General features: G+C 35.3%; 50 protein-coding genes and 1 pseudogene (2 of these 51 cut by a window edge). 15 read left to right on the forward strand and 36 right to left on the reverse strand.

Annotation, left to right across the window (positions count from 1 at the left end):
• The 11 genes from bshA to F1003_RS02395 form a co-directional block, all read right to left on the reverse strand.
• Positions 1-565, reverse strand: the 5' end (the start) of a protein-coding gene (gene bshA, locus F1003_RS02340; protein WP_155087590.1) for an N-acetyl-alpha-D-glucosaminyl L-malate synthase BshA. It extends 575 nt beyond the left edge of the window; only the first 565 of its 1,140 coding nucleotides appear in the window; the start codon lies at positions 563-565; the stop codon falls past the left edge of the window.
• Between the two features lie 183 nt (positions 566-748).
• Positions 749-3,706, reverse strand: coding sequence for a serine hydrolase domain-containing protein (locus tag F1003_RS02345; protein ID WP_155087591.1), 2,958 nt, complete (start codon positions 3,704-3,706; stop codon positions 749-751).
• A gap of 117 nt (positions 3,707-3,823) precedes the next feature.
• Entirely contained in the window at positions 3,824-5,050 is a 1,227-nt protein-coding gene (gene serB / locus F1003_RS02350) for a phosphoserine phosphatase SerB (protein WP_155087592.1), read from the reverse strand.
• Positions 5,051-5,174: 124 nt separating this feature from the next.
• A complete protein-coding gene (locus tag F1003_RS02355) occupies positions 5,175-5,660 on the reverse strand; it encodes an ABC transporter ATPase (RefSeq protein ID WP_155087593.1) in 486 nt (161 codons plus the stop codon).
• Between the two features lie 35 nt (positions 5,661-5,695).
• Positions 5,696-7,195, reverse strand: a complete 1,500-nt coding sequence (locus F1003_RS02360; RefSeq protein ID WP_155087594.1) for a PH domain-containing protein — start codon at positions 7,193-7,195, stop codon at positions 5,696-5,698.
• A complete protein-coding gene (locus F1003_RS16790; RefSeq protein WP_155087595.1) occupies positions 7,188-7,700 on the reverse strand; it encodes a PH domain-containing protein in 513 nt (170 codons plus the stop codon). The genes F1003_RS02360 and F1003_RS16790 overlap by 8 nt, the downstream gene beginning before the upstream one ends.
• A gap of 8 nt (positions 7,701-7,708) precedes the next feature.
• On the reverse strand, positions 7,709-8,491 hold the full coding sequence (locus tag F1003_RS02375) for a (Fe-S)-binding protein (RefSeq protein ID WP_155087597.1): 783 nt from the start codon (positions 8,489-8,491) through the stop codon (positions 7,709-7,711).
• 5 nt (positions 8,492-8,496) lie between these two features.
• Positions 8,497-8,667 carry a hypothetical protein gene (locus tag F1003_RS02380; protein WP_155087598.1) on the reverse strand — a complete coding sequence of 57 codons (171 nt, stop codon included), beginning with the start codon at positions 8,665-8,667 and terminating at the stop codon, positions 8,497-8,499.
• Positions 8,660-9,973, reverse strand: a complete 1,314-nt coding sequence (locus tag F1003_RS02385; protein ID WP_155087599.1) for a 4Fe-4S dicluster domain-containing protein — start codon at positions 9,971-9,973, stop codon at positions 8,660-8,662. The genes F1003_RS02380 and F1003_RS02385 overlap by 8 nt, the downstream gene beginning before the upstream one ends.
• Positions 9,974-9,986: 13 nt before the next feature.
• Positions 9,987-10,934, reverse strand: coding sequence for an MlaD family protein (locus F1003_RS02390; RefSeq protein WP_155087600.1), 948 nt, complete (start codon positions 10,932-10,934; stop codon positions 9,987-9,989).
• A gap of 54 nt (positions 10,935-10,988) precedes the next feature.
• A complete protein-coding gene (locus F1003_RS02395) occupies positions 10,989-12,107 on the reverse strand; it encodes an N-acetylmuramoyl-L-alanine amidase family protein (protein ID WP_155087601.1) in 1,119 nt (372 codons plus the stop codon).
• Between the two features lie 110 nt (positions 12,108-12,217).
• On the opposite strand from F1003_RS02395, the gene F1003_RS02400 reads away from it, so the two are divergent.
• A complete protein-coding gene (locus F1003_RS02400) occupies positions 12,218-15,019 on the forward strand; it encodes a putative LPS assembly protein LptD (protein WP_155087602.1) in 2,802 nt (933 codons plus the stop codon).
• Positions 15,020-15,285: 266 nt separating this feature from the next.
• On the forward strand, positions 15,286-15,666 hold the full coding sequence (locus F1003_RS02405) for a RidA family protein (RefSeq protein ID WP_155087603.1): 381 nt from the start codon (positions 15,286-15,288) through the stop codon (positions 15,664-15,666).
• Positions 15,667-16,161: 495 nt separating this feature from the next.
• On the opposite strand, the pseudogene F1003_RS02410 reads toward F1003_RS02405, so the two are convergent.
• The 15 genes and pseudogenes from F1003_RS02410 to F1003_RS02485 form a co-directional block, all read right to left on the reverse strand.
• Positions 16,162-17,496 (reverse strand): annotated as a pseudogene (locus F1003_RS02410) (sulfatase-like hydrolase/transferase).
• Positions 17,497-17,791: 295 nt separating this feature from the next.
• Positions 17,792-18,763, reverse strand: coding sequence for a hypothetical protein (locus tag F1003_RS02420; protein WP_155087606.1), 972 nt, complete (start codon positions 18,761-18,763; stop codon positions 17,792-17,794).
• 319 nt (positions 18,764-19,082) lie between these two features.
• Entirely contained in the window at positions 19,083-20,129 is a 1,047-nt protein-coding gene (locus F1003_RS02425) for a proline iminopeptidase-family hydrolase (protein WP_155087607.1), read from the reverse strand.
• A gap of 278 nt (positions 20,130-20,407) precedes the next feature.
• Entirely contained in the window at positions 20,408-21,310 is a 903-nt protein-coding gene (locus F1003_RS02430) for a nuclear transport factor 2 family protein (RefSeq protein WP_155087608.1), read from the reverse strand.
• 33 nt (positions 21,311-21,343) lie between these two features.
• On the reverse strand, positions 21,344-21,991 hold the full coding sequence (locus F1003_RS02435) for a DinB family protein (RefSeq protein ID WP_235898261.1): 648 nt from the start codon (positions 21,989-21,991) through the stop codon (positions 21,344-21,346).
• 232 nt (positions 21,992-22,223) lie between these two features.
• On the reverse strand, positions 22,224-23,672 hold the full coding sequence (locus F1003_RS02440) for a serine hydrolase domain-containing protein (RefSeq protein ID WP_155087610.1): 1,449 nt from the start codon (positions 23,670-23,672) through the stop codon (positions 22,224-22,226).
• A gap of 206 nt (positions 23,673-23,878) precedes the next feature.
• Positions 23,879-24,628 carry a DUF6090 family protein gene (locus F1003_RS02445; protein WP_155087611.1) on the reverse strand — a complete coding sequence of 250 codons (750 nt, stop codon included), beginning with the start codon at positions 24,626-24,628 and terminating at the stop codon, positions 23,879-23,881.
• A gap of 4 nt (positions 24,629-24,632) precedes the next feature.
• A complete protein-coding gene (locus tag F1003_RS02450) occupies positions 24,633-25,322 on the reverse strand; it encodes a DUF6090 family protein (RefSeq protein ID WP_155087612.1) in 690 nt (229 codons plus the stop codon).
• Between the two features lie 189 nt (positions 25,323-25,511).
• Complete coding sequence (locus F1003_RS02455; RefSeq protein ID WP_155087613.1) at positions 25,512-26,408, reverse strand: polysaccharide deacetylase family protein; 897 nt, start codon at positions 26,406-26,408, stop codon at positions 25,512-25,514.
• Between the two features lie 20 nt (positions 26,409-26,428).
• Complete coding sequence (locus F1003_RS02460; protein WP_155087614.1) at positions 26,429-27,211, reverse strand: ATP-binding protein; 783 nt, start codon at positions 27,209-27,211, stop codon at positions 26,429-26,431.
• 167 nt (positions 27,212-27,378) lie between these two features.
• A complete protein-coding gene (locus tag F1003_RS02465; protein WP_155087615.1) occupies positions 27,379-28,395 on the reverse strand; it encodes a peptidyl-alpha-hydroxyglycine alpha-amidating lyase family protein in 1,017 nt (338 codons plus the stop codon).
• Positions 28,396-28,456: 61 nt separating this feature from the next.
• Positions 28,457-29,224 (reverse strand): DUF6090 family protein, encoded by a 768-nt coding sequence (locus F1003_RS02470; RefSeq protein ID WP_235898262.1) that lies wholly within the window; start codon positions 29,222-29,224, stop codon positions 28,457-28,459.
• A gap of 293 nt (positions 29,225-29,517) precedes the next feature.
• Positions 29,518-30,315 (reverse strand): DUF6090 family protein, encoded by a 798-nt coding sequence (locus F1003_RS02475; RefSeq protein ID WP_155087617.1) that lies wholly within the window; start codon positions 30,313-30,315, stop codon positions 29,518-29,520.
• A 171-nt stretch (positions 30,316-30,486) separates the two neighbouring features.
• Entirely contained in the window at positions 30,487-31,248 is a 762-nt protein-coding gene (locus F1003_RS02480; RefSeq protein ID WP_155087618.1) for an energy transducer TonB, read from the reverse strand.
• Positions 31,249-31,508: 260 nt separating this feature from the next.
• Positions 31,509-32,153 carry a DUF6090 family protein gene (locus tag F1003_RS02485; protein WP_155087619.1) on the reverse strand — a complete coding sequence of 215 codons (645 nt, stop codon included), beginning with the start codon at positions 32,151-32,153 and terminating at the stop codon, positions 31,509-31,511.
• A 290-nt stretch (positions 32,154-32,443) separates the two neighbouring features.
• Here F1003_RS02485 and F1003_RS02490 point away from each other — a divergent pair, with 290 nt between their 5' ends.
• A complete protein-coding gene (locus F1003_RS02490) occupies positions 32,444-33,214 on the forward strand; it encodes a TIGR02757 family protein (RefSeq protein WP_155087620.1) in 771 nt (256 codons plus the stop codon).
• Between the two features lie 116 nt (positions 33,215-33,330).
• Positions 33,331-34,818 carry a S10 family peptidase gene (locus tag F1003_RS02495; RefSeq protein WP_155087621.1) on the forward strand — a complete coding sequence of 496 codons (1,488 nt, stop codon included), beginning with the start codon at positions 33,331-33,333 and terminating at the stop codon, positions 34,816-34,818.
• 127 nt (positions 34,819-34,945) lie between these two features.
• On the opposite strand, the gene F1003_RS02500 is transcribed toward F1003_RS02495, so the two are convergent.
• Complete coding sequence (locus F1003_RS02500; protein ID WP_155087622.1) at positions 34,946-36,838, reverse strand: M61 family metallopeptidase; 1,893 nt, start codon at positions 36,836-36,838, stop codon at positions 34,946-34,948.
• Between the two features lie 86 nt (positions 36,839-36,924).
• Here F1003_RS02500 and F1003_RS02505 point away from each other — a divergent pair, with 86 nt between their 5' ends.
• From F1003_RS02505 to F1003_RS02525, 5 genes are all read left to right on the forward strand, one after another.
• The gene (locus tag F1003_RS02505) at positions 36,925-37,932 is read left to right on the forward strand and encodes a glycosyltransferase family 2 protein (protein WP_155087623.1); all 1,008 of its coding nucleotides are present in this window, start codon (positions 36,925-36,927) and stop codon (positions 37,930-37,932) included.
• Between the two features lie 102 nt (positions 37,933-38,034).
• On the forward strand, positions 38,035-39,960 hold the full coding sequence (locus F1003_RS02510) for a BatA domain-containing protein (protein ID WP_155087624.1): 1,926 nt from the start codon (positions 38,035-38,037) through the stop codon (positions 39,958-39,960).
• Complete coding sequence (locus F1003_RS02515; RefSeq protein ID WP_155087625.1) at positions 39,957-41,210, forward strand: dihydroorotase; 1,254 nt, start codon at positions 39,957-39,959, stop codon at positions 41,208-41,210. The genes F1003_RS02510 and F1003_RS02515 overlap by 4 nt, the downstream gene beginning before the upstream one ends.
• Complete coding sequence (locus F1003_RS02520) at positions 41,210-41,542, forward strand: hypothetical protein (RefSeq protein ID WP_155087626.1); 333 nt, start codon at positions 41,210-41,212, stop codon at positions 41,540-41,542. Before F1003_RS02515 ends, F1003_RS02520 begins: the two co-directional genes overlap by 1 nt.
• Before the next feature lie 2 nt (positions 41,543-41,544).
• Positions 41,545-42,189 carry an alpha/beta hydrolase gene (locus F1003_RS02525; RefSeq protein ID WP_155087627.1) on the forward strand — a complete coding sequence of 215 codons (645 nt, stop codon included), beginning with the start codon at positions 41,545-41,547 and terminating at the stop codon, positions 42,187-42,189.
• A gap of 63 nt (positions 42,190-42,252) precedes the next feature.
• Here F1003_RS02525 and F1003_RS02530 read toward each other — a convergent pair whose 3' ends face one another.
• Positions 42,253-42,759, reverse strand: coding sequence for a thioredoxin domain-containing protein (locus F1003_RS02530; RefSeq protein ID WP_235898263.1), 507 nt, complete (start codon positions 42,757-42,759; stop codon positions 42,253-42,255).
• Between the two features lie 6 nt (positions 42,760-42,765).
• Positions 42,766-43,527, reverse strand: coding sequence for an MBL fold metallo-hydrolase (locus F1003_RS02535; protein WP_155087628.1), 762 nt, complete (start codon positions 43,525-43,527; stop codon positions 42,766-42,768).
• A gap of 90 nt (positions 43,528-43,617) precedes the next feature.
• Between F1003_RS02535 and F1003_RS02540 the strand changes: the two genes are divergently transcribed.
• Entirely contained in the window at positions 43,618-45,069 is a 1,452-nt protein-coding gene (locus F1003_RS02540) for a TonB-dependent receptor (protein ID WP_155087629.1), read from the forward strand.
• An 83-nt stretch (positions 45,070-45,152) separates the two neighbouring features.
• Here the strand turns inward: F1003_RS02540 and bcp are convergent, their stop codons facing one another.
• Positions 45,153-45,608 carry a thioredoxin-dependent thiol peroxidase gene (gene bcp, locus F1003_RS02545; RefSeq protein WP_155087630.1) on the reverse strand — a complete coding sequence of 152 codons (456 nt, stop codon included), beginning with the start codon at positions 45,606-45,608 and terminating at the stop codon, positions 45,153-45,155.
• Positions 45,609-45,646: 38 nt separating this feature from the next.
• Here bcp and F1003_RS02550 point away from each other — a divergent pair, with 38 nt between their 5' ends.
• Positions 45,647-46,309 (forward strand): endonuclease III domain-containing protein, encoded by a 663-nt coding sequence (locus F1003_RS02550; RefSeq protein ID WP_155087631.1) that lies wholly within the window; start codon positions 45,647-45,649, stop codon positions 46,307-46,309.
• A 231-nt stretch (positions 46,310-46,540) separates the two neighbouring features.
• On the opposite strand, the gene F1003_RS02555 is transcribed toward F1003_RS02550, so the two are convergent.
• Positions 46,541-47,125, reverse strand: coding sequence for an RNA polymerase sigma factor (locus F1003_RS02555; RefSeq protein WP_155087632.1), 585 nt, complete (start codon positions 47,123-47,125; stop codon positions 46,541-46,543).
• Between the two features lie 232 nt (positions 47,126-47,357).
• Between F1003_RS02555 and uvrA the strand changes: the two genes are divergently transcribed.
• Together uvrA and F1003_RS02565 are read left to right on the forward strand one after the other, a co-directional pair.
• Entirely contained in the window at positions 47,358-50,147 is a 2,790-nt protein-coding gene (gene uvrA / locus F1003_RS02560; RefSeq protein ID WP_155087633.1) for an excinuclease ABC subunit UvrA, read from the forward strand.
• 104 nt (positions 50,148-50,251) lie between these two features.
• Positions 50,252-50,944: a TapB family protein gene (locus F1003_RS02565; protein ID WP_155087634.1), complete on the forward strand. Its 693-nt coding sequence runs from the start codon at positions 50,252-50,254 to the stop codon at positions 50,942-50,944.
• Here the strand turns inward: F1003_RS02565 and F1003_RS02570 are convergent.
• Positions 50,941-52,011 carry a DUF3667 domain-containing protein gene (locus tag F1003_RS02570; RefSeq protein ID WP_155087635.1) on the reverse strand — a complete coding sequence of 357 codons (1,071 nt, stop codon included), beginning with the start codon at positions 52,009-52,011 and terminating at the stop codon, positions 50,941-50,943. The genes F1003_RS02565 and F1003_RS02570 overlap by 4 nt on opposite strands.
• 230 nt (positions 52,012-52,241) lie before the next feature.
• Between F1003_RS02570 and F1003_RS02575 the strand changes: the two genes are divergently transcribed.
• Entirely contained in the window at positions 52,242-52,925 is a 684-nt protein-coding gene (locus tag F1003_RS02575) for a hypothetical protein (protein ID WP_155087636.1), read from the forward strand.
• 69 nt (positions 52,926-52,994) lie between these two features.
• Here the strand turns inward: F1003_RS02575 and F1003_RS02580 are convergent, their stop codons facing one another.
• Together F1003_RS02580 and F1003_RS02585 are read right to left on the reverse strand one after the other, a co-directional pair.
• The gene (locus F1003_RS02580; protein ID WP_155087637.1) at positions 52,995-53,594 is read right to left on the reverse strand and encodes an HD domain-containing protein; all 600 of its coding nucleotides are present in this window, start codon (positions 53,592-53,594) and stop codon (positions 52,995-52,997) included.
• Positions 53,594-54,484 carry a YitT family protein gene (locus F1003_RS02585; protein WP_155087638.1) on the reverse strand — a complete coding sequence of 297 codons (891 nt, stop codon included), beginning with the start codon at positions 54,482-54,484 and terminating at the stop codon, positions 53,594-53,596. The genes F1003_RS02580 and F1003_RS02585 overlap by 1 nt, the downstream gene beginning before the upstream one ends.
• 146 nt (positions 54,485-54,630) lie before the next feature.
• Between F1003_RS02585 and F1003_RS02590 the strand changes: the two genes are divergently transcribed.
• On the forward strand, positions 54,631-55,929 hold the full coding sequence (locus F1003_RS02590) for a hypothetical protein (RefSeq protein ID WP_155087639.1): 1,299 nt from the start codon (positions 54,631-54,633) through the stop codon (positions 55,927-55,929).
• 183 nt (positions 55,930-56,112) lie between these two features.
• On the opposite strand, the gene F1003_RS02595 is transcribed toward F1003_RS02590, so the two are convergent.
• Both F1003_RS02595 and F1003_RS02600 read right to left on the reverse strand, forming a co-directional pair.
• Positions 56,113-57,573 carry an oligosaccharide flippase family protein gene (locus F1003_RS02595; protein ID WP_155087640.1) on the reverse strand — a complete coding sequence of 487 codons (1,461 nt, stop codon included), beginning with the start codon at positions 57,571-57,573 and terminating at the stop codon, positions 56,113-56,115.
• Between the two features lie 42 nt (positions 57,574-57,615).
• Positions 57,616-57,671: the 3' portion of a glycosyltransferase family protein gene (locus F1003_RS02600; RefSeq protein WP_202913872.1), read on the reverse strand. It continues 1,228 nt past the right edge of the window; the window shows 56 of its 1,284 coding nt (coding positions 1,229-1,284); the start codon falls outside the window, past its right edge; its stop codon occupies positions 57,616-57,618.

A 57,671-nucleotide genomic window follows, 5' to 3' on the forward strand; every position in this document is an offset into this window, starting at 1 on the left:
GGCAATCCGTAAAATTATGCAGGTGCTTTTCTAAATCTATAAAATTAGGCACCACATGAATGTCTTTTTTAATATCAAACAAACGCATGGTATCCTTTTTAAGACTTTCTGAAACTGAAGTTACGGCATCTGATTTATTAATGCTGAATGCTACTGCAGGTTTATAAAATGGATGACTTCCTACCAGTGTAATATCGGTTCCGTGCAATGTGGTTACAATGGGTACAATAATGCCTTCATCATATAGCATTTGCTGAGCCATATAAGCCGCGTAGGCATGTGGAATGGCATAATGCACATGCAATAATTGTAAGCCGTGTAGCTTTACCATATCCACTAATTTACTGGATAGTGCCAGTTCATAAGGTTGATAAAGAAACAAGGGATACTCTGGTACATGCACTTCGTGAAAATGAACATTGTTACTCAGTAGTTCTAACCGTACAGGTTGACTGTAGGTTATAAAATGAATTTCATGACCACGCTTAGAAAGCTCTAATCCTAATTCTGTGGCTACTACTCCACTACCTCCAAAGGTTGGGTAACAAACAATTCCTATTTTCATCTGGACGTTTAAATTTATGTCACCTTGAGCGCCATCGAAAGGTCTATTTTATGTTTTGGTCAATTTAGGTTTCGACTGCGCTCAACCTGACAGTACTATTCAATATAAAGTCTAAAGTTATAAGTTTTAGAAATGTTATCCTCTACTTTAAGGACTTTTTAACTTATAACGGTTGCCTTTAAATCATTCAATTATCGCTTCGTATATCAAGCGCTGAATTTCGGTTCTAATGTTTTCTCTCAACAATAAGTTTTTACCGGCTTCAGGATAAGTTCTGTTGGCCAAAAAAACATACACAAGCTCTTCATCAGGATCTGCCCAAGCGTAAGTCCCAGTAAACCCAGAATGTCCAAAACTTTTCATCGATAAACAGCCACAAGTTGGACCTTCATCTCCTAATTGTGGTTTATCAAAACCTATACCTCTTCTATTATCTCGTTCGCAATAATAGCAGGTATTGAATTTGTCAATTGTTTCGGCTTTTAGATAACGCTTTCCGCCGTAAAATCCCTTCTGTAAATACATTTGCATAATCTTAGCCACATCATTGGCATTGCTAAAAATACCTGCATGGCCACCAATACCTCCTTGCATTGCTGCTCCCATATCATGCACATAACCGTGTACTTTTTTGTAACGATAATAGTTGTCAACCTCGCTTGGTACAATGTCCTTTAAACTAAAAACTTCTCTTGGGTTGTAAGTGGTGTAATTCGCACCCAACGATTTGTAATAACGATCTTGGGTAATCTCGTGCAAGGATTTGTCATAAAAGCTTTCGAGATAGTTTTTAAGAATGTAATACGGTAAGTCGCTATAGCGATAACGTAATCGTGAAAGCAAATCGCTTTCCTTAACGATTTCCTGTATGGAATCTTTATAGTCGCTACGCAGAAAAAGTGAATTGGTAACTTCGATATTAAACTCCTTACTACGCTTACTTCGATAATATTTTGGATCTGGTTTTTTAGTCACAGAATCTAATGTTGCGTAATAAAATGGAACCCAAGGTCGTAATTGTGCATAATGCGACAACATCTTCTTTAAGGTGATATTCTTTTTGTTGGAGTCCTTAAACTCGGGTAGCAAATCACCCAATTTAGCATCTAGTGAAACGGAACCTTGCCCTTCCAATTCCATTAATATAGGTAAGGTTGCCAATATTTTAGTGAGTGAAGCCACATCATAAACATCATCAAAATCTACCTTGTTCTTTTTTGAATACGTATGGTAACCAAAGTTTTTATTGTAAATCACCTTTCCTCTTCTGGCTACCAGCAGCTGAATACCTGGTGTCATTCGATTATTTACGGCATAATTGGCAATCGAGTCAATACGGCTTAATTTTTCAGAATCCATACCTACGCGTTCTGGTAAACCATAGCTTAAACTCATTAAAGCATTATAAGATTCGCCAGTACCAACCGGAAAAAATGCTCCTGTACTTACAGGCAGTTTCCCTTTGGCTCCAATAGCTCCAAAAATAAGTTGCGCAGATTTCTCTTGCGCGATGCTGCTATTCTGATAACTCATTACAATAGCATTGATATTTTCTATGGATCGTAACTGATTCAAGGCATAAGGCCTTGCAAAAACATCTAATACAACGGTATTGGTTCTTGCTATTTCATATAACCAAGCTAATTCTTGTTGTGAGAACTTATAATCCTTCCAAGGATTGTCATTTGATTTATGAAAACCAATTACAACGGTATTGTAATTCTGTAATTTTGAAATGACACCATCTAGCTTATCCGCCTTAACATGATGTACTTTAGTGTATTTTTTTAGCTCGTTAAAGAAGGTTGAACCACTGGCATCACCCAACTCCACGTAGGCTATCTTTTTGGTTTGCAAATCACGAAACGGTAATAAGGCCTTTTCATTTTTAACCACCGTAATGGCATTTTCCATAAGGTTTTCGTAGAGCACATCGTCCTTAATTCGGTTTAAATCAGAGCCAAGATTATACATACCTACTGGTGAATAATCATTTAATCCGACTTTATACTTAGCCATTAATATTTTTTTTACCGAATGTGATAAGCGTGCTTCTGTTATAATGCCTTCATTATAAGCTTCAACAAACTTAGCGATGCCTCGCTTCGGATCTTCAGACATCAACATCACATCATTCCCGGCTAAAAAAGCCATTAGATCAATCTCTCCGCCTTTTGACAGTGTTTTTGTAGTCAATCCATCAACACCCTTTTCTACATAATCTGCTGCGCCTTTCATGGTAAGGGCATCCGTAAATATCAATCCATTAAAACCTAGCTCCTCTTTGAGAATATCGGTAACAATATGCTTAGATAATGACGACGGAAAGCCTCTTCGAGATTCTAGACTCGGAATATTAAGATGGGCCACCATAACGCTAGACAAACCTTGTTTTATAAGTTGCCTATAAGGATATAATTCTATGGAATCTATACGCTGCTCACTAAATGATACAGTCGGTAACGTTTTATGCGAATCGTCTTCTGTATCTCCATGACCTGGAAAATGCTTTGCATTGGCCAAAACACCTGCACTTTGCATGCCCTTCATAAACGCTAATCCTTTGTCAGTGACGTTATCCCTATCTTCTCCAAAAGAGCGATTGCCTATAATTGGGTTTTTAGGATTGGTATTGATATCCACTACTGGCGCAAAATTAAAATGCACACCCAAACGTTTACAATGTTCACCGATTTGTCGTCCTGTTTGTTCTACCAATTCATTATCCGAAATGGCACCTAGTGTCATATTCCAAGGAAAGGCATACGTTGAATCCAATCGCATACTCAATCCCCATTCCGCATCCATACCAACTAAAAGCGGTATTTTAGAAACAGCTTGTAACTTATTATTTAACTGTGCTTGTCTGTAAGGCCCACCATTGGAATAGATCACTCCACCAATATGTTCATCTTTAATTAAATCAATGACAGCATTATTGACTTGGTCACTGTTTTTAGACATCACTTGCACCATATAGAGCTGGCCAATACGCTCCTTTATGGACATGGAATTGTAAACACTATCCACCCACTTTTGTTGTTGTATGGGATCTTCTGAAAGTAATGGATTATTGGTGAGCTCTTGCGCGAAAGTAATTTGAGCACAAAGAAACAAAAGGATAAGGGACAAATGGCGCATAAAAATTCTTTTATCGTTTTTAGGTTAATTAACGAATACTATGCCAAAATAGCATAATTAACAAGAAGTAAAAAAGACTTTAGGATAGTTTTATAAACCGTGTAATTAACAGTTTGGTTAACTATCCATTAAATCAATATGCCTATCATGGTAACCCAATAGATACAGCACACCATCCAGACCAATGCTCGATATGGAATTTTGCGCGTTGTCCTTAACTTTGGGTTTGGCATGAAATGCAATCCCAAGTCCTGCCAAATTGAGCATTTCCAAATCGTTGGCACCATCACCTACAGCAATGGTTTGCCCGATATCTATACCCATATTATCAGCAAGTTTTTGAAGATATTCCGCTTTTTTAGTCCCATTGACAATATCTCCTAGATAGTGTCCTGTGAGTTTGCCATCTTTAATTTCGAGTTGATTGGCATATACAAAATCAATGTCTAATTTTTCTTGAAGATAATGCCCAAAATAGGTGAAACCACCAGATAAGATAGCCGTTTTATAACCGTAATTGTGAAGTGTATCTACCAGGCGTTTAGCACCTTTTGTTATCGGAAGGTTTTCGGCAACCTCTTTTAATACATCTTCGCTTAAGCCCTTTAAAAGCTTCATACGTTTTTCAAAACTCTCGTTGAAGTCAATTTCGCCTTGCATCGCTGATTCCGTAATAGCACGTACCTCTTCTCCCACTCCTGCACGTTCGGCAAGTTCATCTATAACCTCTGTTTGGATTAAGGTAGAATCCATATCAAAGCAAACCAAACGTCGGTTACGCCTAAACATAGTATCTTCCTGAAAGGCAATATCCACATCGAGCTCTTTTGAAATTTCCATAAACCTAGACGTGAATTCAGACTTATCCTTCAACTGTCCTCTTATGGACAATTGTATGGATGCCCTAGGATATTCCTCTTCTTTCACCAAGGATGTTCTACCTGTTAGGCGCTTAATGGAATCGATATTGAGATTTTTCTCTGAAATGATCTTCGTGACCTCAGAAATTTGTTCTGCCTTTAACTTTTCACCAAGAATGGTAACAATGTAGCGATCTTTACCTTGCATATTTACCCAATGCTCGTAGTTTTCAAGAGATATGGGTGTAAACTTTGCGGTTATTCCCAATTCGTAGGCCTTAAACAATAGATCTTTTAGTACGGCTGCAGATTTTTTCCCTGATTTTATTTCAAACATCATCCCAAGTGACAGGGTATCGTGAATATTAGCTTGACCAATATCTAAAATTTTAGCATCGTATTTTGCTAAAACACTGGTTAAACCAGAAGTTAACCCTGGTTTATCCTGTCCTGAAATGTTTAAAAGAAAAATATCTGTTGCCAAAATATGGTATTTGAGATTTATTGGTAGTAAAAATGGCTATTCTAACTGAAAAATAAAAATATTTCGAAATGCGAAAAGCATAATAATTGTCTTTGTTTGCTGAGAATTTCTCAACATCGGCCAATTACTTAATGAATCTACTATGCCAACTTTCGCTAGCAGGCACTTCCCAGTTGTCTTTAAATTCTGCAATATTGGTCACCAGATTATTAAATACTATGGTGTTTTTAGAAACTGAACGGTTCTTTACCATGGTTTTAAAGTCAACCAGAGGTTTATAAGCTACAAACTCTCCTTGCTTAAAGGACACGTTCATTTTATCCATTAAATCTACGTTGTACTCCTTTTCCAATTGCTGAATAAAGTGCACGGAAGCATCAATAGAACAGCCTGTGGCATTATTCAAGTTTTGGTTTAATGCAATAACTATAAAACGCTTATATACAATTTTATAACCAGCTTGCAAATCTTTACCGTGAGCTGTCCATGCAGTAATAAAAGTTTCGATTTTAGATTCTAGTTCTGCAATCTCTTCTTCAGTAAATGAACGGTTGGCTTGGTATATCCAAACACGGGATTCTTCTGATAATGTATCAAAATCAACTAACATAATCGGTGTCTTTTTCTAATGGCAAAAGTACAATTTTACATCCAATCATTGGCTTGGGATTCTACTCTAAAAAGCAGATAATCGTATATGCTTTTTGCCTCAGATTCATTCACGTAAGGAATCGTCACGGATTTTGACGCTGTAAAAATGATTACAGAAGCAATTTTCCGACGTTTTTGAAAAATGGATTGTCTTAATTTAACCGCTTGTATCTTATGGATTTCAAGAATATTGGTAACAGTATCCACAAAACCACTGCCGAGCGTTACAAAATCCTCAGAAATGATATAATATGCTTTCTTATAGGATATATAGACAAAAAGTGTCGCGATTGGGACAACAATACAATTAGCCCATAGTGCTTCGTACCCAAAAAACAGAGTTGCCAATAGATTTATGGCACTTGTAAAAATTAACATTCGCAATGCCAATATTCTCATATAATACGGTCTTGGTTTATAACGATCACCGTTAAAGCTATAGTTATCAATAAGCTTTTCTATCAAGTAATCCACCTGCGGTCGCTCTAAAGCGATAATATTGAAATTCTTTTGTTGTTTTTGGTTTACCATAGTTTGCTTAACATACAACGTATGCAAACCAAAATAGCGTTTTACACGATTGGTCTTAATGATTAAATTTTGAATGCGACTTGGTGTTAAAATCAAGGACACTTTATTGAAAAGCCCTTTGTTTATTTCTACGGTTTTTTGGTGCTCAATGACCTGAAGGTTAAAATTGACAATAATGAGTTTTACTATTGAAAACAATACGGAAATGAGCAATACAAAAAATAGAATGATAAGGTTTGTTAGCAACAAATTAGCAATCATAGCTTCATCAAGCGTGATGAAGTCCTCTACTTGATCGCTTAAATTCAAATTTTCTATAAAGTCCCGAAATTGGTAGTAAAGTCCAATGACAAATGCCGCTATGATACCAAAACTCCTCAGATGATTCTGCGATAAACCTGCCAGCAACAAGCGTTTCATGGATATTTTAAAGTACACTTGTGATGGTTGGATGGGCTGTTCATCAACTTGTTGAAGATTGATGCTGTCTTTATTAAATAATTTGTCTTTGAGCAGAAGAGCCGTCGGCCTATCCAAGGCGCTAATTTCAATTTCAGATTTCTTGTCTCCCGCAGTTTCAATATTTACCGATACCACGTTGATGATCTGTTGTAAGAAATTCTGCTTTATATAAACATTTTGGATTTTAGACTTAGGGATAATGGTATTGTCCTTATTGATTATACCTCTAGATAAATGAAAATCATTCTTGGTCAGATGGAATTTAAAATTGAGATACTTTAATATTGCCACTACCAAAATGATGATAAGCAACCCAACAAAGAAAAGTGAAATTGTGGTGGTTGTAACTCCCATGAGTGATTTCTTGCGCATAAGCGAGAAGCCTATGGCCAATAAAGCCACAAAGAATTTTTTAAAAAACTGAAAGAGATTAAAACCAAATATAACAAGAATCCCTTTTGAGGATTGTCGCATAGGCTGTGAAAAATCAACGTTATCCATTAATCTTTGCACTAATAAAATCGTTGATTTGTTTGGCTTCACCAACAGAAAGACCACTGATTTTCATGTCACTTCCCGACTCACCAGCTGAATAGATTTTTAAGCTTGCAAGAGCAAGGCGCCTTTCTAACCAGCTTCGGCTGACTTCTACATGCTGAATTCTTATAATCGGTACTGTTGTAAGGTAGTTAATGATTAGGCCTTTAGCATAAACGACATCGTGTTCTCTAATTGCATATTTTCGTTTTTTAAATGCCAATAAAGACACTATCAAATTCAATATGCAAAATCCTATGGCGAATAGTATGACATACTGAAAGTTATCCTGAAAGCCATCTTCTTCAATTAATTGTTTTAAAGCAAATAAGGCGCTAAAGAGGATACCGAATAAAATCAGCTTGTTAAACGCAATGATTTTTAAATACTGTTTGGAGATGGGTTTTAAATCTACAGTATCGATTTTTGGCAAATGGTCAGTAAATATTTGGGAATTAGAAAATTGCATAATTAAAACTATGAGTTTGCAATCAATTCGGCTATATCTAGTACAGTAACTTCATTTTCCTTTTCTTTGGCTTTTACACCATCGGTCATCATGGTATTACAATAAGGGCAGCCTGTAGCTATAATATCAGGTTTTGTTTCTAAGGCTTGTTCTGTTCTCAGGACATTTACATCCATGTCTCCTTTTTCAGGTTCTTTAAACATCTGTGCTCCACCAGCACCACAGCACATTCCTGTACGTTTATGACGTTTCATTTCCAAAATATTGCCATTGGTATGTTTTAGAACATCCCTTGGAGCTTCATATTCACCATTACCCCTTCCCAAATAACAAGGATCGTGAAACGTAATGCGCTTGCCTTTATAGGTATTGCCTTCTATGGTCAATTTTCCTTCACTGATCAGTTGCTTAATGAATTGCGTATGATGAACAACATCATAATGCCCACCTAAACCAGGATACTCATTTTTTAGGCAATTAAAAGAATGCGGATCGCAAGTCACTATACGCTTAACTTCGTAAGCATTGAGCACTTCAATATTCATCATAGCCTGCATCTGGAACAAAAACTCATTTCCTGCACGCTTGGCAACATCACCAGTATTACTTTCTTCCGCACCTAAAACAGCAAAATCTACATTGGCTTTGTTTAATATTTTCACAAAGGCTCTCGTAATCTTTTTGGCTCTATCATCATAACTACCAGCAGAACCCACCCAAAATAAAATCTCAGGTTGTTTGCCTTCTGCCATATACTCTGCCATGGTTGGCACTTTTAGTTCTTCGCTCATGATATTTATTTTTTTCCTTTTGTAGAATACAAAGCTGGTATTAAACCGAAACCTCCACCTATTAATCCTCCTCCAATTAAATAATTGTATGCGCTATCTTTCAATGCTATCATTAATACTGTTCCTGAAATTATCAATGCTATGGCGACAAGCATAATTATTTGTCTTTTATTCATCTTTCCAGTTTAAACGGTCTTGTTGGTTATAAGGCCAAGGCGCTCCGTTGTTCTCTATATTGGTCATCATAGTATTCAGTTCCATTGGCGCAGCACTCTGCTCCATAACCAAATAACGACGCATGTCCATTATAATGGATAAGGGATCTATACTTACTGGACAAGCCTCAACACAGGCATTACAAGTAGTACATGCCCAAAGTTCTTCTGCTGTGATATAATCACCCAACAGCTGTTTGCCATCATCTTTAAACTCACCGTTATTGGCATCAATATTTTTCCCTATATCTTCTAGACGGTCTCGTGTGTCCATCATAATCTTACGAGGAGATAATTTTTTACCTGTTAAATTTGCAGGACATTCCGCAGTACAGCGTCCACATTCAGTACAAGTGTAAGCATTGAGCAATTGAATTTGGTTTAAATCCGTGGCATCACTTGCTCCAAATTTCTCTGGCACTTCCTCTTCTGCTCCTTCGGCTGGTGCCGCAAAAGGATCTGCATTAGGATCCATCATAAGCTTTACCTCATTGGTAACGGCTTCAAGATTGTTAAACTGCCCTTTTGGTGTTACACGTCCGTAATAGGTGTTCGGGAAAGCTAAAAGAATATGTAAATGTTTGGAAAAATATAAATAATTCAAGAAAATCAAAATACCAACAATGTGCAACCACCAAGCTGTACGCTCAATAATATGAAGTGTTCCTTCAGACATGCCTTCAAACCATGGTGCAATAAATTGCGAAATGATGTTTCCATGTCCCATATTCTGAAAAGGTATATCGGTAGCATTCATGATTAAGAACAGGCACATCAGCACCACTTCAAAATAAAGAATAATATCCGCATCACTTTTTGGCCAACCTTTAAGTTCGTTAGCCATAAAGCGTCTTAGCTTTATGATGTTTCTACGAATCCAAAATGCAATCACCGAAACTAAAACAAGTACAGCGAGTATTTCAAAGGCACCAATTAAAAAACCGTAAACAGATTCTGGTAATACTTCTAAACCAATGCGATGTGTACCGAAAAGGCCGTCAATGATTATTTCAAGAACTTCGATATTGATAATAATAAAACCGACGTAAACGATAATATGAAGAAAACCGGCTATTGGTCGTTTTACCATTTTACTTTGACCAAGGGCAATGCGCGCCATATTTTTCCAACGCTCCCCTTTGTTATCACTGGCATCAACTTCTCGACCTAATTTAATGTTACGGATAAGTTTCCTAATATTTCTAGTAAAATAGCCAATACCCAAAACCAGGATGGCGGCAAAAATAATGTTTGGTATATACTCCATACTTAAATTGAGTCTAATTGTTATTTAACTGCTCTTCTGTAGGTTCTTCGTAAGGGATTTCCCGTTTAGACAAAATACGTCTGTATCTGGCAGGATGCAGTTTTATATCTAATAGCAGCAATTGCATTTCTTTTGAAGCAGCTTCAAGGTTATTGTATAATCCGTCATCGTTTAAAAGCTTTCCTAAAGTGCCTTCGTTGTTATCTATACTCGCCATTACACCTTGAATACCAGTTAAGGTCTTATTAAGGTTCTCAACAGTTTTAGTCAAATCAACTTCTTTTAACTCAGCTGACAATTCGCTTAAATCCTTACTTGTTTTTTCAAAATTTTCGAGTACCGAAGCAATCCTTTCGTCATTGTCTTTTATAACTCCTTGTATGGAATAGGATAAATTTTTGAAAGACTTTAATGTAGAATTCAATTCTGCAATGGTCTTCTTTAAGCCTTCTTCAGATTCATCAATCACCAAGGCATTAAGATTGGTCATTAGAGTATCAGCAGAACGGATAGTGCTATCTAGATCATTACTGACTTTAGAAAAATCCTTTTCCAAAGCAGAAACGATTCCTGGTTTAACCTCAGAAGCTATAAAATCTCCTGGCTTTGCCAATTCTCCATCATTGGCATCAATAATGGCTAGCGCATTGCCTCCCATCAATCCGGTTTGGTAAAGTCTGATTTTACTGTTCTTAGAAAACTTTAATTTAGGATTAACCGAAAAAGAAACTCGTGTTTTACCGGTTTCAAAATCATAAATGATATCTTCAATCTTACCTATTTTGTTACCTTTTATGGTAACTGGTGAGGCTGAACTCAGTGCGTTATATTCAAATTCGGTGTAGTAGGTCTGTGAGTTTTCGAATATATCTTCACCCATTAAGAATGAAAATAAATATATAAAAAGTGCGATGCCAGATAATACGAGTATGGCTGTTTTAACTTCTCTTGAAATTTTCAATGGGCTAAGCTTTGATTCAAAACAAAATTAGGAATAAAAATATTAATAATGTTTCTAATTAGTGGCAGATTTTAAAGCTTCGGAAACATCTATTTGTTTACCGTCTTTAAAGGCAACCACAAAGCTAGAGGAATAGCCTTTAGTCTTGGCTTCCTCCTGTAGTCTTTTGGCTTTGTTAAAATCTGAGGTACTGCCATAAAAATACTTGTAGAGTTTACCAACCTTTTCTTTGCTCAGGTCCGAAAGTCCTTTAAAATTGTATGATTTTGGTTCTAAATCCCTAGAGCTGGCTGCAATCTGTACCTTAAATATTATGTCTTCATAAATTAAGGGAATGTCTTCCAAGGCTTCTACCGTTTCTTGACTGGCGTCTAGAATACTACTGCCAACGTTCTGATCCAATTCCTTTTTGTAAGCAATTATAGCGTCTCTTATAGCATTGGCAATAGCTGTTTGGCCTTTACTACTATTGAGATAGGCTCCTTCATTTTTATTGGTTATAAATCCAGTTTCAATAAGGACACTAGGCATATAGGTATTGTGCATTACCCAAAGACTGGCCTGCTTTATGCCTCTACTCTTTCGTTTAAGTTTACCAGAGAAGTTATCTTCAACCTTACGTGCCAAATTAATGCTCTGCTCAACATAGACTTCTTGTTCAATACCGATGGCAATGGTAGATTCTGGCGAGCTTGGATCGTAGCCAGCATAGTGTTCCTCGTAGTTATCCTCTAAAAAAATCACTTCATTTTCTGCTTTGGCAACAGCCATATTACGTTCAGAATTTTTAGCTCCCAATACAAAAGTTTCTGTACCATAGGCTTGCGAATGATGAGCATTACAATGTACAGAAACAAATAGGTCTGCATCGGCTTTGTTGGCTATTTTAGCACGGTTTCTCAACGTTACAAACACATCTGTCTTACGTGTGTATATCACCTTAAAATCAGGATTCTTTTCGAGTTCCTCACCTATTTTAAGTACAATCTTTAAAGCAATATCCTTTTCCTTATAGCCATTTTTTGTAGGTCGACCAGGATCATGTCCACCATGGCCAGCATCTAAAACCACTACGAACTTATCCTCTTGTGCCTGTAAAGGAACAAAGCATGTTAAAGAAGTGATAAATGTGAGAACTAAGGATACTATTATATATTTTCGCTTCGTTTGCATATTTAATCTAACGGTTTATAAACTCTGATTATTACACACGCATTGTTGTGAAACAGTATTTTTAAACTTTATTATTTTAATAAATTAATCACAAAAAAATAACTGTACTTTTGGCGTTTCAAAAACCGAGCCATACTTTTACAAAAATACATCTAAAAGGATTGCGTACAAATAGTCTACACATACTTTTTGCCTTGAGTTTTACAGTGTTTATCAACACTTTTAGCTTTGCCCAAGAATTACCAAAAAAGAACACTACGATTCCTGCCAATCAAAAAAAGGACTCTACTCTAGTCGCTAAGGACACTACCAAAGTAGCACTAGATTCCTTATTAAATAAACCCATTAATACTAAAGCGACAGATTCCACCGAGCAGGATTCCGTAAAGCAAGAAGGCTTTTTAAAGGACATTGTCACTTACAAAGCAACAGACTATGTAGCTATAAACCAAAGGAAACAGCAAATCCGTTTGTATAACGAAGCCCAAGTACTCTATGAAGACATGGAGATTAAAGCTGGTGTTATAGTGATAGATTACAGTAAAAACTTAGTGTATGCTGGGCGTATAAAAGATTCTACAGGCTATTCGCAAAAACCTGTTTTTACACAGGGAGCCAATGTTATAGAACCCGACTCTATTATTTTTAATACGGATTCGAGAAAAGCTTTGATTTATAATTCCGTAACCGAACAAAGTGGCGGAACCGTTATTGCTGAGCGCACAAAACGAGAAAACGATTCGGTATATTTTATTTCGAGAGGGAAATTCACTACTTCAGAAAACCTAGACGATCCAGAGTACTACATTTTAATGAATAGAGCCAAGATCGTACCTAATAAGAAGATTGTGACTGGGATGAGCCAAATGTACATCTACGATGTACCCACACCAATAGCCATTCCTTTCGCATATTTCCCAATGACCAAAAAACAAACTTCAGGAATTATTTTTCCGTCCTTTGGTGAAGATACAGGTAACGATAGAGGGTACTTTCTACAGAATGGAGGGTATTATTTTGCCATAAGCGATTATGTGGATTTGGCAGTACTCGGTGATTATTATACCAATGGAAGTTATGGACTTCGTTTAGAAAGTAATTATGCCGTAAGGTATAAGTTTAGGGGTAACGTAGCCTTTAGATACGAAAACCTTTTAAATAGCGAGCGTGGTTTTCCGGACTTTAGTCAAAGCACCATATATAATATTCGGTGGTCGCATAACCAAGATGCTAAGGCAAATCCAACTTCCAGATTTTCGGCTTCGGTAAACCTGGGTAGTAGTCAATACTATCAACAATCCATCAACCAGTTAAACCAAGCGAATTTCTTAAATAATACCTTGGCGTCTTCGGTGTCCTATTCTAAAACTTTTCAGGGTGAACCACAAGTAAACTTAAGCTTAACGGCCACACACAATCAAAACACCAATACGGAAGCCATAAATTTAACCTTACCGACCATGCAGGCTTCGATGACGAGAGTGTATCCATTTGCACCCAAATCGGGCACCAAGAAAGGCATTATACAAAATATCAACTTTCAGGTGAATGCGAGAGGTGAATATCGCATTAATACAACAGATTCCTTATTTGGGAAAAGTGAAATGTTTGAAGATGCGGTGGCTGGTATGCGCTATAGTATTCCGGTGACGACTAACTTTAAGCTCTTCGATCATTTTAGTGTGAGTACAAATGCTAATTTTGAAGAGACCTGGACCTTAAAAACAGTTAGACGTAACAATATTTTTGTTGGTGAGACTTCAGAACCTATTAACATTAACGGCTATGATCGTTTTTTAACCTACAACTTTGGAGCAAGTATCGGAACCACTCTATACGGAATGTATAATTTTGAAAAGAAAGACAAAGACCCAAAAATACAGGCCATACGGCACGTAGTGCGTCCATCTTTAAGTTATTCCGTCAGTCCTGCTTTTGACCAATATTACGAAACCTATGATGTTATTGATGCCGATGGTACCACCATAGACCAGGTAGAATACACGCGTTTCGAAAATTCATTATTCGGAAGACCTGGCAACCGCTACTCCAGTAATATAGGTCTTTCGGTTGGTAACAATATTGAAGCCAAGGTGCGGTCTAAGGATTCTACCAAAACCGAGTCGGAAAAAATCTTCTTGCTCAATAACCTTAACTTTTCCACGGCCTATGACCTTGCAGCAGATTCGCTGAATATTAGTCCGGTTCGTGTAAATGGCGGAACCCAGATTCTAAATAAAAAGATGAACATAAACTTTGGTATGACTTTAAATCCTTATGCCTTAGATAGCAACAACAATCTCATCGACAAATTTAATATCAATAATGGAGGGAGTTTATTCAGGCTGACCTCTGCCAATATAAATATCAGCTACTCATTAAATAACGACAGTTTTTCTGGCAAGGATACGACTGACGAAGAAGATGAAGAAGCCGAAAGACGAGCTGCAACCTCTAATAGCAGAACGGATGACCTCTTTGGTAAAACACAGGATTTTGCCGATAGACGCCTCACAGATAAAGACCGAAGCAAAGGAGGTGATGACGAAGAAAACAATGAGTTCTATAATTATAAAATGCCTTGGAACTTGCGTTTGGCTTATGCCGCCAACTACACCAATACAAGGCGCGAAGACCGAGTATCGTCACACTCATTGATGTTTTCTGGAGATGTGGAACTTTCGCCACGATGGTCTGTTGGTGCATCATCAGGTTACGATTTCTTAAACAATGGATTTACCTTTACACAATTGCGTTTTGAGCGTGACTTATTGAGCTGGCGCATGAATTTTACTTGGGTACCATTCAGTGATCGAAGCTCTTGGAATTTCTTTATTGGTATTAAGTCTAACTTACTGAAGGATTTAAAATACGATCAACGTCGCCAACCAGACCGACGATTGGGTAACTAGCTCTCTTTTTACAAAAATGAACTGTCATTGCGAGGTGTCACACTGAGCGCACGCGTGTCGCTGAAGCTTTAGCGTAAGAACAGTCGAAGTGAACGAAGCAATCCCTCTACAAAAACGGAACGTCATTGCGAGGACGAAGGACGAAGCAATCTCACCGCTCTACCCTAGCATCATTATGAGGACAAAGCAATCCCACCATATCATAGAAATAATTTCATTAAATTTGAAACAAACAAAACACCTTCCCTAACGAAGGCACACGCGGAATGAAAAAAATAATAAATACACCAAAAGCACCAGCACCAATCGGACCTTACAACCAAGCTGTATTGGTAGGCAACACACTCTATACCTCAGGGCAAATTGCTTTAAATCCAGTAACCATGGAATTGGTTATGGATTCCATTGAAGTAGAAACCCACCAAGTGATGGAAAATATGAAAGCGGTTTTAGAAGCTGCTGATATGACTTTTGAAAACGTTATTAAAACCTCCATCTTTATTAGCGACATGAACAACTTTTCAAAAATCAACTCCGTTTATGCCAAATACTTTGACGAAGCCACAGCTCCAGCTAGAGAAACTGTTGAAGTGGCTAATTTACCGAAGTTTGTTAATGTGGAGATTAGTATGATTGCGGTGAAATAGACGATTGCAATAAACGGTCTCGGTTATGGTTTCTTTATGACACGAGCACAACGAACAAACCTATCCGCCAAAGGTATAGCAGACAGGCTGACGTAAGCAATTCAACCACAGTGAATAATAAGCACTTTTGGCTATAGTATTTTGTTGTTTAATAATTTGTCAACTGTAAGAAGGTATAGTGTAATCGATGAGTCTACAAATATCACCATCATCTCTAATGATTAAATAGACATGTCAGCGGTTATTATAATCGTCGATAGAACTTCCTGCTATAAAAATTATATTATTGTCAGATACAGCTTTTTGAGGTGTAAAGAATTTAAAATCTCTTATTTCACTAATGTCTTTATTTGTTTTCAAAACGATCTTAAGGGCTTTAACTTTCTTATTTATGGTGAGCTACTCTTAAGTATTGCACTATTTTTCGTCGCGACTAGGTCTTAAAAAAGTTAGAAAATTTTCTTTGTGTTAACCAATAAAAGTGATAACCAAGGTTTATTTATACTCATCAGGTTTTAATAGTGTAATATTTAGACTGTCAGCGGCAAGTTTCAATTGTTTAAAAGTATTTGGTTCTATATTTTTCAAATCCATACTTTCAGAAATATCAACATCAAGCTTAAAGAGAAATTCTCCTTCATTATTTCTCAAGTATTTAAAATTTCCTTTTCTAATGGCAAATTCTTGTTTTCTATTTGTAATTCTCCAAAACAAAATTCTCTCATTTGTTTTTGACGGTTCTTTAAAAAAGGCTTTTAAGTTGATTCCGTCTAGATTTAGACCTTCCAAATCATCACAGTTAGCTGCTTCCAATATTGTTTTTGTCCAGTCCATCGTTATAACTGCCTGCTCAGCAGTAGTATTTGGCGTGGTAACAGTAGGCCAGCGTACGGCAGCTGGTACTCTAATTCCACCCTCATAAAGACTTCCCTTCATTCCTTTCAGATCACCCTGATTAGAAAATTTAGCTCCACCATTATCGTTTGTAAATATGACCAATGTAGAGGCATCTAACCCTTTTTCTTTGAGCCGTTTCATGAGTCTTCCAAAATTATCATCCAAATTTTTAAGCATGGATTCGTATGTTTTTAAACTTCCAGATGAGGAATAGCTAAGACTATCTACAGGAGAATCAGTTGGTGATTGCCATGGCCAATGAGGTGCCGTATATTGAATGCTCAAGAAGAAAGGCTTATCGTGTTGCTCTGAAATATAATCCAATGAGTATTCTGTAATTAAATTATTTAAATAGCCCTTTTTTGATGTTGGTTTATCATTTTCATATAAATTAGGTATATCTTTTTTAAAAAGTAAATCTCTCTTTCTATCAAAAGGCTTGTGATCTATATGATCAGCTGCCCCACACATAATCCCAAAAAACCGATCAACTCCATGCTTACTGGGCAAAAATTTTTCGTTTTGTCCTAAATGCCATTTACCGAATAAGGCTGTTTTATAATTATTATCTTTTAATATTGAAGTTAGAGTGGGTATTTCTGGAGACAGACCTAATTACAAATCAGCTTCACTCAAAGTAATAGGCTCTCTCAATCCAATTTTAAATTTTGAAGGATATTTTCCAGTCATTAATGCAACCCTTGTTGGAGAACAATATGGTGCTGCTGCGTATGCCTTTGTGAATTTTACACCTTCTTTGATAAATCGATCAATATTTGGTGTACTAAATGCATCATTTCCATAAATACTCAGGTCTGCATATCCTAAATCATCAACCATAATGAAGATAATATTAAGTCTTAGGTTATCTTCTTTTGAGCTACAAGACATTAAAAAACAAACAAAAGATGCAAGTAGTAAAATTCTATTCATATTAAAATTTGCATGACTTAAAACGATCTCGCCTTTGGTTTAGTTACTAAAGTCAACCTAGATTCATAAATACCTTAATCTAACAAATGTACCATGAATAAAATCAGTTGATACCTAACCCGTCGAAACATCGAAAGGATAATTTACCTCCGTGGACTAAAGATAGTAAATTACAATAACGGAAGCACTACGTGCTAACCTTATCTATCAATCTATCTGCCAAAGGCATAAAAGCCAGGCTGGCGTAAGCAATTATAATCATCATAAGTTTGCATCTATGATTTTTTAAATCATACTATTTAACCACTTCAAATGTTTTAAGCATATTTTTACTCGATGCATTAGGTACTTCAGATATTAGCGCATAATTACCCGGCTCTAAATTTGCAGAGAAATATCCAATATTACCCTCTGGCATATCATTTACGCCACCAATAAAAGTAACACCGTTTGGAGCTGGTTCTATTAATCCTTTTGGATCAGCCCAATTCATCCAATTTTCTAACTCTTTAAGATTGGCATTTTCATCTAACTTAACAAGATTAATATCGTGACCAACAAAATTTTCATGTGTTATTTGGTCTTTATACAATACCGAAAAGATATGCTCACCCGGACTAATTGAGTCATTAAAAACAATTCCATCCGTACTCGAAATACTAATATCAATATCAGAAGTCAGTGGTTTATTCCCTGAATCTGCATCAGTAACCACGATATCTTTTGTCATACCCATTGAAGTGTGGAACACGCCATTACTCATTTTTACATAACATTCAATAATGTATTTCCCAGGCTTTACATTAAGTGTTGTTTCTCCTGTTTGATTTGGAGAAAGTAATCCAGAACCACCAACAAACACAACCTCACCAAACCATTCTGGAAGTTTTGAAAACTCAGCAAAGCCTTCTTCAGTTTTTCCTTCCATAATGAGTTGCATGGCACTATCAAACACTGGGGCGACTAGGTTTTCTGCATCATCTGAAGTCTTTCCTTCAGGATACTTATCTATAAGAAAAAAATGTGTTTGAGGTGATAGGTTTTTATATCGAAAGGTATTCCATCCCGAGGAAATAGTATCTGGCATTTGAAAATCCATCTCCTCTGTTATAATTTCTATAACATTTTCTTGTTCTTCAACAATAGGGTCTTGTTCTGTTTCTTTTTTATCATTTTTACAAGACTGTAAAGACAAAAATGTAGATAAAACGATGATAAACAGACCTATTAAGGAAGTTTTTGCATTATAATTTTTAAAAGTTCTCATAATTTTATGTATTTGGTTAATTGTTATTATTGCCAATGCTTAGATAACTACCTTTCTCGTGGTAAGCTAAATACATTGTTGTACTGTGTTACTTAATTTTATTTCCCTTGTTGTCATAACCTTCATAATTTTTCCAAAATAATAAGATAAAATTGGTTGCCATGAATAAACTCAGTTAGTGCCTGAACCTGTGGAAAGGCAGACTCTGATTAGCAATAAATTATATGTTACTGCAGGCAGGCTTTCCGATTTTACCTTCGGAAAGTAGTTGTTGCCTTATGTGCTTAAAGAATTTAATCATAGTTGCTGTGGTTTGTTTTTAATTAAACTTCCCTTCATCTACATCTTTAATAAATCTTATTACCGCTGGGAAAAAAGTTTCAGGATCATCAAATTGAGACAGATGGCTTCCGTTGGTGGTAATACTGCGGCCATTTTGCACTGCAGATGCCATCCATTCCATATATTTTGGATCCATGGTGTCGTGTTTAGCACCTAACATTAAAGTCGGAACTTTAATGTCTTGCAGTCTGTCAGAAACGTCCCAATCACTCAATGTGGCTTCATCGGTAATGCCAAATTCACTCGGTCCTTGCATATAGACATAAATTTCTGAGTTGAGATGTTCAAATAAGAGGTGTACTGATTTTGGCCATTCTTCCAAAGGTTTGCGTAAAATATGCTCAGTATAAAAATGTTCCATTAAGAGTTCTTCGTATCTCGGATTGGCATAATCTTTATTGGCTTCTATTTCTTTTATTTCTTTCAGGACATCACTTGGTAGTTGTGGCCCTAATACTTCTTGTGCATAGGTATTGTATTCAGGAACACTAGCCACCATATTTGAGACTACAAGCCCTTTTAAATTATCCTGATATTTCAATGCATATTCCAAGGCTAATATTCCACCCCAAGACTGCCCAAGCAAGTAAAAGTTGTCTTTATTAAGATTTAAAGCTTTTCTTACTTGTTCTACTTCTTCAACAAAGTGTTCGGTAGTCCAAAGCGTGGAGTCATTGGGTTTATCACTATAGTAGGAATCGAGCTGGTCATAATAAATGTATTCAATACCTTCATTTGGTAAGTAACCATCAAAATTTCCAAATTCTTCATGAGTTCCACCAGGACCACCATGAAGCAACAATACACGCATTGTAGGATTATTTCCCATACGTTTTGTATAGACATTAAAAGTGCCTTTTGGAGTTTCGATTGGAATCATTTTAATTCCACCAGTAACTTGGTCATCACTATTGGAATAGTCAAGATAACTACTCTTCTCTATTGCTTTATTACTATCCTGCTTATCAGTACAACTCATAATAAGAAGTAGGATAATAAGTGTTAAAGATGTGAAATGTTTCATGACTGTGTGAGTTTTTGATTAGTATTTTCGTTCAATAATATGAATGTTATTGCTGTCAATATCCACAATGTGAAAAGTTCTTTCACCATTTGGCATGGTTTCCATTTCTGGAAGGTCATAGTTTCTACAACGTAGCTTTAGCAAAGTAGTAATAAAGCAAAACTGTCCATACCATCTTCATATACAGGTAAATATACAAAGTTTTTATATCCCGATTAATTTCATTGTTTTTGAAATTCCGTTTTGAGTACAGCATTGGACTATTGGATTTTTCTTAATCATTCATTATAGATATTTGTGGCCTGTCTCGCAATCATTATCCATTGGCCATGTTTATACATCCAAATATCTGTAAACCGTCTTTTTTCTATAGTCCCAGCCTTACCTGTTAAACCCGTTGGCATTACAGTTTCTAAACCCATGACTATGCCTATGTTTTCAACAACTTTTATGTTGTCAATGCTTTGTTCATAGGATGTATAATCAATATATCCTAGTTTAAGAGCTTCCATGGCCATATTTAGGTCAACCACAGTATTACTCGGTGCATTAACAATTAAATCTTTGTGAAGTAATTTTTTAATTAGGGTTGAATCTTTTTCAAGAATTCCCTGTACTTGTAGCTGTTCCATTTCTTTTATGTCGTCTATTGCAGACGAAGTACTTATGTCGTCAGTAGTCATAAACTCAGTCACTACAGAATTTTTATCAGATGCCATTTCACACGTCCAACTATCTATCCACCATCGTCCATTTTCATAATGAAGCTGAATACTATTTAGTCCTCTAATATCGGATTCAATTTTTGGGTCCGTTCGTATTTCAAAGGCACTCCAAACTTGTGCAACATTCCCAAACTTACTGACTTCTCTTTTAAGTTCCTTTTCGTAAAAATCCGTTTTTGGTGATAAGCCCATTGGTATATATTCCGCTTCAAGAGTGTGAGATTCGGCTTTTCCATTATCGTCCAACCTTGTAATTACTGCATGTTCTGAATGTATATACTTATCGCGTTCAAATTCCCAAGGATCACTACTAGAACCTGAAACAACATCGTAATAGGCATTTATTATGGCATCTATTGATTTAACGTCGTCTCCATATTTTTCGTCGTTCGTCTGCCCGAAAACTGAATTGAAAGCAAAAATTAAGCTTATTGAGAAAATAATGGTTTTATTCATATTGGGTTGGTTTATAAGTTTTGCTAATCGTTTCTAGTCAGAAATTCGACTTTTAATAAATTTTATCTGTCCGTTATGATTGGACTCATGCTCACAGACATGAAACCACTTGGCATAATTGTTAGTTTCACCCAAGGTTCCTCTTTTTATAGGAAAAAAAGGCTCTGATTGCATTAGCCAACTATCGTCAAGTTCCTTGAATTTTTCGATGGTATAGCTTCTCACAGACTCGAGTTTTTCTAAATAAAAAGAAATATCATTGCCTTTAATAATATCACGTGCACGTTCTCCGAGAGAGGATGCAACATCCCATTCATCCTTAATGGCTTGATCCCATTCGCCCCACGGAATATTTTCAAAAGTATTTAATTGATAGTACTTTTCAGTAGCCGCCAAATGAAAGAGCATGGCGCCAATGGAATTGGATGTATCGTATATTTGAAAATCTAACTCTTCTACAGTGAGGTTTTTCACTTGCCGCACTACCCAAGCTCTCATCATTGTCATCATAGAAAGCATGGTTCCTATATGCGTTGTAAATCCTTCTTTGGGACCAATAAGATATAAATCATCTGGATTGGATTGATATTCATTTGATGCCATTCCAACGTTTGGAAGTAATAAAGCTCCAGCAGTAAGCAGAGCAGATGAGCCAATAAATTTCCTTCTAGAGGTTTTCATAAATTCCATTTGGTATGCATTTAAATTGCATCTAACAGTTTAATTTATTGGTAGTTGCAAGGTTAGCTTCTAAAGTTAGCAAATATAACCCAGACTTAAAATTCCTGTGCTCATATCAGTAGAGATACCTTAAACTTACCTATGCTAAGCATGTCCAAGCATCGAAGACGTTGATTAGTAAAAACAATCACATATAGCTATTCCATTATGCAGTTTTTTCACATATCTGGATTCAGTTCACTTTTTTCAATTCTCCTACATGTATATCATAACCAAGGCCATAATCTTCATATACCTTAAAGGATATGTTTTTGTTATTCTGTAGAAGCTCAAAACTAGTTTCAACATAAGTTGGTTCCCAAGATAACTGAATCCACCTTCCATTATCTAACTTAGCGAGCTTATGTTGTTTTCGGTATTCTTTTTTTGCTGGATACTCAATCCAAAGTTCATTTTCTTTTAAAACGATATCCATCTTTATGATATCATCTAAATAGTAGTTTTCATTGGGTACGAATTCAAATTCTCCAATTAACAACTCCAACGCTTTATTCTTTGGCTTTTTAATACTAACATATTCTGATCTTATATCTTCTCCCTTAATATGGGGTGAAACTCCTATAATTTCTGCAACTTTTTGTGAAATTGCTCTTTCGTATTTTGCTTGATTTGTCAATATTATAATACTAAGAGAATCGTCAACAAAACGCAAGTATTCAGTCCCAGCCACTCCTGGGTGATAAATAATTCTTTTGCCCTGAATCATTTGAGTATTCCAACAAAAGCCATAGTGGGTTGGATACCCATTATTTAATTTATGAGAGCTCCACATCAAATCTTTACTTTTTTGAGTCAGCAGAAGATTATTAGTCATCGCATATTCCCAATGGATCATATCATCAATCGTTGCATAAATTCCTCCAGCAGCATTAAGTTCTGTATCAATTAAACGATAGGAATTGCGGTCGGGAATAATCTCACCATTTTTTAATGAATAGCCAGTGACTTGGTTAGGATGAATTTTAAAGTGATCCATCATGTAAGCAGATGACATACCCGAAGGCTCAAAAATCATTTTTTGCATATAATCATTAAACGACAAACCACTAATTTTATGGACAATATATCCTAATAAATAAGTACCCTCATCACTATAAAGAAAATCTTCTCCTGGCTTAAAAACTAAGGTGTCTTTTTTCGAATTCTCATAAATTTGTTTAGCGGTATAAGTGCCTTTTGCTGATCTATTGCTCCAAGCAGATGCGTTACGAGAGATAGGAAGACCAGAGGTGTGAGTCAACAAATGCCGAATTGTAACTCCTCTCCAGTTGTTTGGTGCATCAGGTAAATGTTGATGAATCTCATCATCTAAATCAAGAATTCCTTTTTCATAAAGTTGCATGATAGCCGTTGCGGTAAAATGTTTTGAAACAGAAGCGAGCCAGAAAGAAGATGAGTCTGTTACAGCTACATTATATTCGATACTTGCCAAACCGTAGGTTTTCTTTTTTAAGATTTTTCCTTTATGTGTAATAGCTAAAGCTAGTCCAGGAATTTTCTGCTCCTTCATTATATAGTCTATGTAATTGTCAATTTCAATAGATTTCTCATCAGACATTGATGTCTGTGCTTTCCCAATGAAAACGATAATTAGTGAGATTAAAGTCAGAAAGCTTTTCATCTATATTGAATTTTTAAATGGCATACAACGGTTTTGCCAAAGTGTCGTCATATGCTCAAGAAACTAACTTAGCAAATAAAAAACCGATAAGTTGTTAAAACAAGCTTTTGCCATAGCAAAATCTGAATTGGTTGACGATGCTGAATATAAAAGTACCTTAGTGAAAAATTAATGAGATTTTACTTGTTTTTTACCACAGTACTTTGTTAGCCTTTCGTTATTTTTAACTCAAGTGACTTCTGTAATTTATTATTTGCTTCAATTAGGTCAAGAATATTTGTGATTGCCCAAGCTGTATCAATTCTTAACTCCGTAAGAATTTGGTCCAATTCAACAGTTCCGTACTGGCTTTTTAATTTTTCATAATTAATAAATTTTAGTTCTCTAAATGGTTCAAACTCATAACTCGTCTCCGAATAGAGAGCTTTAGTGTTTAAAATGCCATTTTTGGTTAGAAAAGCACGCAAATCTCCTCTTCTTTTATTATTCGAGAACATAATCGCTTCTTTGGTTCGTTCTTCAAGTTTAAAATATTGATTCAATTCTTCCCTTATACTTTCATTACTTATAGTAGAAATTGTGATATTATGGTTTTCCTTAACAATAGGATTGAACCGTTCGCCCCATCTCAAATCTTCGTAAAAGGTATTTTTATCAAAAACAGCCTCACCAATACTTTCATTAAACACTTGAAATTGAGTGTCTTTAAACGATTGTAATCCTTCTAATACTATGTTCAATTTGTCTTTATCTACTCCTAAATCGCTCATTATACTTGAGTAAAGCGCATTCTCTTTAATTAGAGCTTTTCGATTTTCATTCCAATTATTTATCTGTAGTGCAATTAAAATTCCAATGACGACAAGGATAATCTCACCTATGGCATATTTAAGATACTTTCCCGTTTTGTTTTCACTCATAAGGTTAAATCTAATTCGTCTAAAGAACTTTATCATTAGTTTATTTTATGTTATTTAATATGGCATCAATTTCGTTATTGGCATCCGTTAATTGATTTTGATACCAGCGCATATGCACAAAATGGTGATACATATCATCCAAGAGTGCTGAAAGTTGGGCATCACTCATGCTTTCATTAATGCCTGTTCGTCGTTCATGGCGGTATTTTTTACTAAGAAAATCCCATCGGTCATCACTGATGTTGCCATTATCAATTAAACGCGCATAGGTAGTGTTATAAAGTTTAATAAGTGCACTGGTAATAGCTTTGTCTTTAAATGAATTGATTTTATTGCCTGAAACGGCCGATTCAAAGGAACCAGAAATGGGATAAAACGTACGTTGGCTTGAAAAATATATTTTAAATAACGAATCAACCTCAATGGCGTTTTCAGTATGAAGCTTGGTTGACGCCGTATTTAAATAATTAAAGACATCGAGCTTTGGTTGCTGTCTTTCTATTACAAGATCAATATAGTCCTTGTCCTTTTTTAGATCGGCTTTGATGCCTTGTAGAAATTCCTTTTCAGCATTGTGTTGCTTTCGGTTGAGATTCCAATTATTAATACTCAACGCAATTAAAATACCAATGACCACCAGCACAATTTCGCCTATAGCATACTTTAAATACTTTCCAGTTTTTCCTTCTAAAAGCAAGTTTTGTCTGATTCGTCGAAAGAATTTAATCATATTCTTTTTCCCGAGAAAGCCGGGATCTTGTTGGTTGGTGTCTCTAAAGATATGATTTTTAATTTATTGGAATTACAAAATCATAAAGCCAACTGTTTTATATATGGACTGTTGCAGAATCACAGACAATGGTAATCCGCCTTAGATTAAAGATAATAGATTGTAATAATCTTTACATGCCTTGGTGCGCTACTGCTTTATTGTAATGGATTCCCCAGGACTGAGCTTCTCAATACCACTCGAAAGTCTGACCCAGATGGGCTCATTATCTAAAGGATTCACAATCTTGTTATGGTCTATCTGAACGTTTTCAATGGCCAGCAAATAATTGGTAAGTTCCCCATGGCCTACAGACCAAATATCATTAGATGTTCCAATGGTTTCGCAAAAAGTAACCATGTTATCCCACCTTTCCTTATTTCCGAATTCCCATGAGTGTCCCCAAACATAAAAAACCGATAATTGTTGCCTATCTAATTCCAAATAAGAATCTAGGTAATCTAGAGCTTTACTATCATGACAAGTAGGGTGCCAAATCATATAATTGTTTGGGAGATCAAAAGTGTGCGTATCATCAACAGTTCTTCCGTTTTTAATTCCTGTAGAAGCTATTAAATTGGCAATACTATCATTGGTACTGCCAAAAGGATAGGCCATGCTGATAATGTTTCTATTGGTCAGTTTTTCTAAAACCTCCAAATCTGTATTAATTTCTTCAAGTATTTCTTCTTTAGAAATTGCGGTAAAATTTTTATGTAACGCTCCGTGTGCAGCAATTTCATGATTTTTGTAAATAATCAGTAAAGAGTCTTTTGGCACATAGCGCTGATAAATAGTATCCCCATCTTGTTGTGGCCATCCTCTAGTGACTCCTAAGTATTTCGAATTTAAATTAAAGGTGCCAATAAGATGGTTTTTATCGAACAATGCAGCCAGTTCTATATCTTGAATAGTGCCATCATCATAACTCAATATTAACGCCTTTGTATTTCCATCTGGATAAGTAAAGCCTATAAAGTTTGGTGGTTGATGGCATGATACAAAAAGAGATATAAATGTGATTATTATGAGTACGTTACGAGTCATTCTTATAATTGTTATCGGGCTTATTTACGCTCTTTCTCAAATTCTTTACGAATCGCATAGATTACAGCTTCCTCTGATATTTTAGGTTTTGAATCTTGTTGACTATGTAAAAGTGCCCTACGAAGTACATTAATTAATGCGCCTCCAGTGAGTTCATAATTTTCAGAAGATTGTCTAATAAACTCTTCATCAAGACTGTATTCTTTAGAAAATATGCGTTTCCAAAGCATATACCTTTCTTCTTTATTTGGCATTTTAAACGGAACTAGTAATTGAAATCGGCGCGAAAAAGCTTCATCTATATGGCTCTTAAGATTGGATGCAATAATAGTCAATCCAGAAAAATCTTCAATTCTCTGCAGAATATAGGCGATTTCTTTATTTGCATGACGATCATTGGGAGAAGGTGCTTTTGTGCGTTTACCAAAAAGGGCATCAGCTTCATCAAAAAATAAAATCCATTTATTATTTTCAGCCTGATCAAAAACTTCAGCTAGTTTTTTTTCTGTTTCTCCTATGTATTTTGAAAACACCATGGATAAATCTATCTTATAAACAGGTTTGTTGACGGATTTTCCTATTAGCGAGGCTGTTAAAGTCTTTCCTGTACCAGATGGTCCATAAAACAAAGCACGATAACCAGGTTTCAACCATTTATTAAGATGAGCATCCTCTTTAATGTTTTTCTCTAATTTTAACCACATTAAAATTTCATCAATATCATTCTTTACGCTTTTGGGCAAAACTAAATCTTCCCAATTTAATTCAGTCGTTAATAATCTTGCTGGTGTTAAATAGTCCAAATTGTTGATTTATAGCGTTTAAGTTCTGTAAAGAACGGTTGTTGGTGTAGCTTCTAGCTTAATTACACGTTGTGTTATTACGCTGTGGATTAAAGATAGCGAATAAGATTGAATTTATAAGTTGAAATACAGCCACAATGAATTATAGTCGTTGTTGTACGACGTTTTTATTTTAATTCAAATTTCTGAATTCTATTGCCTAAAATATCTCCAACATAAATACTCCCATCATTATCAATTTGAATGTCGTGATATCTTGAAATCGGACCATCATAAAATCCAGTTCTACCGAATTGCAATTGTAGATTAATATCTAAATCAAAGCGAAAAATATCAGAGCCTTTTACAATAGTATCATTTACAGTCAGATAATCTATTCCAAACAAATGGTTGTTTTTATTATCGATAGTAACAGAATATAATTGTTCGGTTATTTTATTCTGCCAAACCGCAATAAAATTTCCAATGGCATCAAATTTTTGAATTCTGTTGTTTTCTCTGTCAGCCACATAAACATTGCCCTCATTGTCTAAATCAATTCCGTGTGGAATATTAAACTCTCCCTGCTTATTTCCGAATTTGCCCCATTCAAATAAGTAAGTTCCGTCTTTAGAAAATTTAATAACTCGACTATTGCCATATCCATCACTCACGTAGAAAGAACCATCAGCTGTAACAGCAACATCTGTAGGAAGATTAAAATGTTCAGAATCGTTTCCTGAAACTTTAGCTTCTCCTAATGTCATTAATAAATTTCCACTCGAATCAAATTTGAAAATTTGATGAAGTCCACAATCCGTAACCCAAATATTATCTTCCTTGTCAACTTCCAAACCGTGTGGCATTATGAATAAATTGTTTCCCCAAGAATTCAGAATTTCTCCAGTTTTTGAATCTATTTTTGATATCGTATTTTCTTCAATGACGGGAAGGTGTGAAATAGGCATTGTCTCCCAAGTTCTACCAGAACGATGAAAGGCAATTATATTCCCTTCACTATCAAGTCCCAATCCAGTAGGACTTCCCAAAGTAAAATTATCAGGTAATTTAGGCCAATCATTGACTAAAACATAAGAATCAGATTTTTTAGTTTCTTGTTCAAGTCTGCTTTTTTCAGAGTCCTTACAGCCAAAAATCAGAAATGCAGTGAGAAAAAAAAGAATGCTGTTTTGTTTAAATTCCATCTATTGGTTTTGGTTGGTTTAAATGACGTAAACGGTTTTGTGTATGGCTTCGTTATTTTTATTATTGTTTAATTTCATTTTCAATTCCATCAATTACATTTTTAACGGTTTCAAGAATTTCGGCTTCTTCGTTTACGACTAAACTTCTATTCCAAAGCGATAATTGTAATGTCTTTAGAAGATTGTTGTCTGTCAAAAACGTATCGTAATTTTTTATTTTTAATTTGTAAACCTTAATCGTATCTGAATGTTTAAAGTTATAGTTTGTAGGTTCATTTGTATCAAGAAACAAATACTTCATTTGATAAGGATATAATTGTTGAGTAATATTAAAACTGGTATTTTGAACACCTAATTCATCTCCTAAGCGTTTTAAATCTAGTTGAAATAAGTTTGAGATAGAAATACGAAGAGTGTCGTTTGATATTGTACTTAGACCAATATTTTTAAGGTTTTCAAAAGCACTTGTTTTGGGAATTATCTTAAAATCATCTCCAGCATCAGCGAATAATCTATAAATAGAATCAGAATATGATTTTTTATTAGAGATATCAAAGATAAGTTGTTGAGTAGATTTAAGGATTTTTTTGTGTTCGGAAATTACTTTTTCAATATCATTTTTAGTTTGAACCAAATCACTTTTTAATTCTTTGTAAATCTGCGTCTCAAGTTTTTTTACTTTTCTATCCTCGTTCCAATTATTAATCTGTAATGCAATCAAAATTCCGATAACAACAAGAATAATCTCTCCTATGGCATATTTCAAATACTTTCCTGTTTTGTTTTCACTCATAAGATTGTAGCGTATTTTACGAAAGAACTTTATCATATTCTATTTCCCGAGAAAGCGGGAATCTTGTTGGTTGGTTATAGTTTCTATTCCGAAGCTTCAGCCTAGGTATAATGACGCACAACGGTCTCGTATAATCGTAAATTATGGCTTAAAGTTAATAATTTTCGGTTAAGCACCGACGTTAGCAATTCCAAGTGGATTCGCTTGAGCCTGCCCTGAGCGCAGTCAAAGGGTAGCCGAATCCGCCGACCAAGCGAAGCAACCGATGAACACTTTAGCCATGATACTATTTCGTGCATTAATTGCCGTTATACATTGTTGTGCTTTCGTTATTTTTTAATTTCTTTATTTAATAAATCAATTATTAATTCAATTCTTTTTTTCAAAGCCAATGCCTGCATATTCGTCGAATGACTTTGAGCAATGGCATTAGCCATCATAGATTCCAGTTGCGAATTTTGCAATATTTCTTCCGAACTTGGTGTGTTCTTGGATTTCCCGACAAATAATCTTCCATCTATATCATTACTTTTTTCTACGAGATAAACTGGTGTTCCACTGGATTCGTACGATGAGTGTACCATATCTCTAAAAATTCCGAGACTTATTTGATAAGGAATATTCAAATCTGTTTTTAGAATTTGCCATTGAAGTTCCATCTCTTGTAAAGAAAGTATATCAGAAGTCCAGCTTGATAACAATTTACGTAAGGGTTTATTCTGTATCAATCTAATTATACCCGACGTGATAAGGTCATTTTGAATGGGGTCAAAAGTAGGGTCTAATCCCAGATATCTTATTTTATGAATTAGTGTATCTCTATTAATATCAAATTCCGAGTTATCTATATAGCGAAGCACATCATTAGAATTTTGTATAATTGAATTTCGCATATCAATTTTTTGCTGAAGTTGGGAAAGATTTAGAACGTATTCTTCTTTCAAATCCTTAAGAATTTCTTGTTCCAGTATCCTGTTCTTTCTGTTTTCATTCCAATTATTGATTGATAACGCTATCAAAATTCCAATAACCACAAGTACAATTTCTCCAATTGCATAAATCAGATACTTGCTGAATTTATTTTCAGAAAGTATTTTTTGTCTAATTTTTCTAAAGAATTTTATCATTGGTTATTGGTTGGTCATAATGAAGCAGAACGGTCTCGGCTATGATTTAGTTGTGGTTGGCAGTTTGCGAAGCAAACAGCGTAACGAAATCATTCAAGATCTGTTTTAAGTAATAAATGTAAGAATAATTTTAAATTGAAGTATGAGAGTAGCAATCAATTATAGCCAATGTTAGCTTCTGTTTTTATTTCTTTTTCTTTTTCTTTTTTTGCTTTTAGCCTCATAAGTACTAATTAAACCAAAATTTATTGGAATTTGCATTCTAACAAATTGTGGCTCACCTTTTGTTAAAGCTGGAATGAATTTATTTGCCTTACTGATAACACGCACAGCCTCTGCATCGCATTCTGAATCAATACCTCTAATAACATTTACAGCATCAATAGTGCCATCAATGTTTACCATAAACGTTACATAAACTTTTCCTTCTATGCCGTTTTTTTTTGCTTCAATGGGATAGGTAATATTTTCTGAAATGTAGGAGTAGAAAGCCGATATACCTCCAGGGTATTCTGCACGTTTTTCTATAACATCAAAGTAATCCTTTTCAGCCTTTGGGTCAATTACAATATTATCCCATTTTTTTTCAAGATACATCTCACCATACCATTTAAGTGCTTGATTATACACATCTTCAGCTTTAGTTTTTAAAGAGTCCTGACGTTCTGGGTTTTTTGAGCTTAATTGTATGTAACTATCATAAGCCATTTTATAAGTTGTGATTCTAGTATATCTACTAATGTTTAAAATTGAGTCATAGTATGCTACCACCTTATCGTGACTTCCATCAACAAAGTTTTGCTTTGCTTTTTTATACCTCTCCTCAAATTTAATTTTGTCATCACTCATTTCTTCATCACTCGAAGCTTGATTTTGACCGAATGTAGAAATTGAAATTATTAAAAAATAAAAAAATAGTACTTTCTGTTTCATAAATGGAAGCTAACGGTTTTGGCTATGGTTTCGTTACAGAATGGTACACGAGTATCATTCCGCCGACACGAGCACGCAGTGCGAACTGGTGTAACAAACCATAAATTTAGCAAAAAGGCTCGAAATTCCAATTAGGAATTTCCGCCGCAATGCACAATAGCCGTTGTTGTTCTTTCGTTATTTTTCTAATTCTTCCTCAATTAATTCTAGTATAATTCTGGCATCATTAATTAATATTTCGGTATCGTAAATATTGGTTTTCAAGTAAATAAGTTTTCCGTAATCAAACTTTCAAATAGGATATCATTAAGTAATCCCTCAAAATCAATCGGAAAAGGGCTTTGAATAGTTTTATCTGCACTATTGTCATCACGGATTAAATGATTTCTAAAATTTAAAGTTGAAATGTACTTTCTTAACAAGGGATTGAGCTCTCCAACCACCAAACTCTGAAGAACTCTTTGTTCCTCCAACATTTCCTCCATTTTATCTGGCCATTCAATAAGTTTAGATTTAAGTAAGTCATTCGAAACAGTATTTATTTTTCCCGAACTGTATAACATTTCTATTACACTAAATTCCTCGTTAACAGCATACCACATAAACAAATCACCTCTAAACTTATTCATTTTCTCTTCTGTCAAAGTTTTATCCTTTGAAGATATAATTTCCAATAATTGAAGAATACTTTCAATACTTTCTCCTCTACCAATATTTTTATTTTCGAGCTCTGCCAGCTTCCTTTCAAAGGACTCACTTAAATTGAAAAGTAGTAAATGCTCCTCTGATTTTAATTTTCTTTTTTCATTCCAGTTATTAATCTGCAAAGCAATTAGAATTCCGATAACAACAAGTATAATTTCTCCAATAGCGTATTTAAAATACTTGCCAGTTTTGTTTTCCATCAGCAAGTTTTGGCGAATTTTTCTAAAGAATTTTATTATACTCTATTTCCCGAGAAAACGGGAATCTTGTTGGTTGGTTTCTCTAAAGATATGATTTTTTATTTATTGGAATTACAAAATCTTGAAGCCAGACAATCTCGTACAACCCTTAGTGAAGGTTACTATGTATTAATTCTAAGTTAGACAGAGTCGTTAGCAGACTCGAGTAGAGTCACCCAATCCTAAGCCAATATCCACACATGGCAATTCAGCAATAAACCCTTAATTTTGCAACCAAACACTACACACTATTGAAACTCAAAAAAACAGAACTCAAAACCTTTCTAGACGAAAAGGTCTATCTATACAACAACCCAAAGTTTATTGAGAGCGACCCAATACAAGTGCCACATCAATTCTCAGCAAAAGAGGATATTGAGATTGCAGGCTTTTTAACCGCAACCATCGCTTGGGGAAACCGTAAAAGCATTATTAACAATGCAAAGCGAATGATGGATTTATTGGACCACTCCCCTTTTGAGTTTGTAACCCAGCACCAAGAATCAGATCTTGACCGCTTTGAGGGATTTGTGCACAGAACCTTCAATAGCGAGGATTTAAAGCAATTTGTAAAAAGCCTGCAACACATTTACAACAAACATGGCGGATTAGAAACTGTATTCTCAAAACACGCTGAAAAGGCATCCCTTCAACAGAGCATCCACCACTTTAAAAAGGTGTTCTTTGAAATACCACATCTAGAGCGCACCAAAAAACACGTCAGCGACCCGTTAAAAAACTCAGCAGCCAAGCGCATCAACATGTATCTCCGCTGGATGGTAAGAAACGACAACGCTGGTGTGGACTTCGGCATTTGGAAAAGCCTCTCACCTGCCCAACTCAGTTGCCCATTAGATGTGCATTCCGGTAACGTCGCCAGAAAATTGGGCCTACTAAAACGAAAGCAAAACGACGCCAAAGCCTTAGCGGAATTAGACACCAACTTAAGACAACTAGACCCACACGATCCCGTAAAATACGATTTCTCCTTATTCGGATTAGGTGTTTTCGAAGGATTTTAATTTCATCTTCTATTTACTATCTTTAAAAACAATTAAAGGTTAACAACAAAACGACTAAACGCATAAACAACTAAACAAACACACAACTAAACGACTCAACGCATAAACAAAAACAAATGAGACTAAAAATAACACTACTCTTCACCCTGTGCCTAACGTTCAGCTTCTCCCAAGACCTAAAAATCCCAGTAGACACCGCATACGTCACTACAAACACCGTGACCATAAAAGGAAAGCAAGTCAACTACAGAGCAGAAACAGGCTTTCAACCCGTTTGGGATGATGAGGGCAAAATGATAGCCTCATTATACTACACCTACTACAAACGCACTAATGATAGCAAAGGCAACGAACGACCAATCATTTATTCTTTTAACGGTGGACCTGGATCTGCTTCGGTTTGGATGCACATTGCCTACACTGGCCCAAAAATCCTAAAGATTGATGATGAAGGGTATCCCATTCAGCCTTATGGAGTAAAGGATAACCCTAATTCCATATTAGATGTTGCGGATATTGTATTTATCAATCCAGTGAATACAGGCTATTCTCGTAAAATAGCTGATAACGAAGGAAAAATGCCAGACGATAAACTGTTCTTCGGCATTAATGCCGACATCAAATATTTAGCAAGCTGGATGAATACCTTTACCACACGACATAACCGTTGGGAATCACCAAAATATATCATAGGCGAAAGCTATGGCGGAACGCGAGTGATGGGCTTATCACTAGAACTACAGAATAGCCAATGGATGTACCTTAATGGTGTCATCTTAGTCTCACCTGCAGATTATAAAGTATTACGTGTTGGTGGACCATTAGCTTCGAGCTTGAATTTACCATACTACACAGCAGCTGCATGGTACCACAAGGCCTTATCTCCAGAACTTCAGAACAAAGACTTATTAGAAGTCTTACCAGAAGCTGAAGATTTTGCCATAAACACATTAATGCCAGCCATAGCCAAAGGTTGGTCATTGCCTGAAGCTGAAAAACAAGCCGTAGCCAAACAGATGAGTCATTATTCTGGCCTATCGGAAAAAGTAATCTTACAACAAAATCTAGATGTACCTAACCGTTATTTCTGGAAAGAATTGCTTAGAGACAAAACCGGCGAAACCATAGGGCGACTAGATTCAAGATACATTGGAATCGATAGGGTTGAAACAGGCACGAGTCCAGATTACAGTGCAGAGCTCACCTCATGGCTACATAGCTTTACTCCTGCCATTAATTACTACATACAGAATGAATTGAATTTTAAGACCGACGTAAAGTACAATGTCTTCGGAAATGTTGGTAACTGGGACAGAACCAATGATAACACCAGAGAGGATTTACGACAAGCCATGGCTCAGAATCCGTACCTGAAAGTCTTAACGCAGTCTGGTTATTACGATGGCGCTACGACGTATTTTGCTGCCAAGTACTCACAATGGCAAATAGATCCAAGTGGAAAAATGAAAGATCGTTTTTCTTTCAAAGGCTACAGAAGTGGCCACATGATGTATCTACGAAATGAAGACTTAATACAAGCCAACGAAGATTTGCGGGAGTTTATTAAGAACTCAGCATCTAACGGTAAATCTGCGAAGTATTGATTATATTCTAAACTCAGAACATATATATCCTTATCATGCTGAACTTGTTTCAGTATCTCACACAAAAAAAAGGCTTCCATCTCAAAATATAGAGAGGAAGCCTTTAATTTTATAATACCGTAATTAACTACCCTTTCAACCAAGCAGCCCTTAACGCCTTTTGCGCTTCAGTAGCATTTGGGTCTTCAACTAAAGATTCGCTCGTTGCTGTAGCTTCAGTTAAAGTGCCTTTAAGTTCCATAGCTTCACCATTGCGCTCAATGTTTAAACTATACTCCTGCCCTACTTGCCATGCAAACATACCTCCAACTACTTGCTGTGCATTTTGCAAAGTTAAATCTGTGCCATTCACCTTTTTTATAACATCACCTGCTTGTACTCCTTGGGATGCCCAAAATGAATTCTTTAATGCCATAGGCGAAAAGAAAATGGTTCCTTTGTCTGGGTCTGCATCAAAAATAATGTTCTGTCCACCTGCAAAGATGTAATTTGTTGGCACTTCAGTTTCACCCATAGTTAAACCTACCATTTCAAAAAACGCGTTATAGTTGATGGGTACATCTCCTTCAACATGTGTTTTTAAGAATTCACCAACACTTGGGTAGGTCATAGCTGTAATTTCATCTATAATCTTACCATCTTCAAATGGCTTTTCTTTACCATATTTAGCTGATAATTCCTTCATTAAAGACAACATGCTTCTATTGCCATCACTTTCTTTACGCATTAATATGTCAATACACATACCGATTAAAGCACCCTTCATATAGACGTTGTAATAATTAGATGCATACGGCTCTTCCAATACGTTTTCACTCATAATTGTGAAACTCATGGCATCATCTAAATTCTTTGACGTGGCTATTTTAGACATTATAGTGTTATAGAAAGCACTAGGTTCAATCAACCCTTCATATACCTGAAAATGCTGTGCGAAGTATTCCGTCACACCTTCGTACATCCAAAGATGCTTAGAGAATGTAGGCTGGTTATAATCAAAATAGTGTACATCTTCTGAATGTACCGATAATGGTGTTACAATATGAAAGAATTCATGCGCAACCACATCAATAATAGATGCAGCCAAACCTTCTTTGCTTGAAGACTCTGGTAAAACTACTACGGTAGAAGTATGATGCTCTAAAGCTCCCATTCCTTTTGGTGCCGTTTCAGAACCGTCTGATAAGTATAAATAAATATCGTAACGAGCCGTGCTGTTGATGTCTCCCAAATACTCTTTTTGGGCTTGCATCATTTTATAAACCGTCTCTTTTTGACTTGCGGCCGTATGTACTTTGTTTGGCGAATAAACACTCAAAACAATCTTAATATCACCAACCATAAATTCCTCAACATCTAACTTACCATACATCATTGGGTTATCGGTAATATCAAAATAACGCTGTGCGAAGTAACTGCTTGTTATGGATTTACCATCTGGGCTAGACTTAATACCTGTATTTTCTAAAGCAGAAGTTCTTACAAAAGTTGCTGGTGCCGTAACATCCAATGCATATTGGTTATTCTTTAGAGAGTCGAAATATCCTATAAATCCATGAAGGTTTAATACATAATTGTCATCTTCGATATTAGTACCTGCAGGAGAAAATGGATTTTCACCTCCTATACCTCCACTCGATTCTATATCGAACGTATCATTAACATAATAGGTTAATTTATCCAGCTTAGTAGCGTCAGAAATGGTCCACGTATTGGTGTCTACTTTAGAAACTTCCAATTCATTGCCATCGTAATCCAATGCCTTAAGGTCATCGACATATTTTCCGAAATCACTAACAGAGTATGTTCCCTGAACAACTCTTGGCAATCTATAAGTCACCGTTTCCGCAGTAAAACGACCAGGATCAATGGTTACTGGCACCTTGTCATCTACTACTGCTGTTAAATCTAAAGCTGTTTCAATAGGATTGTTTACCGCTAAATCATCTACTTTTGGCTTTGCTGAACCACAGCCTACCAAAATTACGCTTAAGCCAAGTATGGCTATATAATTCTTCATGTTTATCTTATTATTTTTTTTTACTAGACGCACAAATCTACAATCTGTTACTATTATAAACCTAAAGGTTTTGTTAAATTCGTGCCATGTCTAAACCACTTGTAAGCATTTTAATCCCATTTAAGAATACAGAAGGCTTTATTGCCGAATGTTTGAAGTCCATCATAAATCAGTCTTACACAAACTGGGAGGCCATTTTTGTGGATGACCATTCTGAGGATTCCTCGCAACAAAATGTAAAAGAATTTGCCAACCAAGATTCCCGAATAAAACTTTACAACAATAATGGTAATGGCATCATTGAAGCTCTAAGAACGGCTTTTGAAAATTCGTCCGGAAGCTATATCACTAGAATGGATAGCGATGATATTATGTCGTCTGATCGTTTAGAAGTCATGCTGAACAGTCTTTTAAAACACGGAAAGGCGCATCTTGCTGTCGGACAGGTTAAATACTTTAGGTCAGATGGTGTTAGCGATGGTTATGCACGCTACGAACGCTGGATTAATAAATTGACTGCAACAGGAAGCAATTATTCTGAAATCTATAAAGAATGTGTTATTCCGTCTCCATGTTGGATGTTGCATCGTGATGATTTTATAGCTTGTGAAGGTTTTGAACCCAATCGCTATCCTGAAGATTACGATTTGGCCTTTCGGTTTTATAAAGCAGATTACAAATGTATTCCTTGCGATAAAGTCCTACTCCATTGGCGCGATTACAGTACACGTACATCGAGAACCCATGAACATTATGCCATTAATTACTTTTTGGATATTAAGGTGCATTATTTTTTAGAGCTGGATTACAACCCAAACCGACCCTTAACCATTTGGGGAGCTGGCAATAAAGGTAAAAACGTGGCGAAGCTTTTGATAGAAAAGAAAGTTCCGTTTTACTGGATATGCGATAACAAGAAAAAAATTGGCAAACATATTTATGGCCAAGAGCTTTATAATTTTGATTATTTATTGCAACTAAACCATCCTCAAAGTATTGTAACCGTTGCCAATGACCATGAACAGCAAGAGATTAGACAGTACTTTTCTGATAACGGCATGAAATCTATGATTGATTATTTCTTTTTCTGTTAAAATTCTCAAAAGCGCAATACTGTTATCGTTTTGCATTTTCTATATTTGAGCTTTAGACCTGCAAGTTTTATAAAACTTGCTAAGTCTCCAAAAATTCGATGAATGCAGTTTAAACACCCAGAATTACTTTACGCCTTATTTTTACTGGTCATTCCCATTATTATTCATTTATTTCAGCTTCGTCGTTTTCAAAAAGTTCAGTTTACAAATGTAAAATTTTTAAAGGCGGTAAAATTACAAACGCGTAAGAGTTCACAGTTAAAAAAGTGGTTAACGCTTTTATCTCGTATGCTACTGTTAGCTAGTGTAATTATAGCGTTTGCCCAACCTTTTATTCCAAATACAGAAGATTTTAATGAAGCTCAGGAAACAGTCATCTATTTGGATAACTCCTACAGTATGCAGGCCAAGGGTAAAAATGGTACATTATTGAATGAAGCTATACAAGACATTATCAATACCTTACCTGAAGACGAGCCCATATCGCTCTTTACCAATACCCAAACCTTTAGAAATACAACAATCAAAGCGCTTAAGAATGATTTAATACAATTAGAGCACTCACCCACTCAACTTGATTATGACGCCGTGTATTTAAAAGGCAGACAACTATTTTCGGATGGTGGTTCTTCAACGCGTAATTTGGTTTTAGTATCAGATTTTCAGCAAAAAGCAAATAATTTGACCTTTGAAGCTGACAGTACATTGAATTTAAAATTAGTTCAACCAAAATCTACGCTTATAGCTAATGTGAGTATTGATAGTGTTTATGTTACTAATACAACTGCGGAAACACTAGACTTAAACGTAAAACTATCCAACCAAGGTGTGGCTTTAGAGAATGTAACGGTTTCATTATTTAATGATAATGCTTTATTAGCCAAAAGTGCAGTGGATATTGATAGTGATGCTGAAACCACGTTCACCATATCTAATGCTATGGCCATAAATGGTAAATTGGTTGTTGAAGATAATGGTTTGCTGTACGACAATTTCTTTTATTTTAATATAAATGATAAACCGAAAATTAAGGTTTTAGCTGTTAACGAAGAAGCAGAAGACGGTTTTCTAAAACGCATTTATACCGATGATGAATTTGAATACCAAGCGTATAATTTTAACGCTCTAAATTTTAATCTCATCCCAGATCAGAATTTAATTGTGTTAAATGAGATTGAAACGATTTCAGAAGCTTTAAAAACAGCAATAAATGCGTTTAAAAATGACGGAGGAAGTGTATTAATAATACCTTCAAGTAATATTAATTTAAACTCTTATAATCAATTAATTAATACTTTAAATATTTCTTCTTATAATTCTTTAAGTGATAATGAGAAACGAATAACAACCATTAATTATAACCATCCACTTTTGGCCAATGCTTTTTATTCAAAAGTGACCAATTTTCAATACCCAAAAGTTAGCAGTTCTTATCAATTTTCTTCAAATTCCAACAGTGTTTTATCTTATGAAGATGGGAGTTCTTTTTTAACAGGAAACGCCGGTTCATATGCATTTTCGTCTGCACTGAATAAAAACAATTCAAACTTTAAAAATTCGCCTTTAATTGTTCCTGTGCTATACAATATTGGGAAGCAAAGCCTAAAGTTATCTCAACTTTACTATTCCATTGGTCAGCCCAATACTATTGAAATAAATGCCGTGTTGGGTCAGGATGATATTTTAACTTTATCCTCAGATGACGCTTCCGTAATTCCGCTGCAGAAAACCTATAGCAAATCCGTAGTGATGGAAACGGAAGACTATCCGAATACTGCAGGCATACTTAATGTAAAAAACAAAGACCAAATTATACAGAAACTCAGTTTTAATTACAACAGAAGCGAAAGTAATCTCAGCTATTATGACTTACAAAACATATCCAATAATGATGTAAGTAGCAGCTTAGCATCTACAATCAATGACATAAAAAGTAGCACAAATGTTAATGCGCTATGGAAATGGTTTGTTATTTTTGCACTGGTATTTTTAATTATAGAGATACTTCTACTAAAATATCTTAAATGAACGCACTCATAAAATCTGCCACTATCGTTGATTCTAAAAGTGATTTTCACAACGAAACGGTTGATATTTTAATTGAAAAAGGTCGTATCGCTAAGATTTCCAAACGCATTTCAAATCCCAATAATTACAGAGAAATAAAATTAGATAATCTACACGTATCCCAAGGTTGGTTTGATAGTAGTGTATCTTTTGGAGAACCTGGTTACGAAGAACGAGAGACCATTGAAAACGGTTTAAAAACAGCTGCGCAATCTGGTTTTACTTCGGTTGCATTGAATGCCAATTCCAATCCTGTAATTGACAGTTACGCTGACATTACGTTTGTAAAGTCAAAAGCACAGAGCAAGGCGACGAGCCTCTATCCTATTGGTGCTTTAACCAAAAGCAGTAATGGAAAAGATTTAGCAGAGCTTTTTGATATGAAAAATGCTGGAGCTGTGGCATTCTATGATTATCAAAAACCTATATCCAATCCTAACTTAATGAAGATTGCGTTACAGTATGCGAGTAATTTTGGTGGTTTGGTTTGTTCATTTCCTCAAGAATCAAAAATTTCTGGAAAGGGAGTGGTCAACGAAAATATTAATAGCACACGCCTAGGCTTAAAAGGTAATCCGGCTTTGGCAGAGGAACTTCAAATTGCCAGGGATTTATTTTTATTGGAATATACCGAAGGCAAACTGCATATCCCAACCATATCAACTGCAAAATCTGTCGAGTTGATCAGAGCCGCAAAGCAAAAGAAACTGGATGTAAGCTGTAGTGTTGCCATACACAATCTAGTGCTTACTGATGATAGTTTAGAAGGTTTTGACACGAGATATAAGGTACTGCCACCTTTGCGTACACAAAACGACTGTGATGCTTTAATTGAAGGTTTAAAAGATGGCACTATTGATATGGTCACAACGGATCATAATCCGATTGATATTGAGGATAAAAAAGTGGAATTCGATTTTGCTAAATATGGGACTATTGGTTTAGAATCTGCATTTGGAGCACTACAGACTGTTTTTACTACTAAAAAAACCATCGGTCTATTAACGCAAGGCAAAGAACGGTTTGGCGTGAAGGAATCAATAATTAAAGAAGGTGAAGCTGCGGATCTATGTTTGCTTAATCCAAATGTTAATTATCAATTTGATAAATCTGACATCACTTCAAGATCTAAGAACAGTGCATTTTTAGGCATGGAATTAAACGGGAAGACTTATGGCATTATCGCTAATAATAAAATTGTTTTAAAATAATGGATCAAAATACAATTGAAGAAGGTAAGCCCCTAGGAATTGTTGCGTATATAACGATTATTGGCGTCTTAATTGCTTTCTTTATGAATCAAGAAAAACGAAACCCTTTTATTTCTTTTCATGTTAGACAAGGGCTTGGATTATGGATTCTCTTCATGATAATGGGATATGTCGTAAGCTATTTTAATAATTGGAATATCACCTATTCTTGGTGGATATTTTTCTCTGTCCTTTTTATTTATGGAATAATTGGCGCCATATCTGGCAAAATGAACAAAATCCCAATACTTGGCAGCGTGTTTCAAAATTTATTTAAATCCATCGGACAATAAGTATGGCAGATTTACATTACATCAAAAGACCTTCTAAACTAAAGGAAAATGCACCTCTAATGATTATGTGCCATGGTTACGGAAGCGATGAAAATGATTTATTTTCTTTTGCATCAGAATTGCCAGAAGAATTATTTATCATTTCACTACGAGCGCCTTACGTGATGCAACCCTTTGGCAATGCATGGTATGCTATAAATTTCGATGCTGAGAAAGGCAAATGGAGCGATGATGAACAAGCCACTGAGTCGGTTGATAAAATTGCAGATTTTATAGATTATGCTTGCAAAACATATCCCGTGAATTCTGAAAATGTAACGCTTTTAGGATTTAGCCAAGGTACAATTCTTAGCTATGCTGTGGCGCTAAATTACCCAACAAAAATTAAAAACATTGTGGCTTTGAGCGGTTACATCAACAAAGGCATTTTACCCGATTCAATTGAAGAAAGTGAGGTTTCTCATCTCAATTTTTTCTGTTCTCATGGGTCGGCAGATCAGGTAATACCTGTGGATTGGGCAAGAAAAACACCAGATTTTCTTACGGCTTTAAACATTAACCATACATATAAAGAATATCCCGTTGGCCATGGTGTTGCACCTCAGAATTTTTATGATTTTAAGGATTGGCTGAAAGACTATATTTAAAATATTGAATCGTAACTAATTGAGCTTCTACTGCGCTCAATCTGACATTTATTAAGTCTTGTGTTATGCGACCTTAGGATACATAAAATACTCAACAAGCTTATACTTTAAATCGTTGTTCTCATCAATTTCATAGGTGATAAAGATTTCTCCCCAATATTCACCATCAGTAAAGTTTGCAACAATCCATCTGTGATTTAAGATTCTAACTTTATTAATTAGTAACTTAGAATCTGTCATGGATACAAATGGTACAATGGGATGGTCATCACCTTCGTAATCATTCATATTATAAAGTCCTTCTTTAATCGCATTAATTAATTGTTCGGTGTTATAACCTTGTGCTACAAAATAATCCAGAGCATTGTCATTTCGATCTATATTAAAGTAATTCAATTCAAAATTTTGCTCTTCCAAGGCTTCGATGGTTTTTTCCTGTTCTGCAATTTCAGTCTTAAAACTATCAATGTCCTTTTCGTATTTGTCAATTATATTTTTAGAATTTACATATTGAAAAATAATGAGCAATGCCGAAAAAATAAACAGGTACATAAATAATTTACTCTTCATAATATCTTAAATGGTTATTTGTAAGTTATCGTATGCCAGAAAAACGTTGTCTGGCAAGTTTTGTTGTACATCATCATGAAAACCCATATGATGGCTAATATGAGTTAAATAAGCACGTTTTGGTTTTACTCGTTTAATAAAATCCAAAGCTTCTTCAAGGTTAAAATGAGATAAATGAGGCTTTATCCTAAGTGCATTAACAACGAGAACTTCTAAGTTGCTAAGCTTATCTGCCTCCATATCATGCACAAAATTCATGTCAGTGAGATAGGCAAAATCCTTAAATCGGTACCCAAATACTTGTAATTTGTGGTGCAATCCATCAATGGGAACTACATTAAGGTTACCAAGCTCAAACGGTTTGTTTTTAACTTCGTGCGTCCTAACACTCGGCACACCAGGATATTTGGCCTCGGAAGTAAAAATATAATCAAAACGTTTTTTCAAGGCTTTAAAAACTCGCTTGTGAGCGTAGAGATCAATATCACCTTGTCTAAAGAAAAATGGTCTTATGTCATCCAAACCCATGGTATGATCTGCATGCTCATGCGTAAAGACGATACCATCAATTTTAGCAACATTTGCCTTGAGCATTTGTTGTCTAAAATCAGGACCGCAATCAATCACATAACTAAAATTGTCCCATTCTATCAAAACCGAGACACGTAATCTTTTATCCTTTGGATTATCACTTAAACACACAGGATGTGTGCTTCCGATTATTGGAATCCCTTGTGAGGTTCCGGTGCCTAAAAATGTAATTTTCAAGGGTGTTAAGTTTATAACAAAAGTAAGCTTATTTTTTTGTTTGCGATACTAAATTAATACCTTTGCTAAAACGATGCAAACCCAATATCCATGGAAGAAATAACGTATATAGGCGACTCGGAATTTGAAAACATTCCCTCCCTCAAGGACAAAGCCTTACGTATTAATCTCAATAAAGACATTTACGGAACTTTTGCCGAAATAGGTGCAGGCCAAGAAACTGTACGCCAATTTTTTAGAGCAGGTGGTGCTTCAGGTACCATTGCAAAAACAATGTCTGCATATGACAAAGACTTTAGTGATGCTATTTATGGTATTGAGGATGACAAGCGGTATGTAACAGAAGCTAGACTTCAAAAAATGCTCAATCATGAGGTTGAACTAATTGAGCAACGAATCGTTAGGGAAAAGCATCCAAGCAAGATCTTCTTCGCTTATGCCAATACAGTTGCTACAATTGATTTTGCAAAGAAATACAAAGGTCATGGTTGGGTTGGTATAAAATATCAGGTAGCACCTGACCAAGCTTATAATGATATTTTACTTCACATTCGCTTTAAAGAAAATGATGCGCGATTACAACAGGAGACACTTGGTAAACTAGGAACTAATTTAATTTATGGTGCCTTTTACAAATACAATCAACCACGAAAATTATTACGCTATTTATATGATCATTTAGATAAAGACCAACTTGAAATAGACACGATAAATTTCTCTGGACCTGTTTTTAAGGATGTAGATAACAGATTAATGAGTTTACAGCTAGTTAAAAACGGAATGACAGATGCTGTAATGTTTGCACCAGATGGAAACAATGTACTGCCTGCTCGTGTACTGTATAAAAAGAATATCCTTGCTTTAAGAGGTAGTTTTAGACCTGTTACCAAAGTGAATATGGATATGTATGAGAAATCATACGATATGTTCATAAAAGAGAATAAGGTTGATAAGGACAATACTCAAGTCATTTTTGAGATTACATTATCCAATTTAAGAGCAGAAGGTAAAATTGATGAGCAAGATTTTATGGATAGAGCAAAATTATTATGCTCTCTAGGTCAGACGGTTTTGATATCCAATTTTCAGGAATATTATAAACTGGTTGAATATTTCTCTCAATATTCAAAAAACCGGATGGGACTTGCGATGGGTGTCAACAATCTCATTGACATTTTTGATGAAAAGTACTATCGCCATTTAAGTGGTGGGATTTTGGAAGCCTTCGGTAAATTATTCTATAAAGATTTGCGAGTATACCTCTACCCAATGCAAAATGATGATGGCAGCTTAACCAATAGTGAAAACCTTAAGGTACACCCTCGTATGAAAGAGCTTTACAAGTTCTTTAAATACAATGGTAAGGTTGTGGATATTACTGATTTTGATACCTCAAACCTAGCCGTATTCTCTAGAACGGTCCTTAAAATGATTGCAGATGGCGAAGATGGTTGGGAAGAAATGCTTCCTGAAGGTGTTTCAAACTTAATTAAGGAAAAGAGTTTATTTGGATACGAATCTGAAGAGGTGATGCACAAATAAAATTGCAAAATCTAAAATTTTAAAGCGACTCTTTCATTAGACAAAATATTGAAAAAGTCGCTTTTTATTATTTTAACAACAATCTACTCTGAAAGAATCTGAGATGTATGCGCTTTGGTCTTCACCTTAGTAATCACATCTTCTATTATACCATTTTCATCAATAATAAAAGTGGTTCTATGAATACCATCATATTCTCTGCCCATAAACTTCTTTGGTCCCCAAACTCCAAACGCTTCAATTACGTTTTTGTCTTCATCTGCCAAAAGTGGATATTGAAATCCATACTTATTTTTAAAATTAGACTGACGTTTGGCACTATCGGCACTTACTCCTAAAATTTCATATCCTTTTGACTTAAACCTATCGTAGTTTTCATTAAGGTTACAAGCTTCAGCTGTACATCCAGGTGTGCTCGCCTTTGGATAAAAGAAAACCACTAACTTTTTACCTTTATAATCTGATAAAGAAACCGTATTGCCTTTTTCGTCTTTTGCTGAAAAATCTGGCGCTTTATCTCCTTCTTTTAAATGTGTCATAATTGCTTAAATTTGTGTTTCTGTAAAAATACAGCGAAATGACCAAACAAGAAAAGGTAAACTTTGTTATCAATACTTTGGATAAATTATATCCGCAAATTCCCATTCCATTAGACCATAAAGATCCTTATACCTTATTAATAGCAGTATTGATGTCTGCACAGAGTACTGATGTGCGTGTTAATCAAATCACGCCTTTATTATTTGAGCGGGCGGACAATCCTTATGACATGATTAAATTGAGTGTCGAAGAAATTAGAGAAATTATAAAACCAGTAGGATTGTCTCCAATGAAAAGCAAAGGTATTTATGGCTTATCACATATTCTAATTGATAAACATAATGGCAAAGTCCCACAGACTTATGAAGAGCTCGAAGCCTTGCCAGCTGTCGGTCATAAAACAGCTGCAGTTGTATTGTCTCAGGCATTTGGGATTCCTGCCTTTCCTGTTGATACGCACATTCATCGTCTAATGTACCGTTGGAATTTAAGCAATGGTAAAAATGTAGTACAAACCGAAAAAGATGCCAAACGCTTGTTCCCAAAAGAACTTTGGAATGATCTACACCTTCAGATTATATGGTATGGTCGTGAATATTCACCTGCTCGTGGCTGGAATTTGGAAAAAGACATCATTACCAAAACCATTGGACGGAAATCGGTATTAGACGAGTACTATAAAAAGCAAAAAAAATCCTGATTCGTAAAAATCAGGATTCTTTTCCAACTTAATTTAGAAGTGCTTCAAACTTCAATTTATTATAATTTATAACACTTAAAGCCTTTGAGTAATTCAAAAGGAAACTCACGGTCTCATCTTTTGGATGCAGGTTGTTTTTTTTTGGGGAAGCGTTAGAGTAAATTTTTTCCATATTACCAGTTTTGGATTTGTTATATGGATTAAAAACGCACCTTAAAACACTTTATTGTATCAATTCGTTAAAACGATATTATTTTGTTCTATAACTTTACGCATATTAATAAGCGCATAACGCATTCTACCTAATGCCGTATTAATACTTACACCTGTACGTTCTGAGATTTCCTTAAAGCTCATATCTTGGTACATACGCATTATAAGCACTTGCTTTTGGTCTTCTGGAAGTTCTTCGATAACGCGTCTTACGTCTGACTCCACCTGATCTTTAATCATGCTTTTTTCAGCATTTAAGCTAGAATCGCTTAAAACAGAAAATATACTAAACTCACCAGCATTGTCAAACTTTGGCATTCGGCTGTTCTTCCTAAAGTGATCGATAACCAAATTGTGGGCAATACGCATCACCCAAGGTAAAAATTTACCCTCTTCGTTATATTTACCACGTTTTAAGGTTCTAATGACCTTAATAAAGGTATCCTGAAAAACATCTTCTGTGATGTCTCTATCATAAACCTTAGAATAAATAAAACTATAGATTTTCTGTTTGTGCCTGCCTATCAATATGGCAAGGGCGTTCTCGTCTCCTTTAATATAGTTGCTGACCAACTCTGCGTCTTGGATAAGTTCTTTTTTCATAATATTACTCTTAGTAGTAAGAAGCGGACTTCTTAGCAAGGGGTTAAAATTTTCTAAAGTAATATTATGCTATACGCAGTTGTTTTTTAAATGATTATGCTTCAAATATAACAACAATCATTCCGAAAAAGCAAAAAATATTACCAAATTTTAACATTTTATCGGAAAAAATGTTCCTTTAATAGATGGATAAGATGTAGTATCTTTGCGAAATTAGATTCTCAAAAATCCTATGAACACTACTATTTTAGACGTAAATCCGAAAGAAAATATCATCATAAAAGGAGCAAAATTGCATAATCTCAAAAATGTTGATGTTGTTATTCCTAGAAATAAATTAGTGGTTATTACAGGGTTATCTGGCTCAGGTAAGTCGAGTTTAGCATTTGATACCTTATATGCTGAGGGCCAGAGACGTTATGTTGAAAGTTTGAGTAGTTATGCGCGTCAGTTTTTGGGACGATTAAATAAGCCAAAAGTAGATTATATTAAAGGCATCGCACCTGCTATTGCCATTGAGCAAAAAGTGAATTCAACAAACCCACGTTCAACAGTTGGTACTACAACAGAAATTTACGATTACCTAAAATTATTATTTGCCAGAATTGGTAAAACCTACTCTCCTATTTCTGGTGATTTGGTAAAAAAACATAGAGTCACTGATGTCATAGATTATATTTCAAAATTTGAGGAAGGTTCAAAACTATTATTGTTATCACCTATTATTTTAGAAAAAGACCGAACAGTTGAAAACAAATTGCAAACACTTCAGCAACAAGGTTATGCAAGAGTTAAAGTTAAGGATGAAGTTTTGCGCATCGATGATGCCTTGAAGCAGAATATTAAATCAGCAAAAGACCTTTACCTCGTTGTCGATAGAATTGTATATAAAGACGATGAAGATTTTCTCAACCGACTGGCAGATGCCATTGAGACCGCTTTTTTTGAAGGAGTAGGTACATGCATTGTTGAATCGCTTTCAGACGGAAAGCAGACTACTTTCAACAATAAATTTGAATTGGATGGCATGACTTTTCTTGAACCCAACGCTCACCTTTTCAGCTTTAATAACCCTTATGGAGCTTGTCCTAAATGCGAAGGTTATGGTGATGTTATAGGTATAGATGAAGATTTAGTAGTGCCAAACACAGCATTGTCGGTTTACGAAAATGCCATTTTTCCTTGGCGAGGTGAAAGTATGAGCTGGTACAGAGATCAACTGGTGAATAATTCACATAAGTTCGATTTCCCTATTCACAAACCTTATTTTGAATTGAGCCCAGAACACAAAGCGTTAATTTGGTCTGGTAATCAATATTTTGAAGGATTAGATAATTTCTTTGCCGAACTAGAATCTAAAGCTTATAAAATTCAAAATCGTGTGATGTTGTCACGCTATCGTGGCAAAACCAAATGTAATGTTTGTAAAGGCAAACGCTTACGCGAAGAAGCGGGTTATGTAAAAATCAACGATGCCACGATTACGGATTTGGTGGATTTACCATTAAACGATCTGGCTGAGTTTTTTAAGAATTTAGAGCTAAACGAATACGAAGCTAAAATTGCCAAACGCTTACTGACCGAAATCAACACAAGACTCGAATTTCTCTCAAATGTTGGATTGAACTATTTGACACTAAATAGAAAATCCAACACGCTATCTGGTGGTGAGAGTCAACGTATCAACCTAGCCACATCACTTGGTAGTAGCTTGGTTGGGTCCATGTATATTTTAGATGAGCCAAGTATTGGTTTGCATCCAAAGGATACGGAACGCTTAATTTCAGTTTTAAAATCTTTGCGCGACTTGGGCAATACCGTTATCGTTGTTGAGCACGATGAAGACATAATGAAAGCTGCCGATGAAATCATAGACATTGGCCCTGAAGCTGGTACGTTTGGTGGAGAGGTAGTTGCTACTGGAGAGTTTAAAGATATTTTGGTGTCTGATACCTTAACGGCAAAATATCTGAATGGGCAATTAGAAATTAAAGTGCCTGAAAAACGAAGAACATCCAAATACCATATTGACATTATTGGAGCACGTGAGAATAATCTTAAAAATATAGACGTTACATTTCCTCTGGAAATGCTCACCATCGTTACTGGTGTTTCTGGTAGTGGAAAAAGTACTTTGGTGAAAAAGATTTTATTTCCTGCCATACAGAAGAAATTAACAGGGTTTAGTGATAAGGCTGGTCAGTTTACAGAAATGAAAGGGAATCATAGTAACGTTCAGCATGTAGAATTTGTAGACCAAAATCCAATAGGTCGCTCGTCGCGCTCCAATCCTGTGACTTACATTAAAGCCTACGATGACATCAGAGCGTTATTTGCATCTCAAAAATTGAGCAAGATTAGAAATTATGCAGCCAAGCATTTTAGTTTTAACGTCGATGGTGGACGTTGCGAAACCTGTAAAGGTGAAGGAGAAGTGACTATTGAAATGCAGTTTATGGCAGATGTCCATCTTACCTGTGATACTTGTAACGGTAAGCGATTTAAGAAAGAAGTATTGGAAGTCACTTTTGAAGGTAAATCCATTGACGATATTCTTAATATGACGATTGATGATGCCATTGATTTCTTTAAAACCTACAAGCAAGACAAAATTCATAAGAAACTACAGCCACTACAAGACGTAGGTTTAGGCTACGTTACTTTGGGTCAGTCCTCTTCTACCCTTTCTGGCGGTGAGGCACAACGTATAAAGCTGGCAACGTTCTTAGGTAAAGGTAGCAAAAGTGATAACGCCTTATTCATCTTTGACGAACCAACGACAGGCTTACATTTTCATGATATACAGAAACTATTAAAATCTTTTCAAGCATTAATCGCAAAAGGACATTCTATAATTGTTATTGAGCACAATATCGATTTGATAAAATGTGCGGACTATATCATTGATTTAGGACCAGAGGGTGGAAAACAGGGAGGTCATCTAGTGGCTTTTGGTACTCCAGAAGAACTCGTAAAGAACGATAGTTCGATTACTGGGAGATACTTAGTTGATAAGCTTTAACCTAGATATTAGTCTAAAATTAACCTAAAAGGATAAGGGATAAATTATTTCGTTTAATTTTCATTTTGTAAATTGTAAACAGCTATTAACCAATTTTTTACAAAATGAAAACATTAACTTCTATTCTATTATTTTTTATAGTGTGCAACTTGTCTTTTGCGCAAACAGATTGTAAACCCTATGTCCCAACAGAACAAGGCACAAAATGGGAATTGACAAACTATAATGCCAAAGGAAAAATTACCGGAACGGTCAATTATGAATTGGTTGATAAAATTGTTGATGGTAATGAAGTGACCTTTAAAATAAAAACAACAACTTTTGACAAAAAAGGAAAGCAAATTTTTGAGAGCGAATACGAAGCAAAATGCATTGATGGCGTTTTTGATCTAGATATGGCCGTTAAAATGGATGGCAGTCAAATGTCGCAGTATGATGGTATGGATGTAGAAGTAGATGCTTCAAAATTTGAAATTCCTGAAATGGACGCTAGTCCAGGTACTGAACTAGAAGATGGCACTTTAAATGTAAGTATGGGGTCTTCTGGTGCTATCGGATTTAAAATGACAATAGAAATAACTGACCGCAAAGTAGAAAAAAGAGAGACATTAACTACAGAAGCTGGTGAGTTTGATTGTATTGTTATATCACAAAACATCAGTACTAAAATGATTGTTAAAGTAAGAGCCTCTTCTAAAGAATGGTATTCAGAAGGTATTGGCTTAGTGCGCTCTGAGTCTTATAACAAAAAAGGCAAGTTAATGGGCTATAGTGTTTTGACTAAAATGGAAAACTAGTAGAACAGAAACGCAATTACACCAAGAATTCCAAAAGATAAAGGCAAAACAAATAATAAAAATAAAAAGCTCACCAAACCGCTTTTTATAAAACTTAGAAACCAGTTTTGTCCATAAAATTTAATTATTGCTAGAAGCAAATAAATAAATGTAGAAAATGCTACAAGCCAGTCTATCCAATCTGGTATAGGCCAAAAACGGTTAACGCCAAAAATAATACTGAATACTACAAACAAAAACGAGAAATAATAAAAGCTAAAGACTAAATGATGCGAATATCTTCCTTTGTTAAAAAAGAATAGTTTTAACAAAAAGGCAAAAATTGGCAACAAAAAGAACATAGCTAAAGGTATACTATCGATAAAGGTTTGATAGATTTGACCCAATCCCATCGTTCTGTAAAACTTTAATCCTTGCTCATAAAACTTTCTGGTTAAAAAACCATCATCTTCATCCATTCCCATGGCCTTATAAAGCTCTTCATCTGTTGCGCCTTGTGCAATTAGAGAATCCAACTTTTGTTCATTAAAACTAAATGATGTCTCTATATCGTCTTTTGGAATCTTAATATTCGATATGGAGTCGAGTGCCTTTAAGCCCTCTTCATCTAAACCTATATTTACGCCATTTTCTTGATGGGGTTTAACAAATTCGTTTACGTTAATGGAGTCTTGAGGAATAACACTATCACGTTGTGCGAGTTTTTCAGATCTATTCTCTAAAACCCTTTGCATATTCTTATCTAATTCTTCCCTACCCTCACGTACATAAAAGTTAAAAATAAAGAAGAAGATAACAGCAACAAACAAATACATCTGAGCTGGATGCAAATACAACAACCGCTTACCCTTAATAAACTCCTTAGCCAAATAACCTGGCCTAATCATTAATGGAATAAAGCTTTTTAAAAATCTTGCATCAAAGGAAAAGTAATTGCTGATTGTGTTATAGAAAAGCACACCAATAGTTAGCTCATCATTGGTTTTTTGTCCGCAATGAGGGCAAAATTGAAAACCTTCATCGTAAGGTTGCTCGCAATTTTGGCAAGTGGCTTGGTTAGTATCCATAATTGGTGGTTAGTCTGCTTTAAAAGTAGTAAAATTTATAATATGGTTAGCTATAATTTAGAAGACTTAGCATCAATTTTGTTACAAAGTTTGCCTTAAAATGTTTTGTAAGTGACTGTGATTAAACGATTTGTAATCTTGGCACGCTAATTGGTTTTCTACAGACATATAGCGTAAGCCTAAAAGTTCTAAACGAGTTAGAGCTAGGCAAATCTAAAAACCTATAAAATATGAAAAGGCAAGTACTTTTTTTGGCAATGGTGTTATTAGGAATAACATCAGCCACAGCGACAACAGCAGGAGATGCTGTTTTAAATGGGGAAGATTTTAAAAATGCACGCTATCGTTATGCACAACCTATTTTGTTTGTAGAACGTGGTGTAGAGTTTTTGATTTTTCCTGATGGAAGCTTCGACTTTAATACGGAAGCATTTTCTACAGTCCCAGGCAATTACTTTTACAGACGTAATAGACGTGGCACAAATAGAACTTATGGAGCACCAGGCACAAGATACCATAGAGGTGAAAGAGGTGTTTTGGTACAACACGATAGATTAGGACGTGTAAGACGTATTGGTAACGTATTTATCAATTACGACAGACAAGGCAGAATTAAACGAGTTGGTTCTGTATATATGAGTTACAGAAGAGGCCAGCTAAAACAGGTTGGTGGCTTACAAATTCTTTATAATAGATATGGAGATGTGATTGGTACCCGAGGACAGGTAAACTTTAGCAACCAAGGTTGTGGCTTTTGTGGAGTTTCTGGCTGTACCCTAGATCACTTTGATAGTCACTCTTTCGATGATGATGATTGGGACGACGATTGGGATAACGATGACGACTATTATTATTACAGAAAGAATGGTAAAGTAAAGAAGCAGAAGAAAGCAAAATTCAAAGACTTTGATTGATATGTTAAACCATTAAATTGTATTTGATGGCTATAATAACCCTGAATATATCCCCAAATAGTTCAGGGTTTATTTTTTTGAAAAATTACCAGACTGATACATGAGTTTTTCTAGGTTTTTATATTTCCTGAAAGATTTATAGTGCTTACAATAATTGGTGTGATAAGTATGATTATTAATAAAATCCACTTGAATATTATACCATTCCTGTGGCGTTAGTTCTTTATTGAAATACTTAAGCTCTTTGTACAACAATTCACTAACCGAAAAAAAATGTTTAGTGCCTAGATATTCCAGATCGGCATCAGCTAAAATTTCTTCCAAATGGTTTTTTGGATCCTGAGGGATTTTAGTAGCCATAATCATTCCGCATACAGAATCGATGTCTTCTGTAGAAAAATGAAAACCTTTCAAATCCTTTGAAGCAATTTCACAACCAATCTCTTCATGATTTTCATGTGATTTAATAAACCCTATATCATGATACAAGGCGGCTATCTTTAACAGTAATAAATCTGATTTAGAAATATTCTCTTTTGAAGCTATGTAGATAACCTTCTCTAAAACATAGCGTGTATGTTCTACACTGTGATAAGTTAAATAGCTTGGTAGATTTTTCTCTAAAAGCTCAAATACATGAGCTTGTATTTTCTTAAAGGGTACTTTCATCAACGAGCACTTTTTCTACTTAGAATGCCGCCACCAACTTCTCTAATATTTTGTACAAACATAAATGCTTTAGGGTCTTTTTCCGCAATGGCTTTTTTAATTTTATGCATTTCCAATCTTGTAACTACCGTTACAATAATATCGCAATCTTCTTTTACTCCATAAGAACCAGGTAAATTTCCTCTTTCACCTTTGTAAACCGTAATTGCTTTATTGAAATCATTTACTATAAGCGATTTAACCATTTCAGAATTAGGAGATATAATATTTAATGAAATTAATTTCTCTATCCCATTTACGATATAATCTGAAACCTTTACCGCAGTAAAAAAGGTAATTATAGAATACATGGCTTTGTCCAGGCCTAAAAAGAAAGCAATGATTAAGAAAATAGTGGTGTTGATTGCGATAATTATCTCTGCAGTTGAAAAACCCAATTGCTTATTTGTGTATTCAGCTATCACCTCCAATCCATCAATGACTCCTCCACTTCTAATTACAAAGCCTATACCTAATCCAACAAAAACACCACCAAAAGCAGCGACTAAAAAATGATCCTTTGTGATTGCCGGAACGGGAATTACATTAAGCGCTACACCTAAAAGAATTAGCGCCACTAAAGCATGTACAGCAAAGTTTTTACCAATTTTCCTATAGCCCATAAACACAAAAGGAATATTAAGTAGAAGCAATGGTATCCAAACATCGATATGATAAATTTCGTGCAAAAGAATTGAAATACCCAAGAGACCACCATCTAAAAAGTGATTAGGAATCATAAATCCTTTTATAGCCACAGTAGCTGCTGTTATACCTATGAGCTTCAAAAACAATGATTTTATACTAAATACCTTACGTAATTCAATGCTATTATCTTCTAAGTCGCTCATGGTAAGTTTATTTATAGATGGCTAAAGTATAAATTTTGAAGCATTTACCTTTATTATTTGTTAAATATCAGTATATCAAACGGTTAAATATTTTGGCACGCTGTTTGTTTAATACTAGATGAATTTAATTTTAAAACCCTTTAACTATGAAACGGATTCTATTTTTATTTGCAAGTATAGTGGCTTTTGGCACTACTGCATTCGCAACTACAACTACAACCACCACAACAACATCTGAGGCTGATGCTTCTATTAATAATTATGTGAGAGGTTATGGGAATTCTTTCATATTTACTGAAGGAGGTATTGAATTTTCAGTTTACAGAGATGGACAATTCGATTTTTATTTGCCTGATTATGGGCCAGACGTCAGTGTTGGCATAGATACGCCAGGTTTTACCTTGAGTTTTAACGCAGGTTATGACTATAACCCATATGTACAGTATGATAGATTTGGTGCAATCATTCAAATTGAAAACACACCAATCTTCTATGATTTCTACGGAAGGGTTAATCAAATCGGTAACATTTTTATCACTTATAACGGATTTAACAGAATTAGTAGAATTGGTGGATTAAATGTTTATTACAGAAACAATACATATTGGAGATGTGATGGGTTCATCAACGTTTATAACAGAGCATACGTTTGGAGACCTTGGCATAGATTTTACATTATTCCACCAGTAAATTACTGTGTTGTTAATGTGCGTCCATACAGACAATTTTACACACCTGTTAGACATATCTATTACAGACCATATAGAAACAACGTGAGATATTACAATGTTAACAATGGAAGACGTGGCAACGCACAAGTAACTAGAAGAAACACTAGTGATAGATACGTACAGACTCCAAGAAATAGAAGAGAGCGTACTATACAGAGAACGGTTACCCGTAGAAACACGGAAATCACAAGAACTAGAACTACACGTCTTGCAGAAAACTCGTCAACTAGGACAACTAGAGCAACACGTGGCAACAGTACAAGAACAACTCGTGGTGACAATGCAAGGACTACAAGATCTATAAAACGATCTGATAAAGGCACTACCACACGTTCTAATACTAGAGTGACTAGACCGAGTAATAGTACAAGAACAAAAAGTAAAACGACTAGAACAGGTTCTAATGCCAGAGTTAACACTCCATCAAAAACAACACGTTCTAGTACTGTAAGAACAAAAAGAAATACTAATAATAATGTGACCAGAACACGTGGTTCTGTGTCTAAAAAAGTAGAGAGAAAAAAAAGTACTTCGGTAAGAAAACCGAAAACCAATAACTCTCGTACATATAGCAGAACGACAACGCAAAATAACAGACAGCGAAGTACAGTTCAAAATAAGAGAAAGTCATCTTCTGCATCGTCTAGATCTAAAACAAGTAGAAGAAGCAACCAAAGTTCTACCAGATCTAACTCAAGACGAAGCAGAGGATAAAAGATAAAAACATGATTTTTTTGGTTGGTTAGTAGAAGTCCCGTATGATGTATGCCTCAGAGCACCTTACGGGATTTCTCGTTAGCATTCCCACGAAAGTGGGAATCTTTTCTTTTATAAGAAATCAAAAACTAGATTAAATAGATTGCCACGCTCATACTTCGCTCACAATGACAGTTAATGTCACTTCAACCGCAAATACTTCTTCATCTGCACATTAATATCATCTGAAACATCCAATTTATAAATCAAGATAAAATACAAAATACTAACCATAACCGACTTTAAACCAATGTTTATTAGCGGATGAAACGGAAAGTCCCAAAAATACATGAGTCCAGAAAGTAAGATTAAAATAAAAACAATCTTTAAGGAGGACCATGAAAAAGGCTGAATATTAAATTTAAGCTTCACAAATACAATTTTAACCGTATTATAAATTGCAACAGCCAAAAATGTTGCAAATGCCGAGCCGTCAATCCCGTAAATTGGGATAAAAATAAAATTCAAAATTATAGCGATTATTGCCAAAGCGACCCCAAAAAGTAACACCATTCTGTAATAATCACTATTAAATAAAATGGCATTATTATTCCCTAAACTATTGTCATACAATTTAGCCAGACTCACAATTAGGATTACGAAAAGTCCTCCTGTAAATTCTTCCGGCAGTATTTCATATAGCTGATTGATATTAAGAACAATCAATAGAAAAATAAAACCACTGATGACCAATAGACTCAAAGAGCTGCGCTTGTATAGATCTTCTAAGGCTGATTTGTTATTTTCATTGAGATACTTCGCCGTTAAGGGCATCATTATTTGATGCATTGAGCGTTGCGGTACTGCAATTACGGTTGCGATAAAAATGGCTACACTATAGTAAGCTACTTGCTCAATATCCTCTATCATCAAGCCAATCATAAATTTGTCGATATCTAAAATGAGCATGGCTACAGAACCAGCTATAATCATAAGTCCAGCATACTTTAATATAGCTGGTAACTTTTCGATTTTTTGAAATTTAAATTTTGGAAACCTAACGGAATAGGCATACAGTTTCATAATTAGCATTCGTAAGACATAAACTCCAACCAGTGCCAAAATAAATTGCTCAACACTTAACCAGCCTAGATACACCGCAAACAATAAAATCATAATGCAAACACGATGAAATATTTCCTTCATCACATTACCAAAAACGGTTTGCAATTGCACTTTAGACCATGCGAAGAATATTTCAAAATAAGCCATGGCAATTGCAATAATAAAGATGTGCCACACATAATCTTTAACTATAGGATTTTCCCTAGACAGTAAAGTTCCTATGGCTTCATAAGAAAAACAACCTATAAGCACAGCCGGAATAATAAAGGCCAACGGCAAAAATAACATAAAGGTTAAAAAGCTATTGATGCTGTTTTTAGATTTAAAAGACGAATAGAATTTAATAATCGCGTTATGAACACCAAATGCCGTAAACGGCATCATAATGTTAGCAGCAGATAGCAAAAAGGCAACTAGCCCATAATATTGATCGGTTAAAAAGTTAGTGTAGAGGAACAAGGTATTAATGGCACCAACACCAAAACCTATATAAGTGCTTATTGTATTTTTAAAGGATTGATTTAATACGATGCCCATAGCATCACAATTTACAATTTAAAAACACCAAGTTCCAAAACTCTAACGCACTAAACTTACCAACTGCTCTGTAAGTGCCTTTCTATGATATTTTTGAA

It is taken from the genome of Winogradskyella ouciana (genome assembly GCF_009709615.1).
GTDB classification, from domain to species: domain Bacteria; phylum Bacteroidota; class Bacteroidia; order Flavobacteriales; family Flavobacteriaceae; genus Winogradskyella; species Winogradskyella ouciana.

Coding starts and splice junctions, on each gene's coding strand:
- F1003_RS02345 (WP_155087591.1), bottom strand. CDS start 3,706: ATGCGCCATTTGTCCCTTATCCTTTTGTTTCTTTGTGCTCAAATTACT.
- F1003_RS02355 (WP_155087593.1), bottom strand. CDS start 5,660: ATGTTAGTTGATTTTGATACATTATCAGAAGAATCCCGTGTTTGGATA.
- F1003_RS02360 (WP_155087594.1), bottom strand. CDS start 7,195: ATGGATAACGTTGATTTTTCACAGCCTATGCGACAATCCTCAAAAGGG.
- F1003_RS16790 (WP_155087595.1), bottom strand. CDS start 7,700: ATGCAATTTTCTAATTCCCAAATATTTACTGACCATTTGCCAAAAATC.
- F1003_RS02375 (WP_155087597.1), bottom strand. CDS start 8,491: ATGAGCGAAGAACTAAAAGTGCCAACCATGGCAGAGTATATGGCAGAA.
- F1003_RS02380 (WP_155087598.1), bottom strand. CDS start 8,667: ATGAATAAAAGACAAATAATTATGCTTGTCGCCATAGCATTGATAATT.
- F1003_RS02385 (WP_155087599.1), bottom strand. CDS start 9,973: ATGGAGTATATACCAAACATTATTTTTGCCGCCATCCTGGTTTTGGGT.
- F1003_RS02395 (WP_155087601.1), bottom strand. CDS start 12,107: ATGCAAACGAAGCGAAAATATATAATAGTATCCTTAGTTCTCACATTT.
- F1003_RS02405 (WP_155087603.1), top strand. CDS start 15,286: ATGAAAAAAATAATAAATACACCAAAAGCACCAGCACCAATCGGACCT.
- F1003_RS02420 (WP_155087606.1), bottom strand. CDS start 18,763: ATGAGAACTTTTAAAAATTATAATGCAAAAACTTCCTTAATAGGTCTG.
- F1003_RS02425 (WP_155087607.1), bottom strand. CDS start 20,129: ATGAAACATTTCACATCTTTAACACTTATTATCCTACTTCTTATTATG.
- F1003_RS02430 (WP_155087608.1), bottom strand. CDS start 21,310: ATGAATAAAACCATTATTTTCTCAATAAGCTTAATTTTTGCTTTCAAT.
- F1003_RS02435 (WP_235898261.1), bottom strand. CDS start 21,991: ATGAAAACCTCTAGAAGGAAATTTATTGGCTCATCTGCTCTGCTTACT.
- F1003_RS02440 (WP_155087610.1), bottom strand. CDS start 23,672: ATGAAAAGCTTTCTGACTTTAATCTCACTAATTATCGTTTTCATTGGG.
- F1003_RS02445 (WP_155087611.1), bottom strand. CDS start 24,628: ATGATAAAGTTCTTTAGACGAATTAGATTTAACCTTATGAGTGAAAAC.
- F1003_RS02450 (WP_155087612.1), bottom strand. CDS start 25,322: ATGATTAAATTCTTTCGACGAATCAGACAAAACTTGCTTTTAGAAGGA.
- F1003_RS02455 (WP_155087613.1), bottom strand. CDS start 26,408: ATGACTCGTAACGTACTCATAATAATCACATTTATATCTCTTTTTGTA.
- F1003_RS02465 (WP_155087615.1), bottom strand. CDS start 28,395: ATGGAATTTAAACAAAACAGCATTCTTTTTTTTCTCACTGCATTTCTG.
- F1003_RS02470 (WP_235898262.1), bottom strand. CDS start 29,224: ATGATAAAGTTCTTTCGTAAAATACGCTACAATCTTATGAGTGAAAAC.
- F1003_RS02475 (WP_155087617.1), bottom strand. CDS start 30,315: ATGATAAAATTCTTTAGAAAAATTAGACAAAAAATACTTTCTGAAAAT.
- F1003_RS02480 (WP_155087618.1), bottom strand. CDS start 31,248: ATGAAACAGAAAGTACTATTTTTTTATTTTTTAATAATTTCAATTTCT.
- F1003_RS02485 (WP_155087619.1), bottom strand. CDS start 32,153: ATGGAAAACAAAACTGGCAAGTATTTTAAATACGCTATTGGAGAAATT.
- F1003_RS02495 (WP_155087621.1), top strand. CDS start 33,331: ATGAGACTAAAAATAACACTACTCTTCACCCTGTGCCTAACGTTCAGC.
- F1003_RS02500 (WP_155087622.1), bottom strand. CDS start 36,838: ATGAAGAATTATATAGCCATACTTGGCTTAAGCGTAATTTTGGTAGGC.
- F1003_RS02505 (WP_155087623.1), top strand. CDS start 36,925: ATGTCTAAACCACTTGTAAGCATTTTAATCCCATTTAAGAATACAGAA.
- F1003_RS02510 (WP_155087624.1), top strand. CDS start 38,035: ATGCAGTTTAAACACCCAGAATTACTTTACGCCTTATTTTTACTGGTC.
- F1003_RS02515 (WP_155087625.1), top strand. CDS start 39,957: ATGAACGCACTCATAAAATCTGCCACTATCGTTGATTCTAAAAGTGAT.
- F1003_RS02520 (WP_155087626.1), top strand. CDS start 41,210: ATGGATCAAAATACAATTGAAGAAGGTAAGCCCCTAGGAATTGTTGCG.
- F1003_RS02525 (WP_155087627.1), top strand. CDS start 41,545: ATGGCAGATTTACATTACATCAAAAGACCTTCTAAACTAAAGGAAAAT.
- F1003_RS02530 (WP_235898263.1), bottom strand. CDS start 42,759: ATGAAGAGTAAATTATTTATGTACCTGTTTATTTTTTCGGCATTGCTC.
- F1003_RS02540 (WP_155087629.1), top strand. CDS start 43,618: ATGGAAGAAATAACGTATATAGGCGACTCGGAATTTGAAAACATTCCC.
- bcp (WP_155087630.1), bottom strand. CDS start 45,608: ATGACACATTTAAAAGAAGGAGATAAAGCGCCAGATTTTTCAGCAAAA.
- F1003_RS02550 (WP_155087631.1), top strand. CDS start 45,647: ATGACCAAACAAGAAAAGGTAAACTTTGTTATCAATACTTTGGATAAA.
- F1003_RS02555 (WP_155087632.1), bottom strand. CDS start 47,125: ATGAAAAAAGAACTTATCCAAGACGCAGAGTTGGTCAGCAACTATATT.
- uvrA (WP_155087633.1), top strand. CDS start 47,358: ATGAACACTACTATTTTAGACGTAAATCCGAAAGAAAATATCATCATA.
- F1003_RS02565 (WP_155087634.1), top strand. CDS start 50,252: ATGAAAACATTAACTTCTATTCTATTATTTTTTATAGTGTGCAACTTG.
- F1003_RS02570 (WP_155087635.1), bottom strand. CDS start 52,011: ATGGATACTAACCAAGCCACTTGCCAAAATTGCGAGCAACCTTACGAT.
- F1003_RS02575 (WP_155087636.1), top strand. CDS start 52,242: ATGAAAAGGCAAGTACTTTTTTTGGCAATGGTGTTATTAGGAATAACA.
- F1003_RS02580 (WP_155087637.1), bottom strand. CDS start 53,594: ATGAAAGTACCCTTTAAGAAAATACAAGCTCATGTATTTGAGCTTTTA.
- F1003_RS02585 (WP_155087638.1), bottom strand. CDS start 54,484: ATGAGCGACTTAGAAGATAATAGCATTGAATTACGTAAGGTATTTAGT.
- F1003_RS02590 (WP_155087639.1), top strand. CDS start 54,631: ATGAAACGGATTCTATTTTTATTTGCAAGTATAGTGGCTTTTGGCACT.
- F1003_RS02595 (WP_155087640.1), bottom strand. CDS start 57,573: ATGGGCATCGTATTAAATCAATCCTTTAAAAATACAATAAGCACTTAT.